This window comes from Mesorhizobium sp. B2-6-4, assembly GCF_006441495.1.
Taxonomy (GTDB): Bacteria; Pseudomonadota; Alphaproteobacteria; order Rhizobiales; family Rhizobiaceae; genus Mesorhizobium.
The window spans coordinates 1-54,656 of record NZ_VFUE01000016.1 but is presented as its reverse complement, the minus strand read 5'-3'; the positions used below and the strand labels follow the sequence as shown (position 1 = coordinate 54,656).

56 protein-coding genes, 1 tRNA gene and 2 pseudogenes (1 of these 59 running past the window's edge) are annotated in these 54,656 nt (G+C 63.8%); 34 read left to right on the top strand and 25 right to left on the bottom strand.

Annotated elements, in window-relative coordinates; all coding sequences use genetic code 11:
* The 8 genes from FJ426_RS21810 to phnE (FJ426_RS21775) form a co-directional block, all read left to right on the top strand.
* On the top strand, positions 1 to 887 hold the 3' portion of the coding sequence (locus FJ426_RS21810) for an alpha-D-ribose 1-methylphosphonate 5-phosphate C-P-lyase PhnJ (protein WP_246675580.1). It extends 73 nt beyond the left edge of the window; 887 of the gene's 960 nt are visible here — the last part of the coding sequence; the start codon falls outside the window, past its left edge; the stop codon is at positions 885 to 887.
* Between the two features lie 9 nt (positions 888 to 896).
* Positions 897 to 1,673 carry a phosphonate C-P lyase system protein PhnK gene (phnK, locus tag FJ426_RS21805; protein WP_140560229.1) on the top strand — a complete coding sequence of 259 codons (777 nt, stop codon included), beginning with the start codon at positions 897 to 899 and terminating at the stop codon, positions 1,671 to 1,673.
* Positions 1,674 to 1,737: 64 nt separating this feature from the next.
* The gene (phnL, locus tag FJ426_RS21800) at positions 1,738 to 2,445 is read left to right on the top strand and encodes a phosphonate C-P lyase system protein PhnL (RefSeq protein ID WP_140500320.1); all 708 of its coding nucleotides are present in this window, start codon (positions 1,738 to 1,740) and stop codon (positions 2,443 to 2,445) included.
* On the top strand, positions 2,442 to 3,059 hold the full coding sequence (locus FJ426_RS21795; RefSeq protein ID WP_140500366.1) for a DapH/DapD/GlmU-related protein: 618 nt from the start codon (positions 2,442 to 2,444) through the stop codon (positions 3,057 to 3,059). The genes phnL and FJ426_RS21795 overlap by 4 nt, the downstream gene beginning before the upstream one ends.
* Before the next feature lie 259 nt (positions 3,060 to 3,318).
* Entirely contained in the window at positions 3,319 to 4,167 is an 849-nt protein-coding gene (gene phnC, locus FJ426_RS21790; RefSeq protein WP_140560228.1) for a phosphonate ABC transporter ATP-binding protein, read from the top strand.
* Positions 4,168 to 4,259: 92 nt separating this feature from the next.
* Positions 4,260 to 5,168, top strand: a complete 909-nt coding sequence (phnD, locus tag FJ426_RS21785) for a phosphonate ABC transporter substrate-binding protein (RefSeq protein WP_140500369.1) — start codon at positions 4,260 to 4,262, stop codon at positions 5,166 to 5,168.
* 58 nt (positions 5,169 to 5,226) lie between these two features.
* Positions 5,227 to 6,183 (top strand): phosphonate ABC transporter, permease protein PhnE, encoded by a 957-nt coding sequence (phnE, locus tag FJ426_RS21780; protein WP_140560227.1) that lies wholly within the window; start codon positions 5,227 to 5,229, stop codon positions 6,181 to 6,183.
* A gap of 2 nt (positions 6,184 to 6,185) precedes the next feature.
* Positions 6,186 to 7,544, top strand: coding sequence for a phosphonate ABC transporter, permease protein PhnE (gene phnE, locus FJ426_RS21775; protein ID WP_140560226.1), 1,359 nt, complete (start codon positions 6,186 to 6,188; stop codon positions 7,542 to 7,544).
* A 351-nt stretch (positions 7,545 to 7,895) separates the two neighbouring features.
* Here phnE (FJ426_RS21775) and FJ426_RS21770 read toward each other — a convergent pair whose 3' ends face one another.
* Genes FJ426_RS21770 through FJ426_RS21760 form a run of 3 tightly spaced genes read right to left on the bottom strand, consistent with a single transcriptional unit; the run spans position 7,896 to position 11,086 of the window.
* Entirely contained in the window at positions 7,896 to 8,747 is an 852-nt protein-coding gene (locus FJ426_RS21770) for a sugar phosphate isomerase/epimerase (RefSeq protein ID WP_140513798.1), read from the bottom strand.
* Between the two features lie 40 nt (positions 8,748 to 8,787).
* A complete protein-coding gene (locus tag FJ426_RS21765) occupies positions 8,788 to 9,975 on the bottom strand; it encodes a Gfo/Idh/MocA family oxidoreductase (protein ID WP_140560225.1) in 1,188 nt (395 codons plus the stop codon).
* A 55-nt stretch (positions 9,976 to 10,030) separates the two neighbouring features.
* Entirely contained in the window at positions 10,031 to 11,086 is a 1,056-nt protein-coding gene (locus tag FJ426_RS21760; RefSeq protein WP_140513799.1) for a sugar phosphate isomerase/epimerase, read from the bottom strand.
* 399 nt (positions 11,087 to 11,485) lie between these two features.
* Here FJ426_RS21760 and FJ426_RS21755 point away from each other — a divergent pair, with 399 nt between their 5' ends.
* From FJ426_RS21755 to FJ426_RS21735, 5 genes are read left to right on the top strand one after another with little or no spacing between them, the layout of a single operon-like run.
* Positions 11,486 to 12,373, top strand: a complete 888-nt coding sequence (locus FJ426_RS21755; RefSeq protein WP_140513800.1) for a sugar phosphate isomerase/epimerase — start codon at positions 11,486 to 11,488, stop codon at positions 12,371 to 12,373.
* A gap of 56 nt (positions 12,374 to 12,429) precedes the next feature.
* The gene (locus FJ426_RS21750; RefSeq protein ID WP_140500381.1) at positions 12,430 to 13,599 is read left to right on the top strand and encodes a mandelate racemase/muconate lactonizing enzyme family protein; all 1,170 of its coding nucleotides are present in this window, start codon (positions 12,430 to 12,432) and stop codon (positions 13,597 to 13,599) included.
* 2 nt (positions 13,600 to 13,601) lie between these two features.
* Positions 13,602 to 14,318: a FadR/GntR family transcriptional regulator gene (locus FJ426_RS21745; RefSeq protein WP_140513801.1), complete on the top strand. Its 717-nt coding sequence runs from the start codon at positions 13,602 to 13,604 to the stop codon at positions 14,316 to 14,318.
* A gap of 5 nt (positions 14,319 to 14,323) precedes the next feature.
* Positions 14,324 to 15,304 carry a hydroxyacid dehydrogenase gene (locus FJ426_RS21740; protein ID WP_140560224.1) on the top strand — a complete coding sequence of 327 codons (981 nt, stop codon included), beginning with the start codon at positions 14,324 to 14,326 and terminating at the stop codon, positions 15,302 to 15,304.
* 41 nt (positions 15,305 to 15,345) lie between these two features.
* A complete protein-coding gene (locus tag FJ426_RS21735) occupies positions 15,346 to 15,735 on the top strand; it encodes a hypothetical protein (RefSeq protein ID WP_140500387.1) in 390 nt (129 codons plus the stop codon).
* Positions 15,736 to 15,753: 18 nt separating this feature from the next.
* On the opposite strand, the gene FJ426_RS21730 is transcribed toward FJ426_RS21735, so the two are convergent.
* Positions 15,754 to 17,049: an amidase gene (locus FJ426_RS21730; protein ID WP_140825518.1), complete on the bottom strand. Its 1,296-nt coding sequence runs from the start codon at positions 17,047 to 17,049 to the stop codon at positions 15,754 to 15,756.
* A 120-nt stretch (positions 17,050 to 17,169) separates the two neighbouring features.
* Here FJ426_RS21730 and FJ426_RS21725 point away from each other — a divergent pair, with 120 nt between their 5' ends.
* Positions 17,170 to 17,517 (top strand): GFA family protein, encoded by a 348-nt coding sequence (locus FJ426_RS21725; protein ID WP_140513804.1) that lies wholly within the window; start codon positions 17,170 to 17,172, stop codon positions 17,515 to 17,517.
* A 120-nt stretch (positions 17,518 to 17,637) separates the two neighbouring features.
* Here FJ426_RS21725 and FJ426_RS21720 read toward each other — a convergent pair whose 3' ends face one another.
* A complete protein-coding gene (locus FJ426_RS21720; RefSeq protein WP_140560222.1) occupies positions 17,638 to 18,852 on the bottom strand; it encodes an MFS transporter in 1,215 nt (404 codons plus the stop codon).
* A gap of 91 nt (positions 18,853 to 18,943) precedes the next feature.
* On the opposite strand from FJ426_RS21720, the gene FJ426_RS21715 reads away from it, so the two are divergent.
* The 3 genes and pseudogenes from FJ426_RS21715 to FJ426_RS21705 all read left to right on the top strand — a co-directional run bounded on the left by FJ426_RS21715 (position 18,944) and on the right by FJ426_RS21705 (position 21,583).
* Positions 18,944 to 19,930 (top strand): AraC family transcriptional regulator, encoded by a 987-nt coding sequence (locus FJ426_RS21715; protein ID WP_140500395.1) that lies wholly within the window; start codon positions 18,944 to 18,946, stop codon positions 19,928 to 19,930.
* Positions 19,931 to 20,082: 152 nt separating this feature from the next.
* Entirely contained in the window at positions 20,083 to 21,006 is a 924-nt protein-coding gene (locus FJ426_RS21710) for an AraC family transcriptional regulator (RefSeq protein WP_246675579.1), read from the top strand.
* A gap of 146 nt (positions 21,007 to 21,152) precedes the next feature.
* A pseudogene (locus FJ426_RS21705) lies at positions 21,153 to 21,583 on the top strand (DUF4437 domain-containing protein).
* A 327-nt stretch (positions 21,584 to 21,910) separates the two neighbouring features.
* On the opposite strand, the gene FJ426_RS21700 reads toward FJ426_RS21705, so the two are convergent.
* From FJ426_RS21700 to FJ426_RS21670, 7 genes are all read right to left on the bottom strand, one after another.
* Positions 21,911 to 22,996 (bottom strand): ABC transporter ATP-binding protein, encoded by a 1,086-nt coding sequence (locus FJ426_RS21700; protein ID WP_140513807.1) that lies wholly within the window; start codon positions 22,994 to 22,996, stop codon positions 21,911 to 21,913.
* The gene (locus FJ426_RS21695; protein ID WP_140500402.1) at positions 22,996 to 24,099 is read right to left on the bottom strand and encodes an ABC transporter ATP-binding protein; all 1,104 of its coding nucleotides are present in this window, start codon (positions 24,097 to 24,099) and stop codon (positions 22,996 to 22,998) included. The genes FJ426_RS21700 and FJ426_RS21695 overlap by 1 nt, the downstream gene beginning before the upstream one ends.
* Complete coding sequence (locus tag FJ426_RS21690) at positions 24,096 to 24,329, bottom strand: hypothetical protein (RefSeq protein ID WP_140513808.1); 234 nt, start codon at positions 24,327 to 24,329, stop codon at positions 24,096 to 24,098. Before FJ426_RS21690 ends, FJ426_RS21695 begins: the two co-directional genes overlap by 4 nt.
* Positions 24,326 to 25,285, bottom strand: a complete 960-nt coding sequence (locus FJ426_RS21685; protein WP_140500406.1) for a carbohydrate ABC transporter permease — start codon at positions 25,283 to 25,285, stop codon at positions 24,326 to 24,328. Before FJ426_RS21685 ends, FJ426_RS21690 begins: the two co-directional genes overlap by 4 nt.
* A 1-nt stretch (position 25,286) precedes the next feature.
* Positions 25,287 to 26,192, bottom strand: coding sequence for a sugar ABC transporter permease (locus FJ426_RS21680; RefSeq protein ID WP_140500408.1), 906 nt, complete (start codon positions 26,190 to 26,192; stop codon positions 25,287 to 25,289).
* A 69-nt stretch (positions 26,193 to 26,261) separates the two neighbouring features.
* On the bottom strand, positions 26,262 to 27,578 hold the full coding sequence (locus tag FJ426_RS21675; protein ID WP_140500410.1) for an ABC transporter substrate-binding protein: 1,317 nt from the start codon (positions 27,576 to 27,578) through the stop codon (positions 26,262 to 26,264).
* Positions 27,579 to 27,935: 357 nt separating this feature from the next.
* A complete protein-coding gene (locus FJ426_RS21670) occupies positions 27,936 to 28,619 on the bottom strand; it encodes a TetR/AcrR family transcriptional regulator (RefSeq protein ID WP_140560220.1) in 684 nt (227 codons plus the stop codon).
* Between the two features lie 120 nt (positions 28,620 to 28,739).
* On the opposite strand from FJ426_RS21670, the gene FJ426_RS21665 reads away from it, so the two are divergent.
* From FJ426_RS21665 to FJ426_RS21650, 4 genes are read left to right on the top strand one after another with little or no spacing between them, the layout of a single operon-like run.
* Positions 28,740 to 29,936, top strand: coding sequence for a Tm-1-like ATP-binding domain-containing protein (locus FJ426_RS21665; RefSeq protein ID WP_140560219.1), 1,197 nt, complete (start codon positions 28,740 to 28,742; stop codon positions 29,934 to 29,936).
* 10 nt (positions 29,937 to 29,946) lie between these two features.
* Positions 29,947 to 30,816, top strand: coding sequence for a phosphoenolpyruvate hydrolase family protein (locus tag FJ426_RS21660; protein ID WP_140500416.1), 870 nt, complete (start codon positions 29,947 to 29,949; stop codon positions 30,814 to 30,816).
* Positions 30,817 to 30,818: 2 nt separating this feature from the next.
* Complete coding sequence (locus FJ426_RS21655) at positions 30,819 to 31,253, top strand: cupin domain-containing protein (RefSeq protein WP_140500417.1); 435 nt, start codon at positions 30,819 to 30,821, stop codon at positions 31,251 to 31,253.
* A 51-nt stretch (positions 31,254 to 31,304) separates the two neighbouring features.
* Positions 31,305 to 31,778 (top strand): hypothetical protein, encoded by a 474-nt coding sequence (locus FJ426_RS21650; protein ID WP_140560218.1) that lies wholly within the window; start codon positions 31,305 to 31,307, stop codon positions 31,776 to 31,778.
* Between the two features lie 123 nt (positions 31,779 to 31,901).
* Here FJ426_RS21650 and FJ426_RS21645 read toward each other — a convergent pair whose 3' ends face one another.
* Positions 31,902 to 33,089 (bottom strand): Xaa-Pro peptidase family protein, encoded by a 1,188-nt coding sequence (locus FJ426_RS21645; RefSeq protein WP_140560217.1) that lies wholly within the window; start codon positions 33,087 to 33,089, stop codon positions 31,902 to 31,904.
* Positions 33,090 to 33,451: 362 nt separating this feature from the next.
* Between FJ426_RS21645 and FJ426_RS21640 the strand changes: the two genes are divergently transcribed.
* The 6 genes from FJ426_RS21640 (at position 33,452) to FJ426_RS21610 (ending at position 39,261) form a co-directional block, all read left to right on the top strand.
* On the top strand, positions 33,452 to 35,062 hold the full coding sequence (locus FJ426_RS21640; RefSeq protein ID WP_140560216.1) for an ABC transporter substrate-binding protein: 1,611 nt from the start codon (positions 33,452 to 33,454) through the stop codon (positions 35,060 to 35,062).
* A 258-nt stretch (positions 35,063 to 35,320) separates the two neighbouring features.
* A complete protein-coding gene (locus FJ426_RS21630; RefSeq protein ID WP_140560214.1) occupies positions 35,321 to 36,307 on the top strand; it encodes an ABC transporter permease in 987 nt (328 codons plus the stop codon).
* A complete protein-coding gene (locus FJ426_RS21625) occupies positions 36,304 to 37,134 on the top strand; it encodes an ABC transporter permease (RefSeq protein WP_140560213.1) in 831 nt (276 codons plus the stop codon). Before FJ426_RS21630 ends, FJ426_RS21625 begins: the two co-directional genes overlap by 4 nt.
* Positions 37,131 to 37,970, top strand: coding sequence for an ABC transporter ATP-binding protein (locus FJ426_RS21620; protein WP_181172748.1), 840 nt, complete (start codon positions 37,131 to 37,133; stop codon positions 37,968 to 37,970). The genes FJ426_RS21625 and FJ426_RS21620 overlap by 4 nt, the downstream gene beginning before the upstream one ends.
* Entirely contained in the window at positions 37,967 to 38,758 is a 792-nt protein-coding gene (locus FJ426_RS21615) for an ATP-binding cassette domain-containing protein (RefSeq protein ID WP_140558316.1), read from the top strand. The genes FJ426_RS21620 and FJ426_RS21615 overlap by 4 nt, the downstream gene beginning before the upstream one ends.
* Positions 38,755 to 39,261 (top strand): L-2-amino-thiazoline-4-carboxylic acid hydrolase, encoded by a 507-nt coding sequence (locus FJ426_RS21610; protein ID WP_140500433.1) that lies wholly within the window; start codon positions 38,755 to 38,757, stop codon positions 39,259 to 39,261. The genes FJ426_RS21615 and FJ426_RS21610 overlap by 4 nt, the downstream gene beginning before the upstream one ends.
* 12 nt (positions 39,262 to 39,273) lie before the next feature.
* Here FJ426_RS21610 and FJ426_RS21605 read toward each other — a convergent pair whose 3' ends face one another.
* The 4 genes from FJ426_RS21605 to FJ426_RS21590 form a co-directional block, all read right to left on the bottom strand.
* Positions 39,274 to 40,020 (bottom strand): ATP-binding cassette domain-containing protein, encoded by a 747-nt coding sequence (locus FJ426_RS21605; protein ID WP_140500435.1) that lies wholly within the window; start codon positions 40,018 to 40,020, stop codon positions 39,274 to 39,276.
* A complete protein-coding gene (locus FJ426_RS21600) occupies positions 40,013 to 41,074 on the bottom strand; it encodes a ribose ABC transporter (protein ID WP_140500436.1) in 1,062 nt (353 codons plus the stop codon). The genes FJ426_RS21605 and FJ426_RS21600 overlap by 8 nt, the downstream gene beginning before the upstream one ends.
* 99 nt (positions 41,075 to 41,173) lie before the next feature.
* The gene (locus FJ426_RS21595; protein ID WP_140500438.1) at positions 41,174 to 42,151 is read right to left on the bottom strand and encodes an ABC transporter substrate-binding protein; all 978 of its coding nucleotides are present in this window, start codon (positions 42,149 to 42,151) and stop codon (positions 41,174 to 41,176) included.
* 428 nt (positions 42,152 to 42,579) lie between these two features.
* Complete coding sequence (locus FJ426_RS21590; RefSeq protein WP_140560212.1) at positions 42,580 to 43,485, bottom strand: sugar-binding domain-containing protein; 906 nt, start codon at positions 43,483 to 43,485, stop codon at positions 42,580 to 42,582.
* 283 nt (positions 43,486 to 43,768) lie between these two features.
* Between FJ426_RS21590 and FJ426_RS21585 the strand changes: the two genes are divergently transcribed.
* The gene (locus FJ426_RS21585) at positions 43,769 to 44,677 is read left to right on the top strand and encodes a tagatose-bisphosphate aldolase (RefSeq protein ID WP_140560211.1); all 909 of its coding nucleotides are present in this window, start codon (positions 43,769 to 43,771) and stop codon (positions 44,675 to 44,677) included.
* 35 nt (positions 44,678 to 44,712) lie between these two features.
* Positions 44,713 to 46,167, top strand: a complete 1,455-nt coding sequence (locus tag FJ426_RS21580; protein ID WP_140560210.1) for an ROK family protein — start codon at positions 44,713 to 44,715, stop codon at positions 46,165 to 46,167.
* 78 nt (positions 46,168 to 46,245) lie between these two features.
* On the opposite strand, the gene FJ426_RS21575 is transcribed toward FJ426_RS21580, so the two are convergent.
* Entirely contained in the window at positions 46,246 to 46,857 is a 612-nt protein-coding gene (locus FJ426_RS21575) for an NAD(P)-dependent oxidoreductase (RefSeq protein WP_140560209.1), read from the bottom strand.
* Positions 46,858 to 46,893: 36 nt separating this feature from the next.
* A pseudogene (locus tag FJ426_RS21570) lies at positions 46,894 to 47,465 on the bottom strand (DsbA family protein); the annotation flags it as partial.
* Between the two features lie 58 nt (positions 47,466 to 47,523).
* Here FJ426_RS21570 and FJ426_RS21565 point away from each other — a divergent pair.
* The gene (locus FJ426_RS21565; protein ID WP_140560208.1) at positions 47,524 to 48,369 is read left to right on the top strand and encodes a LysR family transcriptional regulator; all 846 of its coding nucleotides are present in this window, start codon (positions 47,524 to 47,526) and stop codon (positions 48,367 to 48,369) included.
* An 86-nt stretch (positions 48,370 to 48,455) separates the two neighbouring features.
* Here FJ426_RS21565 and FJ426_RS21560 read toward each other — a convergent pair whose 3' ends face one another.
* From FJ426_RS21560 to FJ426_RS21545, 4 genes are all read right to left on the bottom strand, one after another.
* Positions 48,456 to 48,752, bottom strand: a complete 297-nt coding sequence (locus FJ426_RS21560) for a DUF982 domain-containing protein (protein ID WP_140513824.1) — start codon at positions 48,750 to 48,752, stop codon at positions 48,456 to 48,458.
* A gap of 338 nt (positions 48,753 to 49,090) precedes the next feature.
* On the bottom strand, positions 49,091 to 49,402 hold the full coding sequence (locus FJ426_RS21555) for a hypothetical protein (protein ID WP_224655820.1): 312 nt from the start codon (positions 49,400 to 49,402) through the stop codon (positions 49,091 to 49,093).
* Positions 49,403 to 49,474: 72 nt separating this feature from the next.
* Positions 49,475 to 51,106, bottom strand: coding sequence for a chaperonin GroEL (groL, locus tag FJ426_RS21550; protein ID WP_140513825.1), 1,632 nt, complete (start codon positions 51,104 to 51,106; stop codon positions 49,475 to 49,477).
* A gap of 57 nt (positions 51,107 to 51,163) precedes the next feature.
* Positions 51,164 to 51,478, bottom strand: a complete 315-nt coding sequence (locus FJ426_RS21545) for a co-chaperone GroES (protein WP_140513826.1) — start codon at positions 51,476 to 51,478, stop codon at positions 51,164 to 51,166.
* 336 nt (positions 51,479 to 51,814) lie between these two features.
* On the opposite strand from FJ426_RS21545, the gene FJ426_RS21540 reads away from it, so the two are divergent.
* Together FJ426_RS21540 and FJ426_RS21535 are read left to right on the top strand one after the other, a co-directional pair.
* On the top strand, positions 51,815 to 52,156 hold the full coding sequence (locus tag FJ426_RS21540) for a hypothetical protein (RefSeq protein WP_224655819.1): 342 nt from the start codon (positions 51,815 to 51,817) through the stop codon (positions 52,154 to 52,156).
* A 23-nt stretch (positions 52,157 to 52,179) separates the two neighbouring features.
* The gene (locus tag FJ426_RS21535) at positions 52,180 to 52,458 is read left to right on the top strand and encodes an usg protein (RefSeq protein ID WP_140513827.1); all 279 of its coding nucleotides are present in this window, start codon (positions 52,180 to 52,182) and stop codon (positions 52,456 to 52,458) included.
* Positions 52,459 to 52,581: 123 nt separating this feature from the next.
* On the opposite strand, the gene FJ426_RS21530 is transcribed toward FJ426_RS21535, so the two are convergent.
* Positions 52,582 to 52,899 carry a DUF982 domain-containing protein gene (locus FJ426_RS21530; protein WP_140825517.1) on the bottom strand — a complete coding sequence of 106 codons (318 nt, stop codon included), beginning with the start codon at positions 52,897 to 52,899 and terminating at the stop codon, positions 52,582 to 52,584.
* Positions 52,900 to 53,165: 266 nt separating this feature from the next.
* On the opposite strand from FJ426_RS21530, the gene FJ426_RS21525 reads away from it, so the two are divergent.
* Complete coding sequence (locus tag FJ426_RS21525) at positions 53,166 to 53,648, top strand: Hsp20 family protein (RefSeq protein WP_140500457.1); 483 nt, start codon at positions 53,166 to 53,168, stop codon at positions 53,646 to 53,648.
* Between the two features lie 78 nt (positions 53,649 to 53,726).
* Entirely contained in the window at positions 53,727 to 54,233 is a 507-nt protein-coding gene (locus FJ426_RS21520; protein ID WP_140560206.1) for an Hsp20/alpha crystallin family protein, read from the top strand.
* Positions 54,234 to 54,561: 328 nt separating this feature from the next.
* On the opposite strand, the gene FJ426_RS21515 is transcribed toward FJ426_RS21520, so the two are convergent.
* Positions 54,562 to 54,638, bottom strand: a tRNA-Met gene (locus FJ426_RS21515).
* Positions 54,639 to 54,656 lie beyond the last annotated feature (18 nt).

Here is a 54,656-nt window from a genome sequence, read left to right as displayed (position 1 = left end):
GCCGCGCGATCCTCAAGGGCATCGCCATTCCCGGCTATCAGGTGCCGTTCGCCTCGCGCGAAATGCCGATGCCCTATGGCTGGGGCACCGGCGGCGTCCAGGTTACCGCTTCGATCATCGGCCCCGACGATGTGCTGAAGGTCATCGACCAGGGCGCCGACGACACCACCAATGCGGTCTCGATCCGCGCCTTCTTCAAGAAGGTCGCCAATGTCGCGGTGACGACCGACACGGCCAGCGCCAGCATCATCCAGACCCGCCATCGCATTCCCGAACATCCGCTCGCCGCGGGCCAGGTGCTGGTCTATCAGGTGCCGATCCCCGAGCCCCTGCGCTTCCTCGAGCCGCGCGAGACCGAAACGCGCAAGATGCATGCGCTGGAGGAATACGGCCTCATGCATGTGAAGCTCTACGAGGACATCGCCAAGCACGGCCGCATCGCCACCACCTACGCCTATCCGGTGAAGGTTGAGGGCCGCTATGTGATGGACCCGTCGCCGACGCCGAAATTCGACAATCCCAAGATGCACCGCTCGCCGGCTTTGCAGCTGTTCGGCGCCGGCCGCGAGAAGCGCATCTATGCGCTGCCGCCCTTCACTGATGTGGTCAGCCTCGACTTCGAGGATCATCCGTTCGAGGTGCAGACCTTCGACCAGCCCTGCGCGCTATGCGGAGCCGAGAACGTCTATCTCGACGAGGTCATCCTCGATGATCACGGCGGCCACATGTTCGTCTGCTCCGACACCGACCACTGCGAGAAGCGGCGCAGCACCCCTACCTCCCCCTTGTGGGGAGGTCGCGCCGAAGGCGCGGGTGGGGGTAGCGACCCATCGGCAGGCCCCCACCCCGGCGCTGCGCGCCGACCCTCCCCACAAGGGGGAGGGTAAGGAGATACAATGACCGACGAACCCTTGCTACGCGTTTCGGCGCTCTCGAAATTCTACGGCTCGCGCGTCGGCTGCGACAACGTCACCTTCGATCTGTGGCCGGGCGAAGTCCTGGCTGTCGTGGGCGAATCCGGCTCCGGCAAGACGACATTGCTCAACTGCCTGTCGACGCGGCTGCTGCCCTCATCCGGCACCGCCAGCTACCGCATGCGCGACGGCCAGTTCCGCGAACTCTACCGCATGAGCGAGGCCGAGCGCCGCTTCCTGATGCGCACCGACTGGGGCTTTGTCCACCAGAATCCGGCCGACGGCTTGCGCATGACGGTGTCGGCCGGCGCCAATGTCGGCGAACGCTTGATGGCGGTGGGCGAACGCCACTACGGCAAGATCCGCGCCACCGCCGTCGACTGGCTGTCGCGCGTCGAGATCGAGGAAGATCGCATCGACGACGAGCCGCGCGCCTTTTCCGGCGGCATGCGCCAGCGCCTGCAGATCGCCCGCAACCTCGTCACCGGCCCGCGGCTGGTGTTCATGGATGAACCGACAGGCGGCCTCGACGTCTCGGTGCAGGCGCGCCTGCTCGATCTCTTGCGCGGCCTCGTCACCGATCTCGGCCTCGCCGCCATCGTCGTCACCCATGACCTCGCGGTGGCGCGGCTTTTGTCGCAGCGCATGATGGTGATGAAGGACGGCCGCGTCGTCGAAAGCGGCCTCACCGACCGCGTGCTCGACGACCCGCGCGCGCCGTACACGCAATTACTTGTTTCCTCGATTCTGCAGGTTTGACGATGGCGCCAAGTCACCCCCCTCTGTCCTGCCCGCAAACGGATAACGATTGGAGTACCTTCTGATGCCGACGCCTCTCGTTGTTTCCGACGTCGCCAAGAGCTTCACCATGCATCTGCGCGACGGCATCAAACTGCCTGTCGTCGCCGGTGTCTCCTTCTCGATCCGCGCCGGTGAATGCACCGTGCTCGGCGGCCCGTCCGGGGCCGGCAAGAGCTCGATCCTGAAGATGCTCTACGGCAATTACGCCGTCGACGAAGGCCAGATCATCGTCACGCACGAAGACGGGCTGATCGACCTTGCCAGCGCCAGCCCGCGCACCGTGCTTGCCGTGCGCCGCCAGACCATCGGCTATGTCAGCCAGTTCCTGCGCACCGTGCCCCGCGTATCGGCGCTCGACGTCGTCGCTGAGCCGCTCGTAGAGCGCGGTGAGGATCGCGAAGCAGCAAGAAGCAAGGCGCGCGCCCTGCTGGCGCAGCTTAACCTGCCGGAAAAACTCTGGGCATTGCCGCCGGCGACCTTCTCCGGCGGCGAGCAGCAGCGCGTCAACATCGCGCGTGGCTTCATCACCGGGCACCCGATCCTGCTGCTCGACGAGCCGACCGCTTCGCTCGACGCAAGGAACCGCGATGTGGTGATCGAACTCATCGCCGCCAAGAAGGCGGCAGGCGTCGCCCTGCTCGGCATCTTCCACGACCATGATGTGCGCGAAGCGGTGGCCGACCGCATCATCGACGTCACCGCCTTCGCCCCGGGAAAGCTCGCCGCATGAGCAGGAAATTGTCGGAGACGCCGCTGGTCCACCCGACGGCGGACGTGGAGAATTCGACGCTTGGCCGGTGGACCGAAATCGCCGACCGCTGTCGGGTTTCGGAAAGCGAACTCGGCGACTATTCCTACATGATGCAGGACTGCGCCGTCTGGTGTGCGACGATCGGCAAATTCTCCAACATCGCGGCAAGCGTGCGCATCAACGCCACCAACCACCCGACCTGGCGGCCGACGCTGCACCATTTCACCTACCGCGCATCGGACTATTGGGACGATGCCGAACACGAGAGCGAATTTTTCGCTGAGCGCCGCGCCAGGCGCGTCACAATCGGCCACGACACATGGCTTGGCCATGGCTCGACAGTCCTGCCCGGCATCACCGTCGGCGATGGCGCCGCCGTCGGCGCCGGAGCGGTGGTATCGAAGGATGTCGCTCCCTACACCATCGTCGCCGGCGTGCCGGCAAAGCCGATCCGCGAGCGCTTCGACCGCCGCACCGCCGAGCGCTACCAGGCGCTTGCCTGGTGGGATTGGGACCATGCAAGGCTGCGCGCCGCACTCGACGATTTCCGTCAGCTCGAGGCCGAAGCTTTCCTGGAAAAATACGGTGGATGACGGTGGTGAATGGAATAGGGCTGCTCACTATTCGCATCCCTTACATAGAGTTCGGGCAGGGGGCTGTCTTCTCAAGCCGCCTGCCTTCCGCAGTTTCAGGGACGTGGAGCATTTCGAGGAACTGATGGTCCTGGCCTGATCGCGCGCGACGCGGCTGTGGGTGGTAACAAAACTGACATCAATCCGACACCGCAGGTTCATGGCGCTGCGCTAGCGAGGGTCAACAGGACCTTCAACCGCGACTGGACGGGAACGCACCATGTCAGCCACGCTCGAAATCCGCAGCGTCACCCGACGATTTGGCAAGAACACCGCCGTTAACGATGTCAGCATCTCGATCCCGCAGGGTCAGATGGTCGGCGTCATCGGCCGTTCCGGCGCCGGCAAGTCGACCCTTCTGCGTATGATCAACCGCCTCATCGATCCCAGCCATGGATCGATTTTCTTCGACGGAGCCGAGGTCTCGCAATTGCGCGGTTCGCCGCTCAGGCGCTGGCAGCGCGACTGCGCCATGATCTTCCAGCAATTCAACCTTGTGCCGCGCCTCGACGTGCTGACCAATGTGCTGCTCGGCCGGCTGAACCATCGTCCGACCCTGTCGAACCTTTTCGGCATGTTCTCGCGAACCGAATGTGCGCAGGCGGTCGCGGCCCTCGAGCGGCTCGACATCGCCCGTACCGCGCTGCAGCCCGCCGGCACCTTGTCGGGCGGCCAGCAGCAGCGTGTCGCCATTGCCCGCGCCATGATGCAGCAGCCCCGGGTGATCCTGGCCGACGAGCCGATCGCTTCGCTCGACCCGCTCAACGCCAAGGTGGTGATGGATTCGCTGCAGGACATCAATTTGCGCGAAGGCATCACCGTGGTCACCAACCTGCACACGCTGGACACCGCCCGTACCTATTGCAACCGCATCATCGGCATGGCCGCGGGCAAGGTCGTGTTCGACGGGCCGCCGGAGGAGCTTAACCGCGAGGCCGTCCGTCTCGTCTATGGCGCCGACAGCAATGGCGGCGAAATCTCCGAGGCCATCACCTCCACCAGCGTTGCCTTCAAGCAAAAGATCGCCGCATCTGCCGGACCGCTCGAACCCGCGTTCCCGGGTTACTGAGAGCGGACATGGATCGCCAGCCCGCGTCAGGGCACCCGTCAAAATCACCAACGCCGCCGGCGCGGGGCCGGAACCTACAGGAGAGAAATCAGATGTTCAGGAAGATGGTTTTCAGCGCCGTTTCGGTGCTCGCAATGGCCACCGGCGCGGCGCATGCCGCCGATATGAAGGAATTCCGCGTCGGCATCCTCGGCGGCGAGAACGAAACCGACCGGCTGCGCAACTACCAGTGCCTCGCCGATCACCTGAAGGCCGAATTCGGCTTCGAGAAGGTCTCGCTGTTTCCGGCCGCCGACTATGACGGTGTCATCCAGGGCCTTCTCGGCGGCACGCTCGACTTCGCCGAACTCGGCGCTTCCGGCTATGCCAGCGTCGTCCTCAAGGATCCCAAGGCGGTGACCCCGATCCTCACCACCCAGCAGACCGACGGCGCGACCGGCTACTATTCGATCGGCCTGGCGCTGAAGTCTTCCGGCATCACCGACATCAAGTCGGCCAAGGGCAAGAAGCTCGGCTACGCCGATCCGGATTCGACCTCCGGCTATCTGATCCCGCTGACGCAGATTCCGAAGGACACGGGCGCGTCGAACGAGACCTTCTTCGCCTCGACCCAGTTCAATGGCGGCCATGAGAACAATGTGCTCGCCGTGCGAGACGGCAAGGTCGACGTGGCCGTGGACGATTCCTCCGGCATCGGCGACTTCAAGGACGGCTACACCTCCGGCACCTTCCACAAGGAAGTCGCCAAGGGCGCCGTCGACCCCAACGACTTCGTCGAGGTCTGGCGCTCGGGCCTGATCCCGAACGGTCCGCTGGTCGTGCGCACGGCGCTCGGCGACGAGATGACGGCCAAGCTGGCGGCCTTCTTCACCGACCTGCCCAAGAAGGACAAGGCTTGCTTCGAAGGCGTCGAAGGCGGTGATTTTACCGGCTACGTTCCGGTGAAGGCGGATTTCTATAACGTCATCGTCGAAGCCCGTAAGGCAGCCATCGGCGGCTAAAGGCAGAAATCAGGAAGGGCGGCGTCGAGAAAACGCCGCCCTTCTTGCATCTCCGATCATGACCCTTTCCCTGACAGCTCCTTCCGGCGCCACGCACCAGATGGCCGACGCCTGGCGTCGCCAGACCTCCTTGCGCCGGCTCTACACCGCCATCGGCGTCGGCCTGCTGTTGGTCGCACTCGGCGGCACCATGTGGTTCGCCGACGATGCCAATGCCGGACACTTCTTCGACCGGCTTCCGCACATACTGGATTTCCTGAGCTGGCTCGTTCCCAAGGACTGGAACGATGTCTGGCGGGCGCTGTTCGACATCGCCTCGCCGCATGACACCGGCACGCAGGAATTCAACTTTCCGCTCGGCCGCGCCTATGTCTGGGGCGGTTTCTACATCCCCGAATATTTCGAGCTGATGCTGACCACGCTTAACGTGGCGCTGGTCTCGACATCTATCGGTTTCGTCTTCGCCGTGCCGTTCTCCTTCATCGCGGCGCGCAACCTAACGCCGCATCCGCTGCTGCGGCTTGTCGTCAAGCGCGTCATGGAACTGCTGCGCGCCTTTCCCGAGATCGTCATCGCCGGCCTGTTCGCGGCCATCGTCTCGATCGGCCCGATCGCCGCCATCATCGCCATCGGCCTGCATTCGATCGGCGCGTTGGGCAAGCTGTTCTATGAGATCAACGAGAATATCGACATGCGCGCCGAGGAAGGCCTGCGGGCCGTCGGCGCCAACTGGTTCGAACGGGTACGCTTTGCCGGCCTGCCGCAGGTGCTGCCCAATTTCATGTCCTATACGCTGCTCAGGATCGAGATCAACGTGCGCATCTCCACCATCATGGGCGCGGTCGGCGGCGGCGGCATCGGCGAGGAGCTGAAGCTGTCGATCTCGCGCGGCTTCGGCGCCAAGACGATAGCCTTGGTGCTGCTCCTGTTCACGACCATCTTCATCGTCGACCAGTTCTCCGCCTGGCTGCGCCGCAAGCTGGTCGGCGAACAGGCCTTTGTGATGAGCGCCTGATCATGACCGCCGCCGAAATTCAGTCGATCGAGGAACGCTTCCCGCAAGTGTTCCGCCGGCCGTTCCACAAGCGTTTCGGGCCGCTGCTGCTGCTTGGCGGCATCTTGCTCTACCTGCTCTACGCGCTGTGGTTCTTCAATCTGCCGCAAGTGCTGCGGGAATCGCATTGGGAGCGGCTGCCGCTGTTCCTGACCCAGTGGATCAGTTACGACGTGCAGCCGATCTTCCGCCTCGACGAGCCCGAGATAACGGCCAAATACCCCCGCTTTTCTGTACTCGGCCCCAATCCCCACCCGGATTGGGTCAAGACCAACGCCGACGGTTCGGTGACGGTCCTGATCGACGGCACGGCGAAGTCGGTCACCTTCGACAAGGCACGAGCAACGATCGTCGCCGCTGGGACGAGCGTGCCGGTGGCGCTGGACAGCGGCAAGCCGCTGGTCTCGGGACCCGTTCCCGACTGGGTCACCGTGCATGAGGATGAGGTCGTCGCCGACATGGGCTTCGCCGGCGAGGTCCGCGTCGCCCCCGACCGCGTCAGGATCCGCAAGCGCTTTCTCGGCTGGGCGAACTTCGTCTTCGACACACGCTCGCCCTTCTTCGGAAAATCCGCCGGCGAGGTGGTGTCACTGATCACGTCGGGCCCCGAGCTGAAAGCGGGCACCTCCAATCTGGCGCTCGCCGGCAACAACATCTGGAACAATGCGCAGTGGCAGCATGGCGATGTCTGGACAAAGCTGTTGCAGACCATCGTCATGGCCTTTCTCGGCACCGCGCTCGGCGGCATCGTCGCCTTCCCGCTCGCCTTCTTCGCCGCCCGCAACATCACCCCCAACCGGCTGGTCAACCAGCTGCTCAAGCGCTTCTTCGACTTCATGCGCTCCATCGACATGCTGATCTGGGCACTGTTCTTCACGCGCGCCTTCGGACCGGGTCCGCTGGCCGGCAGCGCCGCGATCTTCTTCACCGAGATCGGCACGCTCGGCAAAACCTATTCCGAGGCGCTGGAGAACATCGATGACAAGCCGCGCGAAGGTGTTGTGTCGACAGGCGCCAACCGTCTTCTGGTGCAGCGCTACGGCGTACTGCCGGAAGTGGTGCCGGTGTTCATCAGCCAGACGCTCTATCAGTGGGAATCCAACACCAGGGGCGCAACCATTATCGGCGCCGTCGGCGCCGGCGGCATCGGCTTGAAACTGTGGGAAGCGATGCGCACCAATTCGAACTGGGCCAACGTCTTCTACATGGTGCTGCTGACGCTGGTCGTGGTCTTCATCTTCGACAACATTTCCAATTTGCTGCGCCGCAGGCTGAGCCGGACGATTCACGACTACAACAGGTTGCAGGCCGAGCAGGGCTAACCTTGTGACGCATAAGCGCGGGCATCGTATGGTGCCGCGCCAAGGATCGACCCCCACTCCGTCGAGCTGCGCTCGACACCTCTCCCCCGATCGACGGGGGAGAGGAAAGCGCCAGGGCGTCCTGGCCGATCCTAGGCGGAGGCTCCTTTCTATCCCGAGCCACCGGGGCCCTTTCCTCTCCCTCCGGAGGGGGGAGAGGTGGCTCGGCGAAGCCGAGACGGAGTGGGGGAACCACCTGGAAACCGCCGCGAACGCAACTGGAAAATGGGCCAGGCGCAATCAACGCCTCGCCTTGCGCCAAAGGTCGCCGACGCAGGTCTTGTTCGCGTCACTATCGCCCGACCAAGGCACCTAGGCGGCCTTCTTCCACCCGTTCTTGATATGCTTATATCCATCCCGATAAACCGCTTCCGGGCTCTCGGAAAAATCGCGCCACACCTTGGTCGCCGCCGCGAGATCCTTCAGCGAACGTCCAAACGCCTCGATCGTCAGCCAGTCGTCGTAGCCGCTCTTGCGGATGGCCGAGAATGTTTCCTTCCAGGGGATGTTGCCGCGCCCCGGCACGCCGCGATCGTTCTCCGATATATGGATATGCACGACATTCCTGCGATGCTTCGTATAGGCGCCGATCGGGTCTGCCTCCTCGATATTGGCGTGGAAGGTGTCGTACATCGCCTTGATGTGCGGCCGGTCGATGGCATCGATATGCTCCGACAGGTCGGCCATCGTGTTGAGGAGATAGCATTCGAAGCGGTTGAGCGCCTCGAGCCCGATGGTGACGTTCCTCTTGCCTGCATGATCGCCGATGGCGCGCTGCGAGGTGACGGAGCGTTTCTTCTCGGCCGCGGTCGGCCCGGAACCGGAAAAGGCGCCGAGCGTCGAATGCAATGGGCCGCTCAGCGTTCTGGCGCCGAGCGCGTCTGCGCAATCGATCGCCCATTTCATGTAGTCGACACCGGCCTTGCGCGTTGCCGCATCGGCCGAGATCAGGTTCATCGCCGGATCGCCCATCGCTGAAACGGCGGTCCGTTCAAGCCCTATGCGATCGAGCAGCTCGCCCAATTTCCTGTAGTCGTCCGGCATGCCGGCAAAGATCGGTATCTCGACGCCGTCGAAGCCGGTGGCCTTGATGTCGCGAAGCAATGGCTCGTGCTTCTTCGATACGGCCGTCGTCCACAAGAACATGCACATGCCGATTTTCATCGACGCCCCTCCCCCAAATGATCCCCCCGCGAGATCAAATTTAAAGTTTCGTCCACACTCCATTCTTTTTCGACGATTTCACGCAGGCCTCGATGAAGGCCATGCCCTCGACGCCGTCCTGAATGGTCGGGAACACGACGTCCTTGGCAGGTTTGCCGCCCTTGCGCCGCGCGGCGCGGATGGCGCGTGCGGCCTCCTGGTAGATGTTGGCGAAGCCTTCGAGATAGCCTTCGGGATGGCCGGAGGGAACGCGGCTGACACGGCCCGCCACCGGCAGCGCGCCGGCGCCGTTGCGGGTGATCAGCTGCTTGGGCTGGCCGAACGGCGTATACCAGAGATAGTTCGGGTCGGCCTGCACCCATTCCAGCCCGCCCTTCGAGCCATAGATGCGCAGCTTCAGCCCGTTCTCATGGCCGGGCGCCACCTGGCTTGCCCAGATCATGCCTTTTGCCGCATGCGTCTTGCCGACCGGCTTGAAGCGCAGCATGACGTTGACATTGTCGTCGAGCTGCCGTCCCGGCACGAAGGCGTCGAGATCGGCCGACAGAGTGTCGAGTTCCAGCCCGGAGACAAAGCGGGCAAGATTGTAGGCATGCGTGCCGATGTCGCCGAGCGCGCCGCCCGCGCCGGCCTGTTTCGGGTCGGAACGCCACGCCGCTTGCTTCTGGCCGGTGGCGGCAAGGTCCTCCGTCAGCCAGTCCTGCGGATATTCCGACTGCACGATGCGGATGTCGCCGAGCACGCCCTTGGCCACCATCTCGCGCGCCTGGCGGATCATCGGATAGGCGGTGTAATTGTGGGTCAGCACGAACACCTTGCCGGTCTTCTCGACGATCGCCGCGAGCTTCTTTGCCTCGGCCAGCGTCGTCGCCAGCGGCTTGTCGCAGATGACATGGATGCCGGCTTCAAGAAACGCCCTGGCCGCCGGCACATGCACATTGTTCGGAGTGACGATGGCCACCGCCTCGATGCCATCCGGGCGCTTTGCCTCGGCCTTGGCCATCTCGGCATAGGACGTGTAGCTGCGCGAAGGGTCGAGCCCGAGCTCGGCGGCAGAGGCCTTGGCGCGCGCCGGATCGGACGACAGCGCGCCGGCGACCAGCACGAACTCATTGTCCATGCGCGCCGCGATCCGGTGCACCGCGCCGATGAAAGCGCCTTGCCCGCCACCGACCATGCCATAGCGGATCGGGCCGCCTCCCGTTTCCGACTTCGATGCACCGACCATGTCGTCTCCCTCGTGTCTGAGATACCTCCCCCTCGAGGGAGAGGGAAAACCCGCGCTAGATTCCCATCATGGCGCGCAGCACCTTCTTATCCGTGGCACCGCCGGCGAAATCGTCGAACGCCTTCTCCGTCACCCGGATAATGTGGTGCTGGATGAAGGGCGCGCCTTCGGCCGCGCCATCTTCCGGATGCTTCAGGCAGCACTCCCACTCCAGCACCGCCCAGGAATCATAATTGTACTGCGTCAGCTTGGAGAAGATGCCGCCGAAATCCACTTGTCCGTCGCCGAGCGAGCGGAAGCGGCCGGCGCGGTTCGTCCAGCTCTGGTAGCCGGAATAAACGCCTTGCCGCCCGGTCGGATTGAACTCGGCGTCCTTGACGTGGAAGGCCTTGATGCGCTCGTGGTAGATGTCGATGAATTCGAGATAGTCGAGCTGCTGCAACAGGAAGTGCGACGGATCGTAATTGATGTTGCAGCGCTTGTGGCCGCCGACCGCGTCGAGGAACATCTCGAACGTCGCCCCGTCGAACACATCCTCGCCGGGATGGATTTCGTAGCCGACGTCGACGCCATTGTCCTCATAGACATCGAGGATCGGCTTCCAGCGCTTGCCTAGTTCTGCGAACGCCTCTTCGATCAATCCGGCCGGCCGCTGTGGCCAGGGATAGAGGTAGGGGAAAGCCAGAGCGCCGCTGAAGCTCACCGAGACGTCGAGCCCGAGATTGCGCGACGCCTTGGCCCCGAACTGCATCTGTTCGACCGCCCATTGTTGCCGCGCTTTGGGGTTGTTGTGCACCGAAGCCGGCGCAAAGCCGTCGAACTGCGCGTCATAGGCCGGATGCACCGCCACCAATTGCCCCTGCAGATGCGTCGATAGTTCGGTGATCTCGACGCCGGCGTCGGCACAGATGCCCTTCACCTCGTCGCAATAGGCCTTGGAAGACGCAGCCTTCTGGAGGTCGAACAAGCGCGCGTCCCAGGTCGGGATCTGCACGCCCTTATAGCCGAGGCCGGCCGCCCATTTTGTGATCGATGCAAGCGAATTGAACGGCGCTGCATCGCCCGCGAACTGCGCCAGGAACAGTCCAGGGCCCTTCATCGTCGTAGGCATCGGCATCCTCCCTCATTGTTGTCGCGCCCGAGCATAGCGCCGATTGAAGACAGGGCCAGCCACTTTGGTCTGTTCTCAACGGTCACTTGCATGCATTGTCATTCTGGTATTACCAAACGTGGCGATTTGGTCAAGCCTTGCCACTCACATTCAGAGCCCTCCACCGTGCCACGGGAGGGCAGCATAGCCCAATATAATCAATGGAGTAATCCAGACATCAAGTTGCCATCGCACAGTTCTTGCCGCGCGTGGGAAATTGCTGTAGACCTCGTCTTGGGCCCAATTGGTCGAACCAGTTTGCGAAGAAATGCTGGAACGCCTTGGGGAGGAACCGTCCGTCACATCCGGTGACGGCATGTTGCAGGCGAACCATTAGGGACGATCCGGGAAGGACAGACCATGCATCTTTCGACGCACAACTGGATGCGCGCGGAACCGTTGGAGACGACGCTCAAGCGCATCAAGAAATTCGGCTATGAGTCGATCGAGATTTCCGGCGAGCCCGACCAATACAAGACCAAGGAGACGCGCGCGCTCCTGAAGGAGCACGGCATACGCTGCTGGGGCGCCGTGACCTTGATGCTGGGCGAACGCAACCTTGCCGCCCGGGACCAGGGCCAGCGCGAGCGCTCCGTGCAATACGTCAAGGACGTGTTGACCATGGTCAGCGAACTCGACGGCGAGATCATCACGCTGGTTCCCGCGACCGTCGGCAAGGTCGTGCCGGACGGCACCGAGGAAGAGGAATGGAAGTGGGTGGTCGATGCCACCAGGGAGTGCTTCACCCACGCCAAGAAGGTCGGCGTCAAGATCGCGGTCGAGCCACTCAACCGTTTCGAGACCTACCTGTTCAATCGCGGCGCCCAGGCCTTGGCGCTGGCCGACGCGGTCAGCCCGGAATGTGGCGTCTGCCTGGACGCCTACCACATCCATATGGAGGAATTTAACGTTTACGACGCGATCCGTAAGGTCGGAAAGCGCCTGTTCGACTTCCATGTCGCCGACAACAACCGCTTCGCCGCAGGCCTCGGCCAGATCGACTGGCCGAAGATCGTGGCGACCTTGCGGGAGGTCGGCTATGACGGGGCGCTGACCAACGAGTTCGTCGCGCCTGTCGACCGCACACCGGCCGCGCCCTACCCCGACATGGTCGAACGCCACCCGGTCGACATCTCGCCCGAGCAGCTCAAATTCATCCAGGATCACGGCTCCAGCGTGCTGACGGAAAAGTTCTACACCGACCAGATGCGGATCACTGCCGAAACGTTGCTGCCGCTGATCAAGTAGCCGATCCGATTGGGAATGAGCCCTCCAGCCATCCGGCGGCAGGGCCGGGGAAGACCATGCGCATCAAAAGCGTCCAGGCCTGGTGGATTCGCATACCGATCGAGGCGGCCAAGCAGCACCGCAGCGATTTCGGTCAGGTGACGACCTTCGACGCCGCCATCCTGCGCATCGAAACCGATGACGGGCTGGTCGGCTGGGGCGAAGGCAAGAACGCCGCCGGCAGCGCCGGCAGCTATGGTGCGCTCGTCCATATGCTGAACCGCGAGGTCGGGCCGCAGCTCGTCGGCCGCGATCCGGCCGATATCGGCATCATCTGGGAAATGCTCTACAACGGCGTGCGCCACGACAGCGCGGCGCGCGCCGGCCATGCCATGCCGCAGCTGGCGCGGCGCGGCATGAGCGTGGCCGCCATCAGCGCCGTCGACATCGCGCTCTGGGACATACTGGGCAAATCGCTCGGGCAGCCGGTCTGGCGGCTGATCGGTGGGCGCAAGCTCGATCGCATGCCGGCCTACGCCTCGGGTGGCTGGGCGTCCGCCGACGCGATCGGCGACCAGCTCAAATCCTATGTCGCCAGGGGCGGCTTCAAGGCGCTGAAGATGCGCATCGGCGCCATGGATGGCGCCGCGCATGTGTCGGCCGCTCGCGTTCGCGCCGCCCGTGAGGCGCTCGGCCCCGACGTCGAGTTGATGGTCGACGCCCATGGCACCTATACGGTGGCGGAGGCCAAGCGTTTCATCCATCTCGCCGGCGATCTCGACCTTGCCTGGTTCGAGGAGCCGGTGATCGCCGACGACAAGTCCGGCCTTGCCGAAGTCCGTGCCTCCGGCGCCATACCGATCGCCACCGGCGAAAGCGATGCGACCCGCTATGCCTTCCGCGACCTCGCCGTGCTCAAGGCCGCCGACATCTTCCAGCCCGATCCCGCCTTCTGCGGCGGCATCAGCGAGGCCATGAAGATCGGAACCATCGCCAGCGCCTTCAACCTGCGCTTTGCGCCGCATCTATGGGCCGGCGCGCCCTGCTTCTTCGCCGGGCTGCATGTCTGCGCCGCCTCGCCGTCGAGCTTCACCGTCGAATATTCGCTCGGTGCCAATCCGATGATCCACGACCTTGTCGAAGAGACTGTCGAAGCCAGGGACGGTATGATAGCGATCCCCGAAAAACCCGGATTGGGATTCACCATTTCGGAGCGATTCCTGGAGGCGCACGCGCAACGCAATTGACGATGAAAGAAAACAACCTTCTCGCGGAGCTTGCCGCCTATCTGTTCTCCCATTCCGACAAGGAGACGGGCCGAACCCCGTCGGAACGCGAACTGGCGGAGCATTTCGGCGTCAGCCGCGGCCAGATCCGCGAGGCGCTGGCCATTCTCGAGGCCATGCGCATCGTCGAGCGCAGGGCCAAGTCCGGCATCTATATCGACACCAAGCAGGCCAGCGTCGAGGCGCTGGCGCTGTTCGCGCGCGCCGGCCTGCCGCTCGATCCCTTGCAGATCTACGAGACGGTCGAATTGCGCAAGATCCATGAGATCAAGGCGGCCGAACTTGCATGCTCGCGTGCCACCGAGGAGAATTTCGAACGGCTGCGCGAGATCCTGAAGGCCTCGGAAGAACGCATCGCGGCAGGCGAAGGCCTCGCCAAGGAGGACCGCGAATTCCATCTCGAGATCGTGCGCGCCACCAAGAATGGCGTCTTCCACAACATCTGCAGCGTTTACTATTTGATGGGCGAGCAGCGCCTGCCGATCTACTTCAACGATCCGGAGCGCAGCGTGCGCTCACATGCCGAACACATCCAGATATACGAGGCGCTGCTGCGGCGCGACGGCAATCTCGCCCAGGCGCTGATGAGCGCCCACCTGCAGGGCGCGGAAAGCTACTGGAAGGGGCTGATCGAAGGCCTCGGGGCGGCGCCGCAAAACCCGACGCTCGAACAGGCCTGACGGGGATGACGCGCATCCTGTCGACGCACAGACTGCATCCGCGCGCCGCGGCCATGCTGGCGGGGGCGGGTGAGCTTGTCGTCGCCTCGGCCATCGATCCGGGCACGCTGGCCGCCGAGGCGAGGAATGCCGACATCGTCATTGTGCGCGCGCCCCTGCCGCCCCTGCTGTTCGAGGGTGCCACCAGGTTGCGGGCAGCGATCCGCCATGGCGCCGGGCTCGACATGATCCCGATGGAAGCAGCGACCGCGGCAGGTGTGCTGGTCGCCAACGTGCCGGCGGTCAACGCACGCTCGGTGGCCGAGCATGTGATGTTTGCAGCCCTCGCCCTGCTTCGGCAGTTTCGTGTCGTCGACCGCGACCTGCGCGCCAAGGGCTGGCTTGCCGGTCGCGAGCACGCCAATTCCAACATCGAGCTCGCCGGCAAGACGATCGGCATCGTCGGTCTCGGCGCCGTCGGACAGGCCGTTGGCCATATCGCCGTGCATGGGTTCGACCTGAAAGTGGTCGCAACGACCCGCAGCATGCAGCCGGCGCCGGACAAGGTCGGCTTCCTGTCGATCGACGCGCTGGTCGAGCAGAGCGACATCATCGTCCTGTGCTGTCCGCTGACGCCGGAAACGCGCGGCCTGATCAGCCGCGAACGCATATCGCGCATGAAACCCAACGCGCTGCTGATCAACGTGTCGCGCGGGCCCGTCGTCGATGACGACGCGCTGATCGAGGCCTTGCGGGAGCGCCGCATCGGCGGTGCCGCGCTCGACGTGTTCTCGACGCAGCCGCTGCCATCGGATCATCCCTATTTCAGCTTCGACAATGTCGTCATCACCCCGCACATGGCCGGCATCACCGAGGAATCGATGATGCGCATGGGCGTTGGCGCGGCCGGCGAGGCCCTGCTGGTCCTGGCAGGCAAATTGCCGGTCAATCTGCGCAACCCGGAAGTGGTCGGGCATTATCGGCGACGGTTTCCCGCCGACAGCTAGACCATCGCCGTTTCGCCCCAATTCTTCGCGACGCTGGAGCCATGTCCGTTCTCCGCCTCGCATTCCTGTGCCTTGCCACCACTTCAGCGGGCCTGCTGCCCTCGCTCGCCGCGGCCGAAAGCAGCTATGTCTATTGCGACAACGGGCTGCGCTGCTTCAAGGCTCCCTGCCCATCGAACAGCGTGCTCGACCTCGCCACCGGCAAGATCATCAAAGGCGTGTCGATCGACACCGGCGGATTGCCGACGAAGGACAAGGCGATGGTCGAGGCGTCGGATGCGCTCTCTGCCGGCAAGATTGTCGTCAGGGGATCGATCGAGCGACGCACCCAGACCATCACCGGCAAGCAATACAGCCTGCCGTGGCTGATCGCGACGGCCGTCGAGCGCGCCGCCAAGGACAGCGAACGCAAGCACTGCTCTTCACACTGACATTCGGTTCAGTCCCGATCAGCCGCCCAGCAATCTCTCCACTTCAGCGGCGATGCTCAGCAGACGGCGGTCGTGGCCGTGGCGCGCCACCAGCATCAAGCCGGCCGGCAGCGCCATGCCTGGTATCGGCAGCGAGATCGCGCAGAGATCGAACTGGTTGGCCACCTGCGTGTTGCGCAGCAGCAGGCCCTCCGTGCGATCGCGCAGACCGGCATCTTGCGCCAGGGAGACGATGGTCGGCGCTGTCACCGGCGTGGTTGGCAGGGCCAGCACATCGACCGACGTCAGCCGCTCATCCATGGCGGCGGCCAGCACGGCACGGCGACGCAGTGCCCTGATGTAAACCGGGGTCGGCAGCATTGCCGCCCGCGACAAGGGTCCGCTCACATGCGGGTCAACCGGCACCGGAGAGCCCGCCGCCAGCCAGTCTGCATGCACTTCGGCCCCTTCCATCGCGGCGATCGAACCGCGTTTTGTGACCGCGCGAAGGTCCGCGATCAGGTCGTCGATCGACAGGTCCGCGACCCGTGCGCCGGCCTTCTCGATCTTGCCGAGGCAGCGCTCGAACGCTGCTGCCACCGCGCCTTCAGTCTCTCCGAAAAGCACGCCGCGCGGGAGACCGATGCGCAGCCCCGCAAGGGCGAGTGGCGCAGGCAGCGCCAAGTCCTCGCCCGCCATCACCGCATCGGCCGCGGCGCATTGCGCCACGGTGCGGGCGAGCGGGCCGACCGAGTCCAGCGTGGCCGACAGCGGAAAGGCGCCTGTGAGCGGCACCCGCCGCGCCGTCGGCTTGAAGCCGACGACGCCGTTGAGTGCCGCCGGAATACGGATCGACCCGCCGGTGTCGGAACCAATGGAGATTTCGCTCGTCCCCTCGCCGACGGAAACGCCGGCGCCCGAGGAAGACCCGCCGGGAATGCGGTCGGCATCGGTCGCGTTGCCAGGCGTGCCATAGTGCTGGTTGTCGCCGATGGCGGTAAAGGCGAACTCGGTCATGTTGGTCTTGCCGATGATCACCGCGCCGGCTTGCCGCAGCCGGCGCACAATCATGGCGTCGCCAATTGCCGGCGCAGCATCCTTGAGCAGCAGTGATCCGGCCGTGGTCGCCTCGCCGCAGACATCGAACAGGTCCTTGATCGAAATGATCGTTCCGTCGAGCGGTCCGAGCCTCACGCCGGCCCTCCGCCGCGCGTCGGCGGCATCGGCTGCGGCTCGCGCGGCTTCGGTATAGAGTTTCGTGAACACACGTTCTTCACCGGCACGGGCGGCGAGACGCGCAAGGAGAGTTTCCAGGTGATCGCGGACGGATTGCATCTTCGGTGTCGGACTCCGGACCTCTGGGACGTCTTAAGCTTAGCAGCCAGCGCGTGGCGTGCCGAGACTTAACCCGGCGCGGGCGGTTTTGCACCCCTGGCGGACGCAAGGAAGAGAACGATGCTCTACAAAGGCAGCTGTCATTGCGGCAAGGTCGCCTTCGAGTTCGAGGCGGAACTGACCGAAGCCGTGCGGTGCAATTGCTCGATCTGCTCGCGCAAGGGCGCCTTGCTGTGCGCCGTTCCGCATCAGGCGCTGCGGGTGCTGGCCTGGAGCGACGAGATCGGCACCTACACATTCGGCAACTGCGCCATCGCGCACCGCTTCTGTCGCACCTGCGGCATCCATCCTTTCGCCGAGGATGTGCGCGAGGGGAGTGAACGCAGCGCCTACATCAACGTCAACTGTGTCACCGATGTCGATCCGTCCGCCTTGTCGATCTTCGACTTCGATGGGCGTTCAGCCTGAGTTTCGCCGGCAGCCTGCCGCGTCTGCCTGTCAGCGACGCCGCCATCGCAAAGGCAACGGCCCGAGAACCATGATGGTTCTCGGGCCGTTGCGCAAGTCAGGGATGCTTGTCGGGAGAGCCTACTCGGCGCGTTTTGGGCCGAGCAGAAACACCACGACTGCCGCCAGCAAAGTCGCCACGCCGCAATAGGCGAAGGCACTGGCGACGCCGGCATGATCGACCAGCAGGCCGCCAAAGACGGCGCCGAGCGCAATCGCCACCTGGAAGGTGGAGACCATCAGGCCGCCGGCGCTCTCGGCTTGATCGGGCGCGGCCCGCACCAGCCATGTCTGCAGCCCGACCGGCACCGCGCCGAAGGCAAAGCCCCAGGCCGCCACGGCGGCGGCGGCGATCGCCGGCGAGGCGCCGAAGACCAGCATCAAGGCGGCGGCCACTGCGATCAGCAGGGGTGCCAGCGCGACGGCGGCCTTGAGATTGCGTTCGGCCAGGATGCCGCCGGCGATATTGCCGAAGAAGCCGCCTATGCCATAGGCCAGGAGCACCAGCGAGATTGTCTCGATGCCGAGCATCGGGATCTTCTCGAGGAAGGGGCGCACATAGGTGAAGCCGGCAAAGTGCCCCGAAGCGACCAGCAGCACGACCAGCAGCGCCACCCTGATCGACGGGCGCTCCAGCACCTCGAGCAAGGTGCGGAAACTTGCCACGCCCATCGGCGGCAGTTTCGGAATGGTGGCCACCTGCACCAACAACGCCAGCGCGGCGACGACCGTGGCGATCATGAAAGCCGTGCGCCAGCCCCAGATATCACCGACATAGGCGCCGACAGGGGCGGCGGTGACGGTGGCCAGCGAAACGCCGGTCAGGATGATCGACATGGCCCGTGGCATCAACCGCATCGGCACCAGCCGCAACGCCATGGCCGCCGACATAGCCCAGAAGCCGCCGAGCGCAACGCCGAGCACGACGCGGGCAAGCAGAAGCATGGGCAGCGATGAGGCAAAGGCGGCCAAAAGGTTCGAGGCGATCAGAAACGCGGTCAGCATCCACATCACCAGCCTGCGATCCATGCGCCGTGTCATGATCGCCATTGTGGGGGCGGCAATGGCGCCGACGATCGCGGTCGCGGTGACCGCTTGTCCCGCAACGCCTTCGCTGACGCCGAGATCGCTCGCCATCGGCGTCAACAGGCTGGCGGGCAGGAATTCCGCCGTAACGAGACCGAAAACACCAAGCGCCAGCGAGACGACGGCGCCCCATGCCGGCTCTGTTCGTTCCTCCTGATCGACAGTGTTCAATAGGGCGGCGTCGACGACGCCCGTCGCGGGTTCGGCCATGGTCAGTCTCCGATGAAGTTGCAGCGCAACATTTGGCTGCACTGCAACATAGGGAGTGACGGCCTGGAGTTTCCATGCTAGAAACACCATTATGTTTGACCGTTCGTCCAAAATTCCGACCACTGGCGATCCGCTGACCGACATATTGCGCGGGCTGCGTCTCGACGGCGTCGACTACGCCCGTTGCGAAATGCGGGAGCCTTGGGGCATCCAGTTTCCGGCCCAGGCAGCGGCGCGATTCCACTTCATCGGCCGCAAGGGCTGCTGGCTGATGCAGCCCTCGGGCGAGTGGGTCGAGCTCAAGGCGGGCGACGCGGCGCTGCTGCCGCGTGGCGCAGCGCATGTGCTGGCAAGCGAACCGGGCACCAAGGCTTGGCCGATCCAGGGCTACGCGGCCGAAGAAGTCTGCAAGAACGTCTATTGCATGTCCAATGAAGCCATGTGCCCCGATGGTCGCTGTCCGGGCACGCTGCTGTTTTTCGGCAGCATGTACTTCAACATCGATGGCCTGCATCCCCTGCTCGGCATGATGCCTGATGTCATGCGCGCGCATGAACTCGAAGCTTATGAGCCGGGTATTCCGCATCTCCTGGACTCGATGGCGCGTGAAGTGACGATGGAGCGCGTCGGCTCCGGCGGCATTCTGGCGCGGCTCGCCGACGTCCTTGCCGCCACCGTGATCCGCTCATGGGTCGAGCGCGGCTGCGGCGATTCAAGCGGTTGGATCGCGGCGGTCAGGGATCCCGACATCGGGCGCGTTCTGGCCGCCATCCATCTCGAACCGGACCGCGACTGGACCGTCGAGGCGCTCGCCAGGATGATGGGCGCCTCGCGATCGGGCTTTGCCGAGCGTTTTGCCACCATTGTCGGCGAGACGCCGGCCAGGTACGTCACCCAGGTGCGCATGCACCAGGCCCGACAATGGCTGGTGCGCGATCGCCAGAAGATTTCCGTCGTCGCCACACGCTTGGGTTATGAGTCGGACGCCGCCTTCAGCCGGGCCTTCAAGCGCGTCATCGGCTCGGCTCCCAGCCACCTGCGTGCCGAGGAACATGCTGAGATCCGCCAGGCCGGCTGAAGCGGCAGGCCGTGACTCCAGGCTGGAGCAATTCCGTCCGGAATTGCCCGAAGAGGTACAGCAGTTCAGCGTTTCCGTGGACGCTGAACTGCTGTAGGAATCGGCATGGACTTGACCTCGCCCAACGACACTGTGCCGGCCCCGGGGGTGCGTTGACCGAGATCTTGCGCGCGCTGCGCCTCGAGGGCGTCGACCATGGCCGCTGCGAACTGGGCGCGCCTTGGGCCGTGCTCTTTCCGGTGCAGAAGGCGGCCCGGTTTCACTTCATCGGCCGTGCCGGATGCTGGCTGCTTTCGCCACTAGGCGAATGGATGGAACTGAAAGCCGGCGATGCATTGCTGTTGCCGCGCGGCGCCGAGCATATCCTTGCCAGCGCACCCGGTGTACAAGCCGAACCGCTCGAAAGCTACAGCGTCGAGCCCCTGCAGGACAATGTCTACGCCGTCTCGAACGGCGGCCATGGTGCAAAAACGCTGCTGTTCTGCGGCAGCATGCACTTCAACCACGATGGCTCGCATCCACTGCTGGCCATGATGCCGGATATGCTGCGCGCGAAGGAGCTGATGGCCGGCGAGCCAGGCATCCCGCATTTGCTGGAAGCCATGGCCGACGAGGCGACGAGGAACCGGGCCGGCTCCGGCATGATGCTGGCGCGGCTGGCCGATGTATTGGCCGCAGCCATCATCCGATCCTGGGTGGAGAACAGCGCCGGTGACATCACGGGTTGGATCGCGGCGATCAAGGATCGGGACATCGGCCGCGTGCTGGTCGCCATTCATCGGCAGCCTGACAGGAACTGGACCGTCGAAGCGCTGGCCCGCGAGATGGGCGCCTCACGGTCGGCTTTTGCCGAACGTTTCACGGCCGTCGTCGGAGAGACGCCGGCAAAATATGTCGCCGGGGTGCGCATGCATCAGGCAAGACGGTGGCTCGAGGAAGAAGGGATGCGGGTGTCGGTGATCGCCGCCAGATTGGGCTATGATTCGGAAGCGTCGTTCAGCCGGGCCTTCAAGCGCATCGTCGGCAGCGCGCCCAGCCATTTGCGCGCCGCGGGCGGCACCTCGGGAAAAGGCTAAATCAACGCTGTTTGCAGTGGCGATTTCCGGCCTGGATGAATTGCCGAGTGTTCCGGACAGAATGCCATTCCCGGCTTGGCCATTTGCAATAGCTTGTCATCCAACAGACGAGCGCCGGCGGCAAGTCGGCCCGAAGAGGAGAAGCGATGCCAAATCACTTAAAAATCCTGACGCTGGCCGCAATGCTCACTGTCCCCGGCCGTGTCTTCGCCCTTGAGGACAGCTATCTGCCGGCCAACAAGATTCCCTATGTTTCTGAGGCGCCGGACCAACCGCAGCGTCTCGGACCGCTATGGGGAGAAAGGGCCAAGGGCCCCGCGGGTACCTTGCTGAAAGTCCCGGGCAACTGGCACGCCCCTGTTCATGCGCACACCGCCGATTATCGCGCCGTGGTGATCCAGGGCTATGGGCGCACTGGCAGATGGACGGCGGCGAGGCGAGCAAGGTCGAGCTGCCTCCCGGATCCTACTGGACCCAGAAGGCCAACGAGATGCATGACGACGCCTGCCTCTCGGACACGGAATGCGTGATCCTGCTGATCAACACCGAGCCCTATGAGACCTACCTGCCGAAGTAGAGGTGCGGGACGGCTGTCCGGCCGGCATTGCTCGGAGGCTCAGAACTCGGGTTAACAAGACCTGACCACAGCCAGTCCCGCTGTGCCAGTTTCCCATGATAGGAATTTTTTCTTGACTGGGTGAAGGCAACTATGGTAGATATTTGGTTATGGTGCTGAGTTGCGCCAGGGACCCGCCGCACAGGCGGGTTTTTCCGTTCAAGGCTCCATCAACAGCGCGCCGACGAAAGCTCCGAAGGAAACCGTTAGCCCGGATTCGTTGCCCTGCCGCAAGGCGGGCTTTTTGTTTAGGGCGCTGTCCGGAACATCGCATTCGCGATATTCGCCTCATCCGGCGTGCCGCAAACTCACGCCGCTGCCCTTGTCGAACAGCACCACCTTGTCCGGATTCCAGGCAAAGCGCACCGGCTGCTCGATCGCGACATCGGTCCGCGCCGGCACCGTGGCGCGCAGCGTGGTCTCGCCCACGCGCAGCGTCAGGATCTTTTCCACGCCATGGTTTTCGACGTCGTGGACGCGCGCCTCGACCGGCGCACCGCTCTCGAGATAGACGTCCTCGGGGCGGATGCCGAAGACGAGCGGGCGACCGTCGGTCGCCGCACTCGCCTTGGCTCCCCCTGAAAGCGGCAATTCGAAATTCAGCGGCGCCATGACCGCACGATCGTTGACCACCCTGCCGTCGATGAGGTTCATCGGCGGCGAGCCCACGAAGCTCGCCACATAGGTGTCGCGCGGATTGTTGTAGATCTCATGCGGCGTGCCGGTCTGGACGATGCGGCCATGGTTGAGCACGCCCACCTTGTCGCCCATGGACATCGCCTCGATCTGGTCGTGGGTGACGAACAGGAAGGTGGCGCCGAGCTGCATCTGCAGGTTCTTCAGTTCCGTGCGCAGCGCCTCGCGCAGCTTGGCGTCGAGCGCCGACAGCGGCTCGTCCATCAGGAACACGCGCGGCTTGCGCACGATGGCCCGGCCGATCGAGACGCGCTGCATCTCGCCGCCCGACAGCCGGTCGGTCTTGCGGTCGAGCAGATGCTCGATCCTGAGCGTCCGCGCCGCGCGGTCGACGCGGTCCTTGATTTCGGCGTCGGGCAGCCGCCGGATCTTCGGCTTCAGCGGGAATTCGAGGTTTTCGCGCACCGTATAGCGCGGGTAGAGCGAATATTGCTGTAGCACCAGCGCCACGTCGCGCTCCGCGGCGCCCCAGTCGGCAACGTCGATCCCGTCGATGAAGACCTGGCCCTCGCTCGGTTTTTCCAGTCCGGCGATCAGCCGCAGCGTCGTTGTCTTGCCCGCGCCCGTCTCGCCGAGCAGGACGAAGAACTCGCCATCGGCGATGTCGAGGTCGAGCCCGGTCAGGGCCGTGTGATTGCCGAACGTCTTGGAGATATTCTTGAGCTGGATATGGGCCATCAGAGTCTCACTCCGAGCGACTTGCCGCTCGCCGCGTCGAAGAAATGCGCCTGTGTCGGATCGATCCTGGCGAACACCCTCTCGCCGGGACCCGAAATGAAGCCGCTCTTGGTGCGGGCGCGCAGCATCTTGGAGCCGACTTTCAGGTCGACGATGTCGAACGAGCCGAGCGGCTCGACGATCTGCGTCTCGACCGCCATGAAGCCCTCCGCCGCCTCACGGCTGATGAGGACGCCTTCCGGCCTGATGCCGAGTGCCAGCCGGCCGCCCGCATGGCCGTTCAGCTTCGACAGGAGCGCGCGCGGGAATTCGAAACCGGTTGGCGCATCGCCCACCGTCACCGAGGCCGACGAGGCTTTTTCGGCCACCGCCGCGTCGGCCACGTTCATCACCGGACTGCCGACGAATTGCGCGACGAAGAGGTTGGCCGGGTGCGAATAGACCTCGTCGGGGGAGCCGACCTGCTGGAGAACCCCCTCATGCATGATGACGATGCGATCGGCGAGGCTCATCGCCTCGATCTGGTCATGGGTGACGTAGATGGTGGTCGAGCCTTGCTTGATGTGCAGCCGCTTGATCTCGGCCCGCATCTCCTCGCGCAGCTTGGCGTCGAGCGCGCCGATCGGCTCGTCCATCAGCATCGCTTTCGGCCGCCGCACCAGTGCCCGGCCGATCGCCACGCGCTGCATGTCGCCGCCCGACAGCGCCGACGGTTTCTTGCCGAGCAGGTCCGTGATTTGCAGCGTCTTGGCGACCGAGCGAACTTCCTGGTCGATTTCGCTCTTGCTCTTTCGCGTGGCGCGCAAGGGAAAGGCGATGTTCTCGTAGACGCTCATATGCGGGTACAGCGAGAACGACTGGAAGACCATGGCGATGTCGCGATCGGCGGCCTTCAGATGCTGGATGGGCTTGCCGTCGATGAGGATGTCGCCCTCGTCGATCGTCTCCAGCCCGGCAATGGCGCGCAGCGTCGTCGTCTTGCCGCAGCCCGACTGGCCGAGCAGCACGATGAACTCGTTGTCTTCGATCTTGAGGTTGAGGTCCTTGATGACCTGGACGGCGCCGAAGAACTTCTGGACGCCGCGAAGCTCGATCTGGGTCAATGCTGCGCTCCCGGATTTCGCTGCGGATCGCCTGACTGGCCGGTTCCGGCTTCCTCTTGCGGTGCGATCTTGGAGGTGATGTTGAAGCCGATCAGGCCGATCAGGATGATGGTCAGCCCATAGCTGTGCAGCAGCAAGTTCCAGGGTTGGCAGAGCGCAACGATGCCGAGCACCATCAGCACCTGGCTGCCTGGTTCCAGATATTTCTGGTTGATGGCGCGAAAGCTCATTTGCGGATCGCTCCGAAGGACATGCCGCGCAACAGGTGATTACGAAGCAGGAAGGTGAAGATGGCGACAGGAAGCAGGAACAGGAAAGTGCCGGCGGCGATCACCGTCCAGTCCGGCAGCCCGGAGCCGACCTGGCTCGGGATGAACGGCGGTGCGGTCTGGGCGCGGCGATTGGTCATGATCAGCGCGAAGGCATATTCGTTCCATGCCGTGATGAAGCAGAACACGGCCGTCGCGGCGATGCCGGTGGCGGCTTCGGGCAGCACGATCTTGAAGAAGGCTTCCATGCGCGTATAGCCGTCGACGAGCGCCGCTTCCTCGTACTCCTTCGGGATCTCGTCCATAAAACCCTTCATCAGCCAAACCGAGAAGGACAGGTTGAAGGCGGTGTAGAGGATGATCAGCCCGATATGGGAATCGTTGAGGCCGACCGCCCGGTACATCAGGAACATCGGGATCGCCACCACCACGGGCGGCAGCATGCGGGTCGACAGGATGAAGAACAAAAGGTCCGCCTCGCCTTTGACCCTAAAGCGCGAGAAGCCATAGGCGGTGAACGTACCCATGCCGACCGCCAGCACCGTCGAAGTGATCGCGACGATCAGCGAATTCATGAAACGGTTCGGATAGCCCGACCATTGCACCTGGCCCTTGCCGTCGCGCACGATCTTTTCGCCGCCGTCGAAGACGACGCGTTCCCACCAGGGCGCCGCCGCGTATTCTTCCGGCGAAGGCGGGCTGCGCAATTGCGAGCGCTTGGTGAACAGCTTCACGAAGGGCGATATCTCCGGCTGGAACACGACCGTCGGCGGGATGGTGGTGGCAAGATTGCGCGGCTTGAACGCCGTCGAGGCGATCCAGTAGATCGGCGCCAGGAAGATCACTGTCGCCACCAGCACGGCGACGATTGCGACGCGGTTGAGGGCGATCTCGGAAGAAGTGCGGACGGCGGCCATCTCAGCGCTCCTTCACTTTGTTGAGATATTTGACGTAGATGTTGGTGATGGCCAGCACCATGATCAGCACGATGTAGGCGAGCGCGCAGGAGCGCCCGGTCTGCCATTCCTGGAACGCCATCTTGTAGAGCCGGATCGAGATCAGTTCAGCCGTCGGCTGGGTGGTCAGGATGTAGGCCAGATCGAAGGTCTTGAACGCTTCCATGGTGCGGAAGATGACGGCGATCATGAGGATCGGCGCGACCAGCGGCAAGGTGATGCGGAAGAAGGTGTAGAACGGACCGGCGCGGTCGATAGCGGCGGCTTCGTAGAGGTGCTTCGGCACCGCCGAGAGGCCGGCCAGCGACAGCAGCATGACGAAGGGCGACCACATCCAGATGTCGGTCAGCGCCACCGCGTAGAGTGCCATCTTGGGGTCGGCCAGCCACTCGAAATTGCCAAGCCCAAGCGCATAGTTGATGACGCCCCATGACGGATCGTAGAGCAGTTTCCAGAACAGGCCGACGACGGCCATCGACAGCATCATCGGCAGCAGCAGCAGGGTCGTCAGCAGCCCCTTCAGCGGAATATCGCGGTTGAGCAGCATCGCCACGCCGAAACCGACCAGCAACTGTCCGGCGACCGAGATGATCACGTATTTGGCGGTGATCGCGAAGTTGGACCAGACATAAGGGTCGCTGAGCAGGTCGCGGTAGTTCTGCAACCCGACGAAATTCGCCGGCGCGTTGGTCGAGGCGCGGAAATCGGTGAAGGAATAGCCGAGCGAATAGATCAGCGGAAAGATGTTGAAGACGATCAGGAACAGGATCGTCGGGATGATGAAAAGATTGCGGATCGAAATATCGCTAAGGCCACGCGCGGCCGCGCGTGAAGATCTGTCCAGCGTGGTGATCATCGTGGTCGCCAAGACCCTGCTCCCGCTTGAAGAAAAAGAAACGGAGGAGGCATGAGCGCCCCCTCCGTGGGACATGAACGATTATTGGCCGCGGCCGTATTTCTTGAAGGTCGCGTTCCAGTCGGCGGCCAGTGCGTCGAGCGTTTCCTTGGCGGTGCCTTCGCCGCCGATCATGTAGGGATAGACGCGCTGGTTGAGCTGCTGGAGCAGTTCGGCATATTCCGGCACCGCCCAGAAATCCTTCACCTTGAACATGGTCTCGTAGAAGGCCTTGTTGTAGGGCGTCGCATTCTGGAACTCTTCCGACTTGAGCACGGCTGCGCTGCAGGTGTAGCCGCCGAGTGCCGCCCACTTCTTCTGGGTCTCGTCCTTGATGAACCATTCGAGGAACTTCATCGCCTCGTCCTGCTTCTGCGAGTAGGAGACGACGGAGATGCCCTGGCCACCGAGTGCGGCGAACTGGTCGCCGTTCGGCCCGGGAGGATTGGCGAAGAAGCCGGTGTTCTTGGCGTTCGGGTTCGACGCCTCGTTGATCAGCGAGGGGAAGAACGCGAAGTAGTTCATGCTCATCGCGGCCAGGTTTTCGGTGATCGCCTGGTTGTCCTCGACGAAGAACGACTTGGCCCAGCCCGGAGGCGTGAACTTGTAAAGCTCCTTATAGGCGTCGAGCGCGGCAACAGCCTTGTCGGAGTTGATGAAACCGTCGACCTTGTAGGTCGAATAGTCACCCAGTTCGCCGCCATAGGAGAACAGCGCGTTCTCGAAGCCCATCGCCATCGCGTCATAGGAATTGTCCGTGTAGATGGCGATGCCGTATCTCTTCTGGTCCGGCCGGTGGAAGAATTCGGCGATGTCGCGCAGCGCCTTGAAATCCTTCGGCACGTCGAGATCGTAGCCGTATTTGGCCTTGAAGGCTTCCTTCTCCTTCGGATCCTCGAACCAGTCCTTGCGATAGGACCAGCCGACGGCGTCGCCTTCGAGCGGGATGGCCCAGTACTTGCCGCTGTTGCCGGGATATTCGGCGTAGTACTTCACCGTCGCCGGCGCCATCACCTCGCCGAGCTTGTGCTTGTTGAAGAAGTCGGTGAGGTCGACATAGTGGCCACCGGTCGAGCCGGCGCCGAGCCACTGCGAGTCGCCGACGACCAGGTCGTAGGCGTCGCCATGAGCGTTGAACTCGGTGAAGGCCTTGGTCTGGAAGTCGGCCCAGGGCGTGGTTTCCACCGTGATCTTGACGCCGGTTTCCTTCTCGTACTCGTTGCCGAGTTCCTGGAGGTAGTTGGCAGGATCCCATTCCGCCCAGAAGATGGTGAGCGATTTGTCCTGGGCGTAGACGGATGTTCCGCAGGCAAGTGTCAAGCCGATACCAGCAAGCAAGCTGGTCACTATCTTGCGCATGATGTTTCCTCCCTTGTGCGCATTCTACCGTATCAAGCGAGCCGGCAAACGGGGCCGGCCCTGGTAGTTCCTCCCTTGGTCGCGCCTTCCGGTTTGGAGCCTCCTCGCCCGTCCGGAAATGGATCGCAGCCCTCACTTTCGATCCGCTTTTCTCCTTTGATCTGGTATTACCAATTTTGAAGCTCCGTCAAGCCCTTTCTTGAGCAATGGTGACAGCTCGAAGCCTCGAATTCCAGCCTTATCTGCCTGTTTTTCCTAAATTTTCCTACTCATTGATAGACATCGGCCTTGTTCATGCTTCAGCATTGCGGTTAATATCGGCAACCAGTATGCAAATCTGGTAGAACCAGATACCTGCTATTTCGTGACCCTTGTTGGTTCGATCGCTTGTGCTTCGGAGACTGATTCCGCGATCGCCGCGCGCACCAGGGCGACCGCCGCCCACTGGGCAACGGACATCGTCCGGCGACCGTCCAGTCCCCAGATGTCCTTCAGCACGATAAGCACCTCGACGCCGAAGATCAGCGACAGCGCCTGCGCCAGCCGCTTGAGGTCGCGCGGCGGCAGCCGGCCCTTGAGCGGAGCGAGCGCGTCCTGAAGCAATTCGACGCGGTGGCCCCGCTTGAAGGCCGGTTCGCTTCCCAAAGTACCGGCCTGGCGCCGCGCCCACTGATCGAGCGACAGTTTCAATGCCGCCTTGAAGGTCGCCTCGAAAGCCTCGATGCGCGGCATGGCCGTGTCGAAGAGCTCGGCAACGCGGCGCTCGGCATCGGCAGAGGTGGATTTCCAGGTGAGGATCGGCCCGAGCCCCTCGTTAACCACTGCCTGCACCAGTGCCGCCTGGCTCGGAAAATACCGGTAGGCGGTGGCGCGGGACACCTGCGCCGCCTCGGCAACCTCGCTGATCGAAGGTGTTGCGCCTGCCTGCATCAGCCTCGTCGCCGTCTCCAGCATCAGCCGTTTCGTGCGCGCGCGGGGTCCACGTTCGGGTCCCCCGGCGGTGTCGTCGCTTGTTGCGGCGTGTTGACGTGAGACATCCATATCAATATGATACGCGCGTCTCAAAAAATTGCAATGACCTCCTCATTTTTGGAATGGCTAGGTTGACGCTCTGTAGAGCACTGAGCCTTGGGTGACTTGGACCGGCAGAGGGAGGCATCGATGAAGCGCATTTATGTGGTGGGCACCGCGGACACCAAGGGTGAGGAACTCGCCTTCCTGGCCGACGCGATCGCCGCCACGGGTGCCGCTGTCTGCCGGGTCGACGTCGGAACGCGCGGCGCGAGCGTGCCGGTCGACATTGCCGCTGAGGATGTGGCAGGCCACCATCCCAGCGGGCGAGACGCGGTGCTCGCCGGCGAGGACCGCGGCGCCGCGGTCGCCGCCATGGGCATCGCCTTCGCTCGCTTTGCCCAATCGAGAAACGACATTGCCGCCATGATCGGCATCGGCGGCGGCGGCGGCACGTCGATCGTCACCGCAGGCATGCGCACGCTGCCGCTCGGCCTGCCCAAGATCATGGTTTCGACGCTCGCTTCCGGCGACACCGCGCCTTATGTCGACATCTCGGACATCGTCATGATGCCGTCGGTGACCGACATGGCCGGGCTGAACCAGCTCTCGCGTGTCGTTCTGCACAATGCGGCCCAGGCGATATCGGGCATGGCCGCCGGACCGCCGCCGCCGCCCGAGGGCAAGCCGTCGATCGGCCTCACCATGTTCGGCGTCACCACGCCCTGCGTGACGGCAATCGCGGATCAGCTCCGTTCGACCTATGACTGCATGGTGTTTCACGCCACCGGCACCGGCGGCCGCAGCATGGAAAAACTGGCCGACAGCGGCTTGCTGTCCGGCGTCATCGACATCACCACCACTGAGGTCTGCGATCTCCTGTTCGGCGGCGTGCTGCCGGCGACGGAGGATCGTTTCGGTGCCGTTGCCCGCACCGGCCTGCCTTATGTCGGCTCGGTCGGCGCGCTCGACATGGTCAATTTCTGGGCGCCTGCGACCATTCCGGACCCTTATCGCGGGCGGCTGTTCTACGAGCACAACCCGAACGTCACGCTGATGCGAACGACGGCGCAGGAATGCCGCAAGATCGGCGAGTGGATCGGCACAAGGCTCGCCCGCTGCAAGGGGCCCGTGCATTTCCTTGTCCCGGAGAAAGGCGTCTCGGCGCTCGACATCGAAGGCGGCGCCTTCTTCGACCCGCAAGCCGATGCCGCCCTGTTCGAAGCCATTGAGCGCACGATTAAGCCGAACGCGACGCGCCGGCTGACACGCCTGCCGCTGCACATCAATGATCCCCGATTCGCCAAGGCCGCGGTCGCGGCTTTCCTCGAAATCGCCAGACAGTGAGATCCAAGACATGCCGGCAATACCGCGCAAGGACATACTGAAGAAATTCAGGGGGATGATCGACAAGGGCGTGCCGATCGTCGGCGGCGGCGCTGGCACCGGCCTGTCGGCCAAGGCCGAAGAGGCCGGCGGCATCGACCTCATCATCATCTACAATTCCGGCCGCTACCGCATGGCCGGTCGCGGCTCGGCCGCCGGCCTGCTTGCCTATGGCAATGCCAATGAGATCGTCAAGGAGATGGCCTACGAGGTGCTGCCGGTGGTCAGGAAGACGCCGGTGCTGGCTGGTGTCAACGGCACCGATCCGTTCGTCATCATGCCGCTGCTGCTCTCCGAGCTGAAGACGATGGGTTTTTCCGGGGTGCAGAATTTCCCCACCATCGGCCTGTTCGACGGCAGCATGCGACAGAGCTTCGAGGAGACAGGCATGGGTTTTGGGCTCGAGGTCGACATGATCGCCGAAGCCCGCAAGCTCGATCTTCTGACCACGCCCTATGTCTTCAACCCGGACGAGGCGCGCGCCATGACCAGGGCCGGCGCCGATATCGTCGTGGCTCATATGGGCGTGACGACGGGGGGCTCGATCGGCGCCACCTCTGCCAAGTCGCTCGACGACTGCGTGGTCGCCATCGACGCGATCGCCGAAGCGGCCCGTTCGGTGCGCAAGGATGTCATCCTGCTTTGCCATGGCGGGCCGATCTCGATGCCGGACGACGCCCGCTACATCCTCGAACGCTGCAAGGGGCTGCACGGCTTCTATGGCGCGAGCTCGATGGAGCGGCTGCCGGCGGAAGCGGCGATCGCCCGGCAGACCGCCGATTTCAAGGCCGTCACGCTTGGCGGCCTGAAGACGACCACGAAGAAAAAGAAGGGATCATGAGAATGACCGACAAGAGCAAGGTGTTCGTCTACCCGAAGGATGTCAGCGCCTTCGGATTCGACTGGGGAAAATTGTCGCTGACGGTCGCTCCGGAAGTGAACGGCGCGACCCGCTTTTCCGGCGGCGTCGTCGACCTGCCCTCCGGCAAGGGCCATACCCGTCATAACCATCCGGGCGCGGAGGAAATCATCTTTGTCATTTCGGGCCATGGCGAGCAGATGGTCGAGGACGAGCAAGGCAATCCGGTGGTCGAGAAGGTCGGCCCCGGCTGCACCATTTACGTGCCGGAGAGCCGCTTCCACTCGACGCTCAACACCGGCGACGGGCCGATGCAGCTGTTCGTCGTCTATTCGCCGGCAGGGCCCGAACTGGGATTGCGCGAACTGCCGGATTTCAGGTTGCTGCCGGCCGGGAACTCCCCTCGCTCGCGACTTTGAGGCGCCCTTCCGATATGCTATCGTCCAGCATGCCTCCTTGAGAGAGAAGCGATGACGCGTTTCAGTCCCCAGGAATTCGTGGAAAAGCTCGCAACGGGCAGCCTGCCGGACGGCAACCCGGCCATGACGGTTGGCGGTATTGTCAAGGCCAACGACGCCGACCCGTCAACGCTTCTCTTTTCGACCGATTTGTCCTGCAAATCCTGGATACCCGTGCCGCTGAGCTTGATCCAGACGGTCGAGCAGGTACGGACGGTCAACTGCAAAGACCACAAGCATCCGCTGGTCAAGATCGCTTTTACACCGCCCTCGCCGGATCAACGTGACATCAATGCCCTGCTTATGATCATCGCCGGGCTTCAGAGCCAACTCTCCTGGTTCCATCGCAACGCCAAGTCCGGCAGTCCGTGGGCGTCAACGTTTGCATCCGATTGCGCCGTCGTCTCCGCATCCGAGGGGCTTACCATATGCTGCACCCAGACGATCGACGGAAGATTGGAAGTCGTCTGCACTGGAATGGTTTAGTGCCTGTCGCGCAAAAGTGACTTCTGTTTAGCGGCAACGGCAAAGCGCCGCGCATGAATTCGTTTCGACGCGACGCGCCTTAGAGACAATCGAGACCGGCACGCTCATTTGTAACGTGGCAGGTTACATGCCACCCCGGTTCCATGCCCGACCCCGATCCCCGAACATCACATAGCCGGTATCGGTAACCGCCACCGTATCCTCCAGCTTGATGAAGCCGCGCGTCGGGTGAAGCATGGTCGTCTCCACCGATAGCACCATGTTCCTCTCCAGCGGCTTGCCCGCATAGGTGCCTTCATAGGTCACCGGATGGTTGGTCATCAGGAACGGCGCCTCATGCGTGATCAGCCCCATGCCGTGAGCGAAGAAATCCGTGTAGGGCGCGACCTTGGATTTTTTCAGCACGCCTTCGGCATGGGAAATCATGTCACCACCCAGCGTACCCGCCTTTACCTTCGAGAACGCCGCCTGCTGCACCGCCTCGACCTCGGCCAGCAGGTCCTCCAGCTCGGCATCCGGGTCTCCGAGAACCCCCATGCGGCAGAGGTCGCCGATATAGCCATGATAATTGCCGCCGGAATCGATCGACAGCACTTCGCCCTTCTTCCACGCCTGCGGCGACGCCGCGCGGTTGTGGCTGGAGCCCAGCGTCAGCAGGCAATATTCGAAATGCGCGCCGCGATTGGTCTCCTCGCGGCGAAGCTGTTCGATCATCTCGCTCTTGGTCGTGCCTTGGCGCGCCCATTGGATGGTGGCCAGCATGGAATCGGTGATCAGTTCGGAGGCGATCCGCAGTTTCTCCAGCTCGGCCTCGGTCTTGATGGCGCGCATGCGCTCCAGCATGCCGGTGGCATCGACCAGCTTGGCGTCGGGGAGCGCTTTGCGGATCAGGGCATAGGCGTCCGACGGCAGGAAACCTGGCTCGATGCCGATGCGAGCGTCGCCCTTGCCGATCTTGCGCACATGCTCGACAGCGAGATTGGCGGCATCGAGGGTGCCCCAGCAGGCGGCATGCAGCGTCGGCGTCCAGAACGGGTGGTTCTGGTGTTCGCCACCCTCCATGCGGTTGCCGATATAGGCGGCGTGGTCCGGTCCGCCTTTTTCGTAGATCACGATCGGCAAGTACCGGCTGTGGCCGATCGCATCCATGGCGGCGAAGAAGATGAACTTGTAGCCGTCGAGCAGATATTGGGTGTTGTGCTTGGATGTCGCGAGCAGAACGTCGATATCAGCCTCTTGCATCAGGCCATCGACCCTGGCGTGGTCGAATGGGATGTCGCCGACCGCGCTCTTCCCCGGAGCTATGTTCATTGTCTCTCTCCCTGAATTTTCGGCGCAGATCGCGCTGGACCGCCGGCTGCCCGATCCCGATACCGACTTCGGGTCAAATCTGCACCATTTTCGCCCGTCTGGTCCAGCCAGAAACAGGTCGCCCGGCCGGGCGCGCATCACCGATGCCAGTCATTTGAGGCGCATCACCTGACCTGGTCTTACCAGGTCAGGTTTATCGACCACTCTCCCGTAACTGGTCCAGCGAACAAAAATTTCAAAGCCACGCCACGATGCGCCAATTCCGTCTCTGGCGAAAGCCAAGGCAAGGGCCATAATCAAACGTGCATGGAAACGCCCGAAAGGCCTCCGTGCAAGATATGAGATAGAGGGGGAATAGGATGATGTCGGAGTTCAGGATTTCACGCCGCACGGTGCTTGCGGGCTCTGCCATGCTTCTGGCCTCCACCGCGATGCCGGCCTTGAGCTGGGCGCAGACGCCGAAGAAGGGTGGCCGCCTGGTGCTCGCCGCCGATTCCGAGCCGCGCAACCTCAACCCGGCCATCGTCGCCTCCAACGGCGTCTTCTTCATCTCCAGCAAGATCGTCGAAACGCTGGCCGAAGCCTCCTTCGATGGCAAGGACGGGCTTGCACCACGCCTGGCGGTCAGTTGGGAAGGCGCCGCCGACGGGCTGTCGGCGACCTTCAAACTGCGCGAAGGGGTCAAATGGCATGACGGCAAGCCGTTTACCTCGGCCGACGTCGCCTTCTCGGCGCTGCAGATCTGGAAGCCGCTGCAGAATCTCGGCCGCACCGTGTTCAAGGATCTGGCCGCGGTAGATACCCCTGATGAATTGACCGCCGTGTTCAAATTCGCCAAGCCCACGCCCTTCCAGCTGATCCGCAACGCTCTGCCGGCGCTGAGCAGCGTGGTGCCGAAGCACGTTTACGAAGTCGGCAAGATCGAGGACAACCCGGCCAACAACGCGCCCATCGGCACCGGCCCGTTCAAGTTCGCCGAATACAAGGCCGGCCAATACTACCGGCTGACGAAGAACACGGATTATTGGGGCAAGGGCGAGCCCTATCTCGATGAGATCATCTACCAGGTGTTGCCCGACCGCACTTCGGCGGCGAGCGCGCTGGAAGCAGGAGAGATCCAGCTCGCCGCCTTCTCCGCCGTGCCGCTGGCCGATCTTGACCGCATCTCGAAAGTGCCGGGCCTGAAGGTGATCACCAAGGGCTATGAGGGACTGACCTACCAGCTCGTCGTCGAGATCAATCACCGTCGCAAGGAGCTCGCCGACCTGAAGGTGCGCCAGGCGATCGCGCATGCCATCGACAAGGATTTCGTCGTCAAGACGGTGTTCCTCGGCTATGCCGCCACCGCCACCGGCCCGGTGCCGAAGAACGACCCGCAGTTCTATACCGCCGACGTCCCGACCTATGCCTTCGACGTCGCCAAGGCCAATGCGCTGCTCGACGAGGCGGGTTACAAGAAGGGCGCCGACGGCAAGCGCTTTTCGCTGAAACTGTTGCCGGCTCCCTATTTCAACGAAACCAAGCAGTTCGGCGACTATCTGCGCCAGGCGCTCGCCGCCATCGGCATCGACGCCCAGCTCGTCAACAACGATTCCGCCGCGCATATCAAGGCCGTCTACACCGACCACGCTTTCGACCTCGCCGTCGGCCCGCCGGTGTTCCGCGGCGACCCGGCGATCTCGACCACCATCCTGGTGCAAAGCGGCATTCCGGACGGCGTGCCGTTCTCCAACCAGGGCGGCTACAAGAACGATGCGCTGGACGCGCTCATCGCCGAGGCGTCCGAGACGCTCGATACATCGGCCCGCACCAATCTTTACAAGGAGTTCCAGAAAGAGGTGGCCGCCGACCTGCCGCTGATCAATGTCGCCGAATGGAGCTTCATCAGCGTCGCGCGCGACACGGTTGGCAACATCGCCAACAATCCGCGCTGGGCGGTATCGAACTGGGCGGACACATATCTGGAATCGTGACAGTATTTCGCGGATGAACGTTCGCGAAATCATCGTAGGCGTTGAGTTCTACGAGGCCCCCCTCTGTCCTGCCGGACATCTCCCCCTCAAGGGGGGAGATTGGCAACTTGTCTGTCCCGCGAATTTTCCGACGTTGGGGATTGGCGAAGCCAAAAATGACAGCCAATCTCCCCCCTTGCGGGGGAGATGTCCGGCAGGACAGAGGGGGGTGCCCAGGCGCGGTCCTAACCAACGTATCGCCAACCCATCGAAGGCCGCATGAACCGCGCCCTCGCGCTCCTCCGCCGTCGCCTCGTCGGCAGCGTCTTCGTGCTTTTGATCGTCGTCATCGGCACGTTCCTGCTGCTCGAGGCCGCCCCGGGCGACGCGGTCGATGCCTATATCGTCTCTACCGGCGGCGATGCCGGCATGATCGAGCTGTTGCGCCATCGCTGGGGCCTCGACCAGTCGGAGCTGACGCGGCTCGCCAACTATCTCTGGGCGCTGCTGCATCTCGATCTCGGCCAGTCCGTCACCTTTTCGCGGCCGATCCGCGACGTGATCCTCGAGCGCCTGCCGACCACGCTGTGGTTGATGGGCAGCGCCACCGCGCTTTCCTTCGGCCTCGGCTCGGCGCTGGGCATCTATGCCGGCGCCAGGCCGGGCAGTTTTCGCGACCGTTTTCTCTCCATCGGTTCGCTGGCGCTCTACGCGGTGCCGGGTTTCTGGCTCGGCCTGGTGCTGATCGTCGTCTTCGCTGTCGACCTGCGCTGGCTGCCAATCGGCGGCATCGAGACCATCGCCTCCGGCAAGGCCGGCCTCGACCGCGCCGCCGACATCGCCATCCATCTCGTCCTGCCGGTCTCAGCCCTCGGCTTCATCTACCTGGCGCTCTATTTGCGGATGATGCGTGCCGGCATGACCGAGGTCTGGCGGCAGGATTTTGTGCTGGCCGCCCGCGCCAGGGGCTTGTCGCTCCCCCGCATCGTGCTTGCCCATGTCGCCCGCAATGCGCTGCTGCCATTGGTCACGATGCTCGGCCTGCAGTCGGCGCAGATGCTGGGCGGTAGCGTCGTCATCGAGAGTGTTTTTGCCGTGCCCGGTCTGGGTCGGCTGGCGCAGGAGGCAGTGGCCGCGCGCGACACGCCCTTGCTGCTCGGCATCATTCTCGTCAGCGCCGTCCTGGTCATCGTCATCAATCTTCTCGTCGATGTCGCCTATGCCTTTCTCGACCCGCGCGTCGGCGCCAGCGAGGCCGGCACATGAGCACGCTCCGCCGCTTTCTGCGCACGCCGGAGGCGGTCGCCGGCGCCATCCTCCTGGCGGCATTGTGCGTCACGGCCCTGTCAGCGCCGCTGCTGTTTCCGGGCGACCCGCAAGCCATCGCCGGCCCGGCGCTGCTGCCGCCCTTCCAGGACTGGTCGCTGCCGCTCGGCACGGATCGCCTCGGCCGCGACGTGCTGGCCGAGCTTTTCCACGGCGCCCGCACGTCGCTTGCCGTCGGCCTTGCGGCAGCGGCCGCCGCACTGGCCATCGGCTCCGTGGTGGGCACGGTGGCCGGGTTTGCCGGCGGCCTCACCGACGAGGTGCTGATGCGCGTCACCGATGCCTTCCAGACCGTGCCGGGCTTTTTGCTCGCTCTGGCCTTCGTCAGCGTGGTCGGCCCTTCGATCGGCGTCGTCGTGGCGGCAATAGCGCTCGGCACCTGGACCGGGCCTGCGCGCGTGGCCCGCGCGGAAGTACTGTCGATCCGTGAGCGCGACTACGTTGCCGGCGCGCGCGTCATCGGCATGCATCCGCTGGAAATCGCCTTTCGCGAGGTGCTGCCCAATGCCTTGCCGCCGGTGCTGGCGCTGTCCTCGGTGATCGTGGCAGCGGCGATCCTCACCGAGGCGGCTTTGTCCTTCCTCGGCCTTGGCGACCCCAATCGGGTCACCTGGGGCGGCATGATAGCGGAGGGCCGCGCGGTGCTGCGCACCGCGCCCTTCCTGTCGATCGCGCCCGGCATAGCGCTGGTCCTGACGGTGCTCGGCGTCTATCTCGCCGGTGAAGGCATCGTTGAAACCACGGCGGTCAGAAGAGGCCTGTCGTGACCGCGCTGGCTTCGATCCGCAACCTCGCGGTGACCTACCGCCGTGACGACGGCGAGGTGGTGGCGCTGAGGGACATCAGCCTCGACATCAAGGCTGGCGAGCGGCTGGCCGTCATCGGCGAAAGCGGTTCGGGCAAAAGTACGCTGGCTTTGGCGATTGCGGGGTTGTTGCCGGCGAGCGCCAGGATTGACGGACGTATCGATTGGGTTTTGCGACCGTCGATGTGGGGTGCCAAGGCAGAACGCCTACCTTCCCATTTTCTCGAAAAGGCACCCCTCCTCGGCCGCGATATCGGCTTCATCTTTCAAGACCCGTCCGCCAGCCTCGATCCTGTCATGACTGTCGGCAAACAGATCGCCGAAGTCTCCCGCACCCATCTCGGTCTCACATGGTCTCAGGCATACGCCAGGGCGAAGGATCTGCTCGAACGCGTCCGCCTGGCCGACCCGGACTCGGCCCTGCGCGCCTATCCGCATCAGCTGTCCGGCGGCCAGAAGCAGCGTGTGGCGATTGCAGCCGCGATCGCAGCCGGCCCAAGACTTTTGATCGCCGATGAGGCGACCAGCGCGCTCGACACCATCGTGCAGGCCGAGATCGTCGCACTGATCCGGCGGCTGGTGGAAGAAGACGGCATGACGCTGCTGTTCATCAGTCACGACATTGCGCTGGCCGCCGAGCTGGCGGACCGCATTGCCGTGTTCCGGCATGGCGAATTGATCGAACTTGGCGCCACGCAACAGATCGTCAGTGCGCCAACTGAAGCCTACACGCGCGCGCTGCTCGAGGCCCATATCGGCCTCGACGCCGAACCGCTGCACCACGGTGTGATGGCATGAGCGCCCCTGTGCTGGCGGTTTCCAACCTTACCAGGCATTACCGCCGTGGCGGCAAGACAGTTACCGCGGCCGACGACGTTTCTTTCGAAATCGGGCCCGGCGAGACGCTGGCGCTGGCCGGACCCTCCGGCAGCGGCAAGTCGACGATCGCCCGGCTGGTGTTGCGGCTGATCGAGCCGGATGCCGGCCGGATCGAGTTTGAAGGCCATGATTTCCTGGCTCTGGGCGGCGCCAGCTTGCGTGCGCGTCGCGCTCGCTTGCAGATGGTGTTCCAGGATCCGCTTGCCGCCTTCAATCCGCGCGCCACGGTGGCGCGCGTGCTTGACGATCCTTTGCGCATCCACGGCGTCGCCTCCCGTTCCGAGCGCCCGCGCCGTATCGCCGCCCTGCTGGAGCGCGTCGGGCTTACGGCGGAGCTCGCCTCTCGCGCCATCCACGAAATCTCGGGCGGCCAGCGGCAGCGGGTGGCGATTGCCCGCGCCATGGCCACGAAACCCTCGCTGATCGTGCTCGACGAAGCGGTGTCGGCACTCGATGTTTCGGTGCGCGGACAGATCCTTGATCTTTTGCTCGACCTGCAACGCCAGGAACGGATCGCTTATCTCTTCATTTCGCATGATCTCGGCGTCGTCAGGGCCGTCGCCCACCGCGTCATCCTTCTCGACGGCGGGCGGATTGCCGAGAGCGGCGATGCCCGCGCCGTCATCGATGCGCCGCGATCGGCTATCGGCAAGGCGCTCGTGGCAGCCGCACCAAAGCTCAGAAGAACCACGCAGGAAGCATCATGATCGACCCCGAAGCCAGAGCCGAGAAACTGTCGCGCGAACTCGATTCCGCATTCCGCAACCGGGCCGACCTCTATCGCCTGTTCCTGGATGAGTTGACCGGAGAGCTGGGCGCCGAAAGAGCCGAGGCGATAATGACCCGGACCATCGAGCAGCGCGGCAAGGAAGTGGCCGCAGCCGCCTTCGCCGCATTCGGTCCCAACGACGCGCGCTCAATCGGCGAAGCTTTCCTGTCGGTCAGCCCGGATGACGGCCGGATGTATCCGACCGATGTCGAACGCGGGCCCGACCGCATCGCCTTCAAGGTGAAACGCTGCCCCCTCAAGGATGCCTGGGTCGAGGCCGGCGTCGGCGAGGAAAAGCTCGCCACGCTCTGCCGCATCGCCGGCGCCTTCGACCGTGGCCTGTTCGAAGCGACCGGCGTGCGTTTCGACAATGTCACCTGGACGCCCGGCCACGGCAGCGGCTGCTGCCATATCGCGCTGACCAACCGCGATGCCGGCTAGCAATTGACGGCCTTAGCCGCCGACCATCAGCCTGACGACCTCGTCATGGTTGGTCTCGGAAATCTTGCGCTCGCCGGCCTGGATCCCGCGCCGCAGCACGACGATGCGATCGGAAACGGCGAAGATGTCCTGCAGATTATGCGAGATGAAGATCACGCCGCGCCCTTGCGCCTTGAGCTGATGGATGAGCGAAATCACCTTGCGCTGCTCCGGCACGCCGAGCGCGGCCGTCGGTTCATCCATGATCAGGATCTGCGCATCCCAGTAGACGGCGCGGCCGATGGCCACGGCCTGGCGCTGGCCGCCGGAGAAATTGCTGACCGGCGCGTTCAACCGGCTGACGTGAAAGTCCAGCCGCTTCATCGTCTCCCTGGCGGCCTCGGCCATGGCCTTGCGGTCGAGCACCGGCAGGAAGCCGAACGCCTTGCGCATCGGTTCGCGGCCGAGGAAGATGTTGGCACCGATCGACAGATTGTCGGCCAGCGCGAGGTCTTGGTAGATCGTCTCGATGCCCTTTTCGCGCGCCTCCTGCGGCGTGGCGAAAGCCACCGGCTGCCCTCTGAGCAGGATTTCTCCGCCCGTCGGCTGGAACACGCCCGATATTGCCTTGATCAGAGTCGTCTTGCCGGCGCCATTGTCGCCGGCAAGAGCCACCACTTCGCCCGGCCGCACGGCCATGGAGAAATCATTGAGCGCCCGCACGGCACCGAAATGCTTGGAAAGGTTCCGGACTTCGAGGAGGGGCTCGGTGCTATTCATCCTGACGGGCTCCACTGAACCGGCGCTGCGCCTGGTCGATGAGAACGGAAATGATGATGACGACGCCGACGGCGATGAACTGCCAGAACGGCTCCACATTGACGAAGACCAGCCCGTATTGGATGACCGCGATCACCAGCGCGCCGGCGACGGTGCCGAAGATGGTGCCGGAGCCGCCGAACAGGCTGGCGCCGCCGATCACCACCGCCGCGACGCTGTCGAGCAGCAGGGGTTCGCCGGCCTGCGCGGCACCGGCGGTGAAGCGCGCCGCATAGAGCGCGCCGCCAAGCCCGGCGCACATTGCCGACAGCACATAAAGCCGCAGGATATGGCCCCTGATGTCGATGCCGGCGCGGCGCGCGGCCTGCACATTGGCGCCGATAGCGTAATTGTGCTGGCCGAACCGGGTCTGGCTGAGCAGATAGTGCATCACGACGACGAAGACAGCGGCGATCATCACCAGATAAGGCACGCCATGGAACTTGCCGTTGCCGAGCAGTGCGAACCAGGAATTCTGTACCGGCACCGTCGTGCCGCCGGCAAGCAGGAAGGCGACACCGCGGGCGACGCCGAACATGCCGAGCGTGCCGATGAAGGGCGGGACCCTGAGCCGCGAGATCAGCAAGCCGTTGATGACGCCGGGCACGCCGGCCACGATCACCGCGGCAAGGATGCCGGCCAGCATGGCCAACGGCAACGGAATGGCGGCGCCCGCCATGTTGGTGGCATGCGCGGCGATGACCGCCGCAAGGCCCATAATGAAGCCCAGCGACAGGTCGATGCCGCCTGAAATGATGACGAAGGTCTGCCCGGTCGCCAAAAGCAGCGGCGCCACGGCGAAGATCGCGATGGATTGAAGATTGAACGGATTGAGCACGAAAGTGGCGCCGAAGGCGCTCCGCGACCAGATCTCGAAACAGATGATCAGGCCGGCGAGAAACAGCCAGGCGCGCCCCTCGGCGATGCGTGCGATCCAGCTCCTGGCGGGATCGCCGTGGTCAGCCTGGGGGGCGACATGCTTCTCGGCTGGCTGTGCTGGTGATGTCGAGGTCATGAGTACTCCGCGGCGCGGCTGCCTTCAAACAGGTCCCGCCCTGGCGGGACCGGCACAGGCTCCTCCCGGCGCACCGGGAAGAGCCAAGCTGGTCCGGACTTACTCGGAGTAGAGATACTTCGAGATGTTCGGATCGGCGATGTTGGACTTGTCCATGATCGTGAAGCCGGTGCCGATCGTGACCGGGATGGATTGGCCGGTCAGGTGGGCATAGGCCGAGACGACGCCGAAATAGCCGATCTCTGCGGGATGCTGGGCGATCGCCACATCCACAAGGCCGGTGTTGATGTTGTCGACGATGCTGGTCGGAGCATCGAAGGCAACCACTTTGACGGTGCCCGTCTGCCCTGCCTGCTTGACGCCATTGGCGGCGCCCAGCGCCGAGAACAGATTGGCTCCGAACACGCCGACGAGGTCGGGGTTGCGCGCGAACACCGCCTGCAGCTGCGAGGCCGCCTTGTTGGCGTCGTCATCATTGAACTGGGTCTCGAGAACGGTGATGCCGGGATGGTTGGCCATCTCCTTCTTGAAGCCTTCCTCGCGCTGGTCGGTGGTCGAGATGCCGGGCTTGACGTTGGAGACATAGACTTTGCCCTTGTCGCCGACGGCCTTGGCAAGCGCCCGCGCCGCGATTTCGCCGCCCAGCACATTGTCCGAGGCGATGTAGGCCAGCGGGAAATCGGCGTCACCCGCGCCGGTCTGATAGGCGCCGGTGCCGATGAACGTATCCACGGTGATGACCGGAATGCCTGCGTCATTGGCCTTGCGCAGCGGCTCGACCAGCTGGACCTTGTCGGTCGGCGCGATCAGGATCGCGTCCGGCTTCTTGGCGATGACCGCGTCGAGCACCGGCACCTGGGTGACCGGATTGAACTCAGGAGCGCCCTGGAAGACCAGGTTCACGCCAAGCGCGTCGGCCGCGGCCTGGGCGCCCTTGCGCATGGTGATGTAGAAACCGTCGGTGGTCAGGCCCGGAACGAGCGCGATGGTGTATTTCTTGTCCTGCGCCTGCGCGGGCGCGATAAGCACCGTCGCGCTGACGGCGAGAGCCGCGAGCGCGGCAACGATCTTCTTCATGACATCCTCCTCATTGTGTTGGCAGATCTGCCGTTGCAAGTGACATCGAATGGCCGTCGTCCGCTTGGGACAAGACGGCCGGGAACGCCTGTTTGCTTTTCGCGGGCAGCTCCTCCCAAGCGCCCTCCAGTCGATATGTCAGCCGGTCCAGCCGACCGCTACGATAGCCGTGGTCACTTCCTCGCCTCCGCGAGGTCAGAGAACCACAGCACCTGGCATGCGTCGCACGCCAAGTTCACAAACTTGTAACACTTTGCAGAAATAAATTGCAACTCGGTTTTCCGGGTCGCAATGCCGGATTTTTCACGCAACATCCGACTGCTCCACAAAGTCCCGGCGAACTATTGCCTCGACTTCTCGGCGGCACAACCGATTTCGTAAAATCGCCCTCGCGAACTGGAATGCGGCGGCGGCGCGTCGGGCGGGCACTATCGCGGCGGCAGGGTTGCGAGGATGGCTTGCGCCGTCTTCGTATCCGTTATCACGGCGTTGATCAGCCGGGCGCGAGCGGCGCCGATGATGGCCGTCGCCTTTTCCGGCGACGCCGCGACACCGATCACCAGCGGCACGGCGCGGAGCTGCGCCGGCGACATAGCGATCATCCGGCCCTCTCCTTCCCAGGCGATCAGCGCGCCATCGGCATCGAAATAATGCCGAAGGACATCGCCGGCCGCATGGACCAGCGCCTGCTCGCTCGGCGTGGCTGCGCTCGCCTCGGGTGCATTGATGGCATGCGGCAGGCCGATGCCGACGATCGCCACATCGGTCCTGTCCCACAGCGCGACGGCATCGCTGATGGCGGCATCACCAAGGAAGACTTCACGCAATTCACTGGAAGGCAGATAGGGCGCATGAATGAAGTGCGGTATCCCGCCGAACTCCTCGGCGGCGAGGCGGACGAATTCGTTGACCTGAAAATGCGCCGCGTGCTGCTGCATGCCGCCGGTGGCGGCAACGGTCAGCACGCCCGGAATGCGCGGCAGGCCGGCGCGGATCACCTCGCGCACCGCGCGCCCCCAGCCGATGGCGACCACGGAGCCGGCCACCAATTGCGCCTGCTTGAGAAGGCCGCCGAGCGGGCCGGCCAGCGCCGTCAGCGCGCCTGCGGCCGGCGTCTCGACCACCGCTGCGTCACGCAGGCCTAGCCTATCGATTAGCTGTCCGGTGATCTCCTCAGGTGCCGCCAGATCGAGAACCTCGATACGGACGATCCCTTCCGCCCGCGCCCGCTGCAAGAGGCGCGATATGGTCGCGGTGGAGACGCCAAGCTGCCGCGCGATATCGACCTGCGACATCTCCGCCTCGTAATGCAGTTTGGCGACCGTGTGCAGCATCGTGCGCGATGCGGTCGCATCCTGAATGGGAGGGACAGCCAGCTTGCAATTCCTTTCAGCAACGTGTTACACACGTATACGCCGATGGGAGTTATCGCGCAAATCCGGCGAACTCGCAACTTGAGGCCGTCCTGCCCAGGCGCCGGCAAGGTGTGCTTTTCCGGGCAATGGACGGCGCATCAAGACGGCAATTCTCCCCTGCCGGCAGGCGGGCAAACTGAACATTCTTGTTTCCACGGGATTCGCGCCCTCGGCGAGAGAGCGCCAACATCGGACAGAGACCATGACAAAGATGACCACCGCGGAGTTGCGCGGCTATCAGCAGATATGCGGCAAGGACGGGGCCATGGTGGCCATCGCCTGCGACCAGCGCGGCGGCATGCGCACCTTGCTGGCGTCGGATCCGGCCGAACAGGCCAGGATCACCAACGACATGCTCGGGGACACCAAGGCCGACATAACGCGCTACCTTGCAAGTGCTGCGTCCTGCGTGCTGCTCGACCCGCTCTGCGCGGTGCCGCGGGTTGTCGAGGAGGGCGTGCTGAACCGCGATACCGCGCTGCTTATCGGCCTCGACGCCTCGGGTTTCGACGTCTCGCCTGAAGGCTATCGCCTGTCGCGCCTTGTCCCCGGCATCGATGCGCGCCGCGTGCGCGAACTGGGTGGCACGGGCGGCAAGATCATGGTGTATCTGCGGGCCGACAAGCCCGAAGCGAATGAGCACAACATTGCCATCCTGCGCCAATGCATCGCCGATTTCGGGCAGGAAGATCTGTTGCTCGTCGTCGAATTCCTGACCTATCAGCTCGAAGGCGAAAGCCCTGAAGATTATGCGACGAAGACGCCGTGGCTTGTCGAGGAAGGCACAAAAATCTCGCTGGAGTGCGGGGCAAAGGTGCTGAAGCTTCCGTATCCCGGAACGCCGGAGGCCTGCGCCAACATCACCAGAATGGCCGGCGAGGTGCCGTGGGCGGTGCTTTCGGCCGGCGTCAACCACGCCACCTTCCTCGGCCAGGTCGAGATTGCCATGCAGAACGGCGCCTCCGGCGTTATCGCCGGCCGCTCGCTGTGGAAGGACTGCATCTCGCTCGATCGTGACATTCAGCGCGAAAGGCTTAAGACCATCGCGGTGCCGCGATTGCGTGAGATCCAGGCGGTAATCGGGCATCACCGGCGCAAGGCCGCCGCCTGATATCCGCGTTGGATCACCGGCACGTGCAGGACGTCATGCCTCTCACCATAGGGATAGATATAGGCGGCACCAATCTGCGGGCCGCCCGCATTTCGGGCGCCGGCGAAATCCTCGAACGTCTTTCCGAAAAGAGCGCGCCGGACCCGCAGGCTGTGCTCTCGCGGATCGCCGGGATGGTGCGCCGGCTCGACACATCGGAGGTTTCGGCCATCGGCATCGGTGTTCCCGGCCGCGTCGATGCGCATCGCCGCGCGGTCCTGTCCGGCGGCTACGTCAATCTGGCCTCCGTCTCGCTGGCGCAGTGCCTGGAGGACATGGCCGGCAAGCCCGTCGTCATCGACAATGATTGCAACATGGCACTGGTCGCCGAGATGGCGCTCGGCGCCGGCCGGGGTCATCACGACGTCGCCATGTTCACCATCGGCACCGGCATTGGCGGGGCCGTCGCTCAAGATCGGCGGATCGTGCGTGGCCGGGCAACGGCAGGGCAGCTCGGCCACATCACTGTCGACGTCAATGGCGAGATCTGCGCCTGCGGCCGGCGCGGTTGTGTCGAAACCACCAGTTCAGGCACCGCGCTTGGCCGTCACATCGCGCGGGCCGGCTTGCGTCCCGACCTTTCGATCGACCAGCTCTTTGCCCGCGACGCCGCCGGAGACGTCCAGGCGCGCGCTATACTCGAAGTCTGGGCAATGCCCTTGCGTGCCGCCATCGATACCAGCGTCGCCATGTTCGACCCCGGTGTCGTCCTGCTCGGCGGCGGTCTTGGCTGGGCGGCACACAAGGCGCTCGGCCGCGCGCCGGTCCTGGCGCCGTGGTACCAGTGCCCGGTCGAGCCGGCGCAGCTCGGCGACGACGCCGGCGTGATCGGGGCGGGATTGCAGGCGCTGGCCGGAACAGACAGGGCGACAGCGCCGATTTTTGGCCGGCATTTTGTGCAAGCCGGCGCGGCCAGGCGCGCCGTGCTGGTCAACGGCATCCCGGCCAGCGGCAAGAGCACGGTGTCGCGCGGCATCGCCGACCGCAGGGGATGGCCGTTGCTTGCGCTCGACACGATCAAGAATCCGTTTCTCGAGGTGCTCGGCGGCGGCGACCGCGCATTCAACCGCACGCTCGGCCGCGCCAGCTATCAGGCGATCTGGTCAGTCGTCGGCGAAGCCCCAGCGGGCTCCACATTCATCGTCGACGCCTGGTTCGGTTTCCAGCCGCGCGAGCTGCTTGAGGATCATCTCAGGAATGCCGGTGTCGAACAGACTTTCGAAATCTGGTGCCACGCGCCGGGCGAGGTTTTGGCCGAACGCTATGGCGCCCGGCTCGGCCAGCGTCCCGCCGGCCATCCAGGCGCGGCCTATATCCCCGAACTGATCGAACTCGCCAGGCGCGCCGAACCGCTGCGGCGCGGCCCGCTCTTCGACGTCGACACGACGAAACCGATCGACTTCGATGCCATCATGGCATGGCTGCGAGCGATAATGACGGGCGACGTTTAGAACGTTGATGGACAAGAAGCAGCTGGGCTCGCCAACTCCGAAAGCCGTTTCGCTTTCGAGCTGGCCAGGCCTGCCTAGTCAATAACCGACGGTGAAGCGCTGCTTTATGTAGGCGGGCTTCTCGATCTCGTCGACCATCGCGATGGCGTAATCCTCGAAGGAAATGCTGCTGCCCTTGTCCGAAGCCAGAAGCGTGTCCTTGCCGAGGCGGAACTTGCCGGTCCGCTCGCCCGGGATGAACATGGCGGACGGCGACAGGAACGTCCAGTCGAGGTCATCGATGGTCTTCAACTTGTCCAGGAAGTCAGCGCCCTTCTGCGCCTCGGCCTTGTAGATGTCAGGAAATTCGGGCGTGTCGACCAGCCGCTTGCCAGGCGAGACCTCAAGGCTGCCCGCGCCACCGACGACCAGGTAACGCTTCACGCCGGAGGCTCGCACCGCGGCGATCAGCGTGTCGGCATCGCTGTCGAGGAAATGCACCGAACTGATCACCACATCGTGGCCGCGGACCAGCTTGGCGAGGCCTTCCTTGTCGAAGACGTCGCCCTTCCTGGCCGTCACGCCAGGCAGCGCGGCGATTTTTTCAGGATTGCGGGCGATGCCGGTGACCGTGTGGCCACGGCCGGAGAGTTCCTTGAGCAGGCGCGAACCGACTGCGCCCGATGCGCCGATGAGAGCGACTTTTGCCATGTCTTTTTCCATTCCTTGTTGGAGGTGGGTTGGGGGTCACGCGGCCGCGATATGAGCGAGGAGATTGTCGAAACTGCCGAACAGCGCGTTCGAACCGATGAGGCGCGGCGCATCGTTGCGGATGACGGCGAGCGAAGGCACGCCATTGGAATGCAAGCGCTGGAACAGCGCGCGGCCTCGGCCGACCAGTTCGCGGTGAGCTGTCAGCAATCCTTCGGTTGGCGCCTTCACCAGTTCGCCGGCATCGGCCATGCCGGCGGCGGCGAGCACCTCGGCGACACCGCCGACCGTGACGATATCGCGCCCATCGACATAGCGCGCGTTCTGGATCGCCTTCAGCGCGGCCAGCCGGCGGCCGGGATCTTCCGGGCCCGCTGCGGTAATCGCGAGGGTCGCGGCATGGGAATCCAGCAACGTGCCGCGAACATTCAGCACGTTGTCCCGATAGGCCTGCGTGAAAACCTGTCCCGTTAACCGCTCGATGCGCTGGTCGTTCGCCCAGGCATGGGCGGCAAAACCGTCATCCATCGGCCGAGCGCCTGCCCCCGAAAACAGGCCGGTCGGCAAGAGCTCGACGCGCACGCCGCTGGCGGACAGTTTTTCGACATCGGGCTTGCGCCATAACACCAGCCGCAGAGCGGATCGAAAAGATAGGTCACTTCTGGATTGGCGGACCGGCTTGGCGTGGCCAAGGCCGTGGTCAGCCACCAGATCGGCAGGCTTGAACAGGAATTGGGCGCGACGCTCATGCGGCGCACGACGCGGCGTGTCACGCCGACCGAGGAGGGTCGCCTCTTCTACGACCGCGCGATGATCATCCTGCGCGAAGCCGAAGCGGCCTATGGCGAGATCTCGCACGGGGCGATCGAACCCAAGGGAATGCTGAGGCTGACCGCGCCGCTCGACTATGGCACCAAGATCGTTGCGCCGGTCATGGCCGCCTATCTCCGAACCTATCCGCATATGCGCGTCGAGGCGATTTTCGATGACGCCGTCAGCAATCTGGTGGACGAGCAGATCGACCTCGGCATCCGCGTCGGCTGGCTTGCGGATTCCTCCAATCAGGCGCGGCGCCTGGGCACGATACAGCAGGTCGTGGTGGCGAACCCGACCTTCGCCGCAAGGCTGCCGCCCGATGTCACCCCGCGCCAGGCAAGATCGCTTGCCTGGGTCGGCAACGCCCAGCTGCGCGGCATCGGCCAATGGCTGTTTTCAAGAGAGGGAGAAACGGTGTTGACCGAACTCAACCCGGTCATCATGTGCGACAAGAGCCCGGCGGCTCTTGCCTGCGTGCTCGCCGGTATCGGATTGGGCGTATTTCCCGACTACAGTGTCGGCGACGATATCGCCGAGGGGCGTCTCGTGCCGGTATTTGCCGACTGGACGTTGCCTGCCGGCGGCATCCATGCCGTTTTCCCTCCGGCCCGGTTCCGGCCAGCCAAGGTCCGCGCCTTCGTCGAGTTGCTGGCGGCCGCCGAGAAGAAACGCTCGCGTCTCGTCGAAACGGCCTGAGGCGACGGAGACAGCCCGCCAGCTCAAGGCTGACGGGCTGATCGTTTTGGTCGCCGGGCGCTCACCGATAGGTCGCGTATAGATCCTCAATCCGCTCGCACGGTGCGGCCGCTGGGCGCGGTACTCGCAGGCGAGATCATATTCGGCACCAGAATGTCATTGCGGCGCGCGAAGGCGATCAAGGTCGCCCGCACGGTTTCCGCATCGATCTCGCCGGCAATGCCGGCTTTGCAAGCGTTGAGGGCGACGGCATGGGCGCCGTTCCGGCTGGCAACGGGCCAGTCCTGCAGCACGGCATATGCTTCCATCGCAGTCTCGATCGTCACCGGAAGCCCCATTCCGACCAAGATCGTCACGGGTTCTTCAAAGCGCATCTGTGCCATGGTTTAAACCTCCATTCGACGGCAAACGAACCGAAGCATGTCGGGCAGCCTGGTGCGCGAAGACAGGTCGGCGCGGATAGGGCGGGTGCGCCGGTGTCGTCGGATTTCCGGCAGCCGCGAGCCTGATCTCGGCTGGCTCGACCCGGCTTGGCTTGAGCACCGGCGAGCCTCGGCCGGGCGCCGGTAGCGCCCTATGCGCCCTGGCGAGCGCCTCGAGCCAGGCAAGGACGGAAAGCGGCGGAAGCGCCCGCCCATCGAGCCAGGCGGCGACCTGGCTTTGCGGGCAACCAAGCTCGTCGACGAGGTCTGCCGCTTTCCACCTCAACGTTTTCAGGCATTCACGCAATTGGCCCACGATCATGTCGGTCCTCCTCCCAACCGGACATCGGTCCATCGTTTGCTGTGGGGCTCCGATGATCGCGTCCTCCATCCCTGGTTGAGCCGCCGGAGCTTTCCGAGGCTGCCGACACATGCTGCGCGGCCAGGAACATCAGCGTCGACGCCGCCGTTCGGCGGCTCCAGCCTGCGGACTCGGCCATGTCGAGAACGCGCATCAACAATGGCCCCAGCACGCTCCTGCATTCTGCCTCGTAGGCGAGAAATTCGTTTGCCGGATGCGTGGGCGCCGAAACGGAACCGATACCGGTCATAGTGGTCTCTCTCCAAACTTTCCCCGGGAAGCGCCCGCTCCCACTTGTGGGAGCGGGCGGCCTCCCAGCGTCCTAGAAGTCCATGCCCGCGCCGGCGGGCATGGCAGGGGTCGCGGCCTCCTTCTTTGGCTTCTCGGCCACCATCGCCTCGGTGGTGACCAGCAGGCCAGCGACGGAAGCGGCGTCCTGAAGCGCGGTGCGCACGACCTTTGCCGGATCGATGACGCCTTGGCCGTAGAGATCGCCGAACTCGTTGGTCTGGGCGTTCCAGCCCCAGCCGAACTCGCTCTTCTCACGCAGCTTGCCGACGATGATCGAGCCCTCGGCGCCGGCGTTCTCCGCGATCTGGCGCACCGGGGTCTCGATCGCACGCCGCACGATCTCGACACCGGTCCTCTGGTCGGCATTGTCGATCGGCAAGGCATCGAGCGCCTTGGCGGCCCGGAGCAGCGCGACGCCGCCGCCCGGGAGTACGCCTTCCTCGACCGCCGCACGGGTCGCATGCAGCGCGTCGTCGACACGGTCCTTGCGCTCCTTCACCTCGACTTCCGTCGAACCGCCGACACGGATGACGGCGACGCCACCGGCGAGCTTCGCCAGCCGCTCCTGCAGTTTCTCGCGGTCGTAGTCGGAGGTGGTCTCCTCGATCTGCGCTTTGATCTGGGCGATGCGGCCCTGGATCTCTTCCTTGCGGCCAACGCCGTCGACGATGGTGGTGTTTTCTTTTTCGATCACCACCTTCTTGGCGCGGCCCAGCATCTGCAGCGTGACGTTTTCGAGCTTGATGCCGAGATCCTCGCTGATCGCCGTGCCGCCGGTGAGGATGGCGATATCCTCCAGCATCGCCTTGCGGCGATCACCGAAGCCGGGCGCCTTGACGGCCGCAACCTTCAGGCCGCCGCGCAATTTGTTCACGACCAGCGTGGCGAGCGCCTCCCCTTCCACGTCCTCGGCGATGATCAGCAGCGGCTTGCCCGACTGCACGACCGCCTCGAGGACGGGGAGCATGGCTTGCAGGTTGGACAGTTTCTTCTCGTGGATCAGCACATAGGGCTCTTCAAGTTCGACGCGCATCTTGTCCTGGTTGGTGATGAAGTACGGGCTGAGATAGCCGCGGTCGAACTGCATGCCTTCGACCACCTCCAGTTCGGTCTCGGCGGTCTTGGCCTCCTCCACCGTGATGACACCTTCATTGCCGACCTTCTCCATCGCCTCGGCGAGGAACCGGCCGATCTCGGGATCGCCGTTGGCCGAAATGGTGCCGACCTGGGCGATCTCGTCGTTTTTCGTCACCTTGCGAGCGTTGGCCTTCAGTTCGGCAACGACCGCCTCCACGGCCTTGTCGATGCCGCGTTTCAAATCCATCGGATTCATGCCCGAGGCGACGGCCTTGGCGCCTTCCTTGACGATGGCTTGGGCAAGAACGGTCGCGGTCGTGGTGCCGTCGCCGGCGATGTCGTTGGTCTTCGAAGCGACTTCGCGCACCATCTGCGCGCCCATGTTTTCGAACTTGTCTTCCAGTTCGATCTCCTTGGCCACCGTCACACCATCCTTGGTGATGCGCGGCGCGCCGAAGGATTTGTCGATAACGACGTTGCGGCCTTTGGGACCGAGCGTCACCTTCACCGCATTGGCCAGAATGTCGACGCCGCGCAGCATCTTCTCGCGGGCTTCGGTATGGAATTTCACTTCCTTGGCAGCCATTGGATCACTCCTTCAATTTAGGCAGCTTTCGTTGACTGGTAACTTGGCAAGAAGCCGTCAGGCGGCCTTCTTCACGGTCGCGGTCTGCTCGATCACGCCCATCACATCGCTTTCCTTCATGATGATCAGGTCTTGGCCGCCGAGCTTGATCTCGGTGCCGGACCATTTGCCGAACAGAATGCGGTCACCCACCTTGACGTCGAGCGGCTGTAGCTGCCCGGCTTCGTTGCGGGCACCCGGGCCAGCGGCGATCACCTCGCCTTCCTGCGGCTTTTCCTTGGCTGTGTCGGGAATGATAATGCCGCCAGCCGTTTTCTCCTCGGCTTCGATGCGGCGGACCAGGATACGGTCGTGCAATGGGCGGAACGTCATGTCGTTCTCCTTCAAGGACAAACAGTTTTTGAGGTTCCTCCGCGCCGGACCGGCAATATCGGCCCGGCACGAGGTGCCGCGACCCTTGTTCAGGCATCGCGCGCGCATATCGAGCTAGTTTTGGAATTTTCCGGTTTCAAGAGGTTGGCGCAAAAATTTTGGCGCTCGTCGCATGAGAGTGCCAACGCGTTGTTATCATGCGGGGATTCTCGCCAGGTCGACGATTTCACCGCTTGAATTTTGGTGAAGAGCTAACAAGATTATCCTGGCCGGCGCTGCCGAAGCACAGCCGGAAACTGGACGCTATCGAGGAGTTTTTGCAGACGGAGGACAGCGATGGACCGACATAAATTTTCGCCGATCATGCCTTCCCTGACTGACACGCCCGACACCTCGCTTGACCGGCTGCTTTCGCCGGCGAGGCACTTCAAACATCCTGACGAGGTATTGGAAGACGACGCGCTCGACCTCTGGGAAAAGCGGGCGATCCTGTCGTCTTGGGCCTCGGATGCCTGCGCGGTGGAGTCGATGCCGGAACTGCGCCTGCCGCCGGGAGTCGAGCGGCCGGTTTGCTTCGACCACATCATGGAGGCCCTATGCAAGCTCGACATCGACGTGCCGGCGCCGCGGTCCACGCCGGACGAATTCCGGCACGACTTCGCCAGGATGAATGCATAGGTCGTCAGCGAAAGGAGAAACATATGGTGACTGCGGTCAGCAGAGAATTCCGCCTGCAGATGGATGGCTACGGCCTGACCACGGCCGAGATTCACTATTATATGCCTGACTACCCCAACCTGCTGCAGCTCTATGTCTGGCAGGAATACGACCTCGCTCCCGATTTTCCGGAGCTGAAGGGCTTCCTTGGCTATTGGGAAAGCGAACTGGACGGCGCGCTGCATTCCGTGCGCGTCGCACACCATCGTCTAATCACACCGTCGGAATGGCGCGCCGTTGACGGCATCGTTGCCATCCATTGAGCGGATCACATTGAGCGGATCAAAAAACCTGAAGCGCGTCGCCTGCAACGCGGCGCGCTCAAAGGCTCGATTGAGCATACCTAAAGTCAGAGCTTCCGAGCAGGATGAGTGATGGGATTCGTGTCATCCTGCTCTGACAGCCATCGGCTGGGCCGTCGTTGACATCGCCGCGGAACGGAATTGCTGGGGCGAAGGGGAGCGGCCCCTCGTCAGGCCGGCTCGCTTGGCCGCCTTCAAGAAAGCCTTGTAGGCAGCACGCCCGCTGCGCCAGCCATCCAGCGCATCACGGCATGCGCGACCGGCGGCGCGCCAGCTTGGTCCGCGCGCCCATTTCGGCCATTGTTGATCCAGGCATTCCAGAGCCTCGAAGCTGCTGGCGACCTTGCGTGGGGCATCCGATAATTCGAGGGTAATCGGCTGAGGAAACCGAATATCGTTCATCACTTCCTCCGTTTTTTGACGTCTTTTTGCGAGTAAGCAATCGGATGGCGTCACCGGCGACCGTCCATCCGTGATCGAGATGGTCAGCCGTTCAGGCCGCGTCAAGAGCCGCCGGAATTTCGACGAGACGTTCGATCAGGCCTCTTGACGCCACGCCCGTCAGTTCCCAGATCGATTCCGCCGGCGCCGGAAGGGCCGGCAGGTCAAGGAGTGCCGATCCTTGGCACTCCTCGTACCCATGTTGCTCAGCGAAGGAGGATGTGGCTATGAGAACCGCTTTCGACTTTTCACCGCTCTATCGGTCGAGCATAGGCTTCGACCGCATTTTCGACCTGCTGGAGAATGCCAGCCGCACGGCGAACGTCGACAACTGGCCGCCCTACGACATCTCCAGGACCGGTGACGACGCCTACCGCATCACCATGGCGGTAGCCGGCTTCGGTCAAGACGAATTGAGCATCGTGCATGAACCCAACATGCTCGTCATCGCCGGCGAGCGTGCCGGAGAGGACAATGGCGAATACCTGCATCGCGGCATCGCCGGACGGCCGTTTGAGCGACGCTTCGAACTTGCCGACCATGTGAAGGTGACCGGCGCCGGCCTCGTCAACGGTCTCCTGACCGTCGATCTTCAGCGTGAGATTCCCGAAGAGATGAAACCGCGCAAGATCGAGATCGGCACCAGCATGGCCAAAGCCAAGGAAAAATCCGCGGCAAAGCCCGTGCAAGTGGAAAAACAGGCCGCGTGAGGCAATTCGGGTCAGGGCTTCCACCAACCGGACGCCGGTCGCCCGGTGGTGGAGACGCAAGCAAAGAGGAGAAAGACAATGAGCGTACGTGATCTCATTCCTTTTGGCCGGGAACGAGGCCAGGTGCCCAGCCTTCTGCGCGATGGCGAACGTGATCCGTTCATGTCGTTGCACCGCGAGGTGAACCGTCTTTTCGACGATGTTTTCCGCGGTTTCGGCTCCGGTCTGCCATCCTTGCCTTCCGTTGCCGCGAACGGCGGACGCTGGCCGAGCGTCGAGATCTCCGACACTGGAAAGGAGGTCCGTGTCACGGCCGAAGTGCCCGGCATGGAGGAAAAGGACATCGAGGTCCTGCTCGATGACGACGTGCTGACCCTGAAGGGCGAAAAGCGGTCCGAGAGCGAGGACAAGGAGCGCCAGTTCTCCGAGCGCTATTACGGCCGTTTCGAGCGCCGCATTCCGCTCGGCGTCGAGGTAGAGCAAGACAATGTCGAAGCGCGCTTCAGGAACGGCGTCCTGACGGTTACATTGCCGAAGACCGCGAAAGCGCAAGCGCAGGCAAAGCGGATCGAAATCAAGAGTTGAACCACCTATGCCGGCGGTTGGACAAACCCACCCGCCGGTTCAGGTCGAGATGTTGACGGCTTACACTGCGGACGCCATTGCTTTGCCGGCTGGATTATTTTCGGCGACAGGTCTGTCTTTTGTGCGGTGGCCCGGCTTGCCCGCCCCCCTGGTCGCTTTGGCTTGGCTTGGCTTTGGCGGGCGGATTGTGTTTGGTTTTGCGGGATTTGTTTTTGACCTTGGGCGTCGGCTTTGGGTGTTTGCTGGGCTGTGATGAGGGTTCTCAAATCAGCGGGCGGCCATCAGCCGGATACAAGAACAGCCCGGGGTGAGCCGGGCTGTTTTGATTTGGTTGCGGGGACAGGATTTGAACCTGTGACCTTCAGGTTATGAGCCTGACGAGCTACCGGGCTGCTCCACCCCGCGCCACCTATGAGCAAGCGT

What these genes read in the sequence shown, in the direction of transcription:
- FJ426_RS21545 (WP_140513826.1), bottom strand. Translation starts at nt 51,478, where the DNA reads ATGACGTTCCGCCCATTGCACGACCGTATCCTGGTCCGCCGCATCGAA.
- FJ426_RS21655 (WP_140500417.1), top strand. Translation starts at nt 30,819, where the DNA reads ATGACCGACAAGAGCAAGGTGTTCGTCTACCCGAAGGATGTCAGCGCC.
- FJ426_RS21700 (WP_140513807.1), bottom strand. Translation starts at nt 22,996, where the DNA reads ATGGCCCATATCCAGCTCAAGAATATCTCCAAGACGTTCGGCAATCAC.
- FJ426_RS21625 (WP_140560213.1), top strand. Translation starts at nt 36,304, where the DNA reads ATGAGCACGCTCCGCCGCTTTCTGCGCACGCCGGAGGCGGTCGCCGGC.
- FJ426_RS21585 (WP_140560211.1), top strand. Translation starts at nt 43,769, where the DNA reads ATGACAAAGATGACCACCGCGGAGTTGCGCGGCTATCAGCAGATATGC.
- FJ426_RS21765 (WP_140560225.1), bottom strand. Translation starts at nt 9,975, where the DNA reads ATGGTCGGTGCATCGAAGTCGGAAACGGGAGGCGGCCCGATCCGCTAT.
- FJ426_RS21640 (WP_140560216.1), top strand. Translation starts at nt 33,452, where the DNA reads ATGTCGGAGTTCAGGATTTCACGCCGCACGGTGCTTGCGGGCTCTGCC.
- phnE (WP_140560226.1), top strand. Translation starts at nt 6,186, where the DNA reads ATGACCGCCGCCGAAATTCAGTCGATCGAGGAACGCTTCCCGCAAGTG.
- FJ426_RS21715 (WP_140500395.1), top strand. Translation starts at nt 18,944, where the DNA reads ATGTTTGACCGTTCGTCCAAAATTCCGACCACTGGCGATCCGCTGACC.
- phnC (WP_140560228.1), top strand. Translation starts at nt 3,319, where the DNA reads ATGTCAGCCACGCTCGAAATCCGCAGCGTCACCCGACGATTTGGCAAG.
- phnD (WP_140500369.1), top strand. Translation starts at nt 4,260, where the DNA reads ATGTTCAGGAAGATGGTTTTCAGCGCCGTTTCGGTGCTCGCAATGGCC.
- FJ426_RS21685 (WP_140500406.1), bottom strand. Translation starts at nt 25,285, where the DNA reads ATGGCCGCCGTCCGCACTTCTTCCGAGATCGCCCTCAACCGCGTCGCA.
- FJ426_RS21560 (WP_140513824.1), bottom strand. Translation starts at nt 48,752, where the DNA reads ATGGCACAGATGCGCTTTGAAGAACCCGTGACGATCTTGGTCGGAATG.
- FJ426_RS21615 (WP_140558316.1), top strand. Translation starts at nt 37,967, where the DNA reads ATGAGCGCCCCTGTGCTGGCGGTTTCCAACCTTACCAGGCATTACCGC.
- FJ426_RS21735 (WP_140500387.1), top strand. Translation starts at nt 15,346, where the DNA reads ATGTCCGTTCTCCGCCTCGCATTCCTGTGCCTTGCCACCACTTCAGCG.
- FJ426_RS21600 (WP_140500436.1), bottom strand. Translation starts at nt 41,074, where the DNA reads ATGACCTCGACATCACCAGCACAGCCAGCCGAGAAGCATGTCGCCCCC.
- FJ426_RS21745 (WP_140513801.1), top strand. Translation starts at nt 13,602, where the DNA reads ATGAAAGAAAACAACCTTCTCGCGGAGCTTGCCGCCTATCTGTTCTCC.
- FJ426_RS21750 (WP_140500381.1), top strand. Translation starts at nt 12,430, where the DNA reads ATGCGCATCAAAAGCGTCCAGGCCTGGTGGATTCGCATACCGATCGAG.
- FJ426_RS21540 (WP_224655819.1), top strand. Translation starts at nt 51,815, where the DNA reads ATGGACCGACATAAATTTTCGCCGATCATGCCTTCCCTGACTGACACG.
- FJ426_RS21725 (WP_140513804.1), top strand. Translation starts at nt 17,170, where the DNA reads ATGCTCTACAAAGGCAGCTGTCATTGCGGCAAGGTCGCCTTCGAGTTC.
- FJ426_RS21535 (WP_140513827.1), top strand. Translation starts at nt 52,180, where the DNA reads ATGGTGACTGCGGTCAGCAGAGAATTCCGCCTGCAGATGGATGGCTAC.
- FJ426_RS21610 (WP_140500433.1), top strand. Translation starts at nt 38,755, where the DNA reads ATGATCGACCCCGAAGCCAGAGCCGAGAAACTGTCGCGCGAACTCGAT.
- FJ426_RS21590 (WP_140560212.1), bottom strand. Translation starts at nt 43,485, where the DNA reads ATGCTGCACACGGTCGCCAAACTGCATTACGAGGCGGAGATGTCGCAG.
- FJ426_RS21555 (WP_224655820.1), bottom strand. Translation starts at nt 49,402, where the DNA reads ATGACCGGTATCGGTTCCGTTTCGGCGCCCACGCATCCGGCAAACGAA.
- FJ426_RS21675 (WP_140500410.1), bottom strand. Translation starts at nt 27,578, where the DNA reads ATGCGCAAGATAGTGACCAGCTTGCTTGCTGGTATCGGCTTGACACTT.
- FJ426_RS21580 (WP_140560210.1), top strand. Translation starts at nt 44,713, where the DNA reads ATGCCTCTCACCATAGGGATAGATATAGGCGGCACCAATCTGCGGGCC.
- FJ426_RS21630 (WP_140560214.1), top strand. Translation starts at nt 35,321, where the DNA reads ATGAACCGCGCCCTCGCGCTCCTCCGCCGTCGCCTCGTCGGCAGCGTC.
- FJ426_RS21720 (WP_140560222.1), bottom strand. Translation starts at nt 18,852, where the DNA reads ATGGCCGAACCCGCGACGGGCGTCGTCGACGCCGCCCTATTGAACACT.
- FJ426_RS21690 (WP_140513808.1), bottom strand. Translation starts at nt 24,329, where the DNA reads ATGAGCTTTCGCGCCATCAACCAGAAATATCTGGAACCAGGCAGCCAG.
- FJ426_RS21755 (WP_140513800.1), top strand. Translation starts at nt 11,486, where the DNA reads ATGCATCTTTCGACGCACAACTGGATGCGCGCGGAACCGTTGGAGACG.
- FJ426_RS21665 (WP_140560219.1), top strand. Translation starts at nt 28,740, where the DNA reads ATGAAGCGCATTTATGTGGTGGGCACCGCGGACACCAAGGGTGAGGAA.
- FJ426_RS21670 (WP_140560220.1), bottom strand. Translation starts at nt 28,619, where the DNA reads ATGGATGTCTCACGTCAACACGCCGCAACAAGCGACGACACCGCCGGG.
- FJ426_RS21660 (WP_140500416.1), top strand. Translation starts at nt 29,947, where the DNA reads ATGCCGGCAATACCGCGCAAGGACATACTGAAGAAATTCAGGGGGATG.
- FJ426_RS21605 (WP_140500435.1), bottom strand. Translation starts at nt 40,020, where the DNA reads ATGAATAGCACCGAGCCCCTCCTCGAAGTCCGGAACCTTTCCAAGCAT.
- FJ426_RS21740 (WP_140560224.1), top strand. Translation starts at nt 14,324, where the DNA reads ATGACGCGCATCCTGTCGACGCACAGACTGCATCCGCGCGCCGCGGCC.
- FJ426_RS21770 (WP_140513798.1), bottom strand. Translation starts at nt 8,747, where the DNA reads ATGAAAATCGGCATGTGCATGTTCTTGTGGACGACGGCCGTATCGAAG.
- FJ426_RS21730 (WP_140825518.1), bottom strand. Translation starts at nt 17,049, where the DNA reads ATGCAATCCGTCCGCGATCACCTGGAAACTCTCCTTGCGCGTCTCGCC.
- FJ426_RS21530 (WP_140825517.1), bottom strand. Translation starts at nt 52,899, where the DNA reads ATGAACGATATTCGGTTTCCTCAGCCGATTACCCTCGAATTATCGGAT.
- FJ426_RS21520 (WP_140560206.1), top strand. Translation starts at nt 53,727, where the DNA reads ATGAGCGTACGTGATCTCATTCCTTTTGGCCGGGAACGAGGCCAGGTG.
- groL (WP_140513825.1), bottom strand. Translation starts at nt 51,106, where the DNA reads ATGGCTGCCAAGGAAGTGAAATTCCATACCGAAGCCCGCGAGAAGATG.
- phnE (WP_140560227.1), top strand. Translation starts at nt 5,227, where the DNA reads ATGACCCTTTCCCTGACAGCTCCTTCCGGCGCCACGCACCAGATGGCC.
- FJ426_RS21645 (WP_140560217.1), bottom strand. Translation starts at nt 33,089, where the DNA reads ATGAACATAGCTCCGGGGAAGAGCGCGGTCGGCGACATCCCATTCGAC.
- FJ426_RS21795 (WP_140500366.1), top strand. Translation starts at nt 2,442, where the DNA reads ATGAGCAGGAAATTGTCGGAGACGCCGCTGGTCCACCCGACGGCGGAC.
- FJ426_RS21575 (WP_140560209.1), bottom strand. Translation starts at nt 46,857, where the DNA reads ATGGCAAAAGTCGCTCTCATCGGCGCATCGGGCGCAGTCGGTTCGCGC.
- FJ426_RS21650 (WP_140560218.1), top strand. Translation starts at nt 31,305, where the DNA reads ATGACGCGTTTCAGTCCCCAGGAATTCGTGGAAAAGCTCGCAACGGGC.
- phnL (WP_140500320.1), top strand. Translation starts at nt 1,738, where the DNA reads ATGCCGACGCCTCTCGTTGTTTCCGACGTCGCCAAGAGCTTCACCATG.
- FJ426_RS21525 (WP_140500457.1), top strand. Translation starts at nt 53,166, where the DNA reads ATGAGAACCGCTTTCGACTTTTCACCGCTCTATCGGTCGAGCATAGGC.
- phnK (WP_140560229.1), top strand. Translation starts at nt 897, where the DNA reads ATGACCGACGAACCCTTGCTACGCGTTTCGGCGCTCTCGAAATTCTAC.
- FJ426_RS21595 (WP_140500438.1), bottom strand. Translation starts at nt 42,151, where the DNA reads ATGAAGAAGATCGTTGCCGCGCTCGCGGCTCTCGCCGTCAGCGCGACG.
- FJ426_RS21760 (WP_140513799.1), bottom strand. Translation starts at nt 11,086, where the DNA reads ATGCCTACGACGATGAAGGGCCCTGGACTGTTCCTGGCGCAGTTCGCG.